The sequence below is a fragment of the Halomonas nitroreducens genome (genome assembly GCF_003966155.1).
Lineage (GTDB): Bacteria > Pseudomonadota > Gammaproteobacteria > Pseudomonadales > Halomonadaceae > Halomonas > Halomonas nitroreducens.
Genome location: NZ_RXNS01000012.1, coordinates 107351 through 151565, shown reverse-complemented (window position 1 = coordinate 151565; position 44215 = coordinate 107351). Strand labels below are relative to the sequence as shown.

40 protein-coding genes and 1 pseudogene (1 of these 41 only partly in view) are annotated in these 44215 nt (G+C 67.3%); 20 read left to right on the top strand and 21 right to left on the bottom strand.

Going from position 1 to position 44215, the window contains the following annotated elements:
* A pseudogene (locus EKG36_RS13675) lies at nt 1-475 on the bottom strand (Na+/H+ antiporter NhaC); the annotation flags it as partial.
* Between the two features lie 341 nt (nt 476-816).
* Here EKG36_RS13675 and EKG36_RS13670 point away from each other — a divergent pair.
* The 3 genes from EKG36_RS13670 to EKG36_RS13660 all read left to right on the top strand — a co-directional run bounded on the left by EKG36_RS13670 (nt 817) and on the right by EKG36_RS13660 (nt 3970).
* On the top strand, nt 817-1317 hold the full coding sequence (locus tag EKG36_RS13670) for an Lrp/AsnC ligand binding domain-containing protein (protein WP_126485018.1): 501 nt from the start codon (nt 817-819) through the stop codon (nt 1315-1317).
* Nucleotides 1318-1439: 122 nt separating this feature from the next.
* Nucleotides 1440-2099, top strand: coding sequence for a rhomboid family intramembrane serine protease (locus tag EKG36_RS13665; RefSeq protein WP_126485016.1), 660 nt, complete (start codon nt 1440-1442; stop codon nt 2097-2099).
* Nucleotides 2100-2236: 137 nt separating this feature from the next.
* On the top strand, nt 2237-3970 hold the full coding sequence (locus tag EKG36_RS13660) for a PilZ domain-containing protein (protein WP_126485014.1): 1734 nt from the start codon (nt 2237-2239) through the stop codon (nt 3968-3970).
* Between the two features lie 276 nt (nt 3971-4246).
* Here EKG36_RS13660 and EKG36_RS13655 read toward each other — a convergent pair whose 3' ends face one another.
* Nucleotides 4247-4963 carry a glutaredoxin gene (locus tag EKG36_RS13655; protein WP_126485012.1) on the bottom strand — a complete coding sequence of 239 codons (717 nt, stop codon included), beginning with the start codon at nt 4961-4963 and terminating at the stop codon, nt 4247-4249.
* An 830-nt stretch (nt 4964-5793) separates the two neighbouring features.
* Between EKG36_RS13655 and EKG36_RS13650 the strand changes: the two genes are divergently transcribed.
* Both EKG36_RS13650 and EKG36_RS13645 read left to right on the top strand, forming a co-directional pair.
* Nucleotides 5794-6216, top strand: coding sequence for a hypothetical protein (locus EKG36_RS13650; RefSeq protein WP_126485010.1), 423 nt, complete (start codon nt 5794-5796; stop codon nt 6214-6216).
* 109 nt (nt 6217-6325) lie between these two features.
* Nucleotides 6326-7291 (top strand): zinc-binding metallopeptidase family protein, encoded by a 966-nt coding sequence (locus tag EKG36_RS13645; RefSeq protein WP_126485008.1) that lies wholly within the window; start codon nt 6326-6328, stop codon nt 7289-7291.
* Nucleotides 7292-7472: 181 nt separating this feature from the next.
* Here EKG36_RS13645 and EKG36_RS13640 read toward each other — a convergent pair whose 3' ends face one another.
* A complete protein-coding gene (locus EKG36_RS13640) occupies nt 7473-8705 on the bottom strand; it encodes a ribonucleotide-diphosphate reductase subunit beta (protein WP_126485006.1) in 1233 nt (410 codons plus the stop codon).
* A gap of 125 nt (nt 8706-8830) precedes the next feature.
* The gene (locus tag EKG36_RS13635) at nt 8831-11740 is read right to left on the bottom strand and encodes a ribonucleoside-diphosphate reductase subunit alpha (RefSeq protein WP_126485004.1); all 2910 of its coding nucleotides are present in this window, start codon (nt 11738-11740) and stop codon (nt 8831-8833) included.
* Between the two features lie 350 nt (nt 11741-12090).
* Between EKG36_RS13635 and EKG36_RS13630 the strand changes: the two genes are divergently transcribed.
* A complete protein-coding gene (locus EKG36_RS13630; protein WP_126485002.1) occupies nt 12091-12804 on the top strand; it encodes a winged helix-turn-helix domain-containing protein in 714 nt (237 codons plus the stop codon).
* Nucleotides 12804-14438 (top strand): ATP-binding protein, encoded by a 1635-nt coding sequence (locus tag EKG36_RS13625; protein ID WP_126485000.1) that lies wholly within the window; start codon nt 12804-12806, stop codon nt 14436-14438. Before EKG36_RS13630 ends, EKG36_RS13625 begins: the two co-directional genes overlap by 1 nt.
* 7 nt (nt 14439-14445) lie before the next feature.
* Here the strand turns inward: EKG36_RS13625 and EKG36_RS13620 are convergent, their stop codons facing one another.
* Nucleotides 14446-15360, bottom strand: coding sequence for a LysR family transcriptional regulator (locus EKG36_RS13620; protein WP_126484998.1), 915 nt, complete (start codon nt 15358-15360; stop codon nt 14446-14448).
* A 103-nt stretch (nt 15361-15463) separates the two neighbouring features.
* Between EKG36_RS13620 and metE the strand changes: the two genes are divergently transcribed.
* The 3 genes from metE to EKG36_RS13605 all read left to right on the top strand — a co-directional run bounded on the left by metE (nt 15464) and on the right by EKG36_RS13605 (nt 19386).
* On the top strand, nt 15464-17770 hold the full coding sequence (gene metE / locus EKG36_RS13615; RefSeq protein WP_126484996.1) for a 5-methyltetrahydropteroyltriglutamate--homocysteine S-methyltransferase: 2307 nt from the start codon (nt 15464-15466) through the stop codon (nt 17768-17770).
* Nucleotides 17771-17918: 148 nt separating this feature from the next.
* Nucleotides 17919-18680 carry a COG3650 family protein gene (locus EKG36_RS13610; protein WP_126484994.1) on the top strand — a complete coding sequence of 254 codons (762 nt, stop codon included), beginning with the start codon at nt 17919-17921 and terminating at the stop codon, nt 18678-18680.
* A gap of 103 nt (nt 18681-18783) precedes the next feature.
* A complete protein-coding gene (locus EKG36_RS13605) occupies nt 18784-19386 on the top strand; it encodes an FMN-dependent NADH-azoreductase (RefSeq protein ID WP_126484992.1) in 603 nt (200 codons plus the stop codon).
* Nucleotides 19387-19456: 70 nt separating this feature from the next.
* Here the strand turns inward: EKG36_RS13605 and EKG36_RS13600 are convergent, their stop codons facing one another.
* Both EKG36_RS13600 and EKG36_RS13595 read right to left on the bottom strand, forming a co-directional pair.
* Nucleotides 19457-20521 carry a metal-dependent hydrolase gene (locus EKG36_RS13600; RefSeq protein WP_126484990.1) on the bottom strand — a complete coding sequence of 355 codons (1065 nt, stop codon included), beginning with the start codon at nt 20519-20521 and terminating at the stop codon, nt 19457-19459.
* A gap of 24 nt (nt 20522-20545) precedes the next feature.
* Nucleotides 20546-21112 carry a DNA-3-methyladenine glycosylase I gene (locus EKG36_RS13595; RefSeq protein WP_126484988.1) on the bottom strand — a complete coding sequence of 189 codons (567 nt, stop codon included), beginning with the start codon at nt 21110-21112 and terminating at the stop codon, nt 20546-20548.
* Between the two features lie 90 nt (nt 21113-21202).
* On the opposite strand from EKG36_RS13595, the gene EKG36_RS13590 reads away from it, so the two are divergent.
* Entirely contained in the window at nt 21203-21643 is a 441-nt protein-coding gene (locus tag EKG36_RS13590; RefSeq protein WP_126484986.1) for a VOC family protein, read from the top strand.
* 221 nt (nt 21644-21864) lie between these two features.
* Here EKG36_RS13590 and EKG36_RS13585 read toward each other — a convergent pair whose 3' ends face one another.
* The gene (locus EKG36_RS13585) at nt 21865-22269 is read right to left on the bottom strand and encodes a DoxX family protein (RefSeq protein WP_126484984.1); all 405 of its coding nucleotides are present in this window, start codon (nt 22267-22269) and stop codon (nt 21865-21867) included.
* Between the two features lie 107 nt (nt 22270-22376).
* Between EKG36_RS13585 and EKG36_RS13580 the strand changes: the two genes are divergently transcribed.
* Nucleotides 22377-22820, top strand: coding sequence for an META domain-containing protein (locus EKG36_RS13580; protein ID WP_126484982.1), 444 nt, complete (start codon nt 22377-22379; stop codon nt 22818-22820).
* An 83-nt stretch (nt 22821-22903) separates the two neighbouring features.
* Here the strand turns inward: EKG36_RS13580 and EKG36_RS13575 are convergent, their stop codons facing one another.
* From EKG36_RS13575 to EKG36_RS13560, 4 genes are all read right to left on the bottom strand, one after another.
* The gene (locus EKG36_RS13575; RefSeq protein ID WP_126484980.1) at nt 22904-25753 is read right to left on the bottom strand and encodes a valine--tRNA ligase; all 2850 of its coding nucleotides are present in this window, start codon (nt 25751-25753) and stop codon (nt 22904-22906) included.
* 128 nt (nt 25754-25881) lie between these two features.
* Nucleotides 25882-26325: a DNA polymerase III subunit chi gene (locus EKG36_RS13570; protein ID WP_126484978.1), complete on the bottom strand. Its 444-nt coding sequence runs from the start codon at nt 26323-26325 to the stop codon at nt 25882-25884.
* A 274-nt stretch (nt 26326-26599) separates the two neighbouring features.
* A complete protein-coding gene (locus EKG36_RS13565; protein ID WP_126484976.1) occupies nt 26600-27700 on the bottom strand; it encodes a branched-chain amino acid aminotransferase in 1101 nt (366 codons plus the stop codon).
* 149 nt (nt 27701-27849) lie between these two features.
* On the bottom strand, nt 27850-29370 hold the full coding sequence (locus EKG36_RS13560) for a leucyl aminopeptidase (RefSeq protein WP_126484974.1): 1521 nt from the start codon (nt 29368-29370) through the stop codon (nt 27850-27852).
* A 272-nt stretch (nt 29371-29642) separates the two neighbouring features.
* Here EKG36_RS13560 and lptF point away from each other — a divergent pair, with 272 nt between their 5' ends.
* The 5 genes from lptF to bfr all read left to right on the top strand — a co-directional run bounded on the left by lptF (nt 29643) and on the right by bfr (nt 33216).
* The gene (gene lptF, locus EKG36_RS13555; RefSeq protein WP_126484972.1) at nt 29643-30725 is read left to right on the top strand and encodes an LPS export ABC transporter permease LptF; all 1083 of its coding nucleotides are present in this window, start codon (nt 29643-29645) and stop codon (nt 30723-30725) included.
* Nucleotides 30722-31786 carry an LPS export ABC transporter permease LptG gene (lptG, locus tag EKG36_RS13550; RefSeq protein ID WP_126484970.1) on the top strand — a complete coding sequence of 355 codons (1065 nt, stop codon included), beginning with the start codon at nt 30722-30724 and terminating at the stop codon, nt 31784-31786. Before lptF ends, lptG begins: the two co-directional genes overlap by 4 nt.
* Before the next feature lie 14 nt (nt 31787-31800).
* Nucleotides 31801-32277: an RDD family protein gene (locus EKG36_RS13545; RefSeq protein WP_126484968.1), complete on the top strand. Its 477-nt coding sequence runs from the start codon at nt 31801-31803 to the stop codon at nt 32275-32277.
* 103 nt (nt 32278-32380) lie between these two features.
* Nucleotides 32381-32587, top strand: coding sequence for a (2Fe-2S)-binding protein (locus tag EKG36_RS13540; protein ID WP_126484966.1), 207 nt, complete (start codon nt 32381-32383; stop codon nt 32585-32587).
* A 152-nt stretch (nt 32588-32739) separates the two neighbouring features.
* On the top strand, nt 32740-33216 hold the full coding sequence (gene bfr / locus EKG36_RS13535) for a bacterioferritin (RefSeq protein ID WP_126484964.1): 477 nt from the start codon (nt 32740-32742) through the stop codon (nt 33214-33216).
* Between the two features lie 64 nt (nt 33217-33280).
* Here the strand turns inward: bfr and EKG36_RS13530 are convergent, their stop codons facing one another.
* The 3 genes from EKG36_RS13530 to EKG36_RS13520 are packed head-to-tail and all read right to left on the bottom strand — an operon-like array spanning nt 33281 to nt 35121.
* Complete coding sequence (locus EKG36_RS13530) at nt 33281-33508, bottom strand: DUF1653 domain-containing protein (protein WP_126484962.1); 228 nt, start codon at nt 33506-33508, stop codon at nt 33281-33283.
* Between the two features lie 16 nt (nt 33509-33524).
* On the bottom strand, nt 33525-34346 hold the full coding sequence (tcdA, locus tag EKG36_RS13525; protein ID WP_126485035.1) for a tRNA cyclic N6-threonylcarbamoyladenosine(37) synthase TcdA: 822 nt from the start codon (nt 34344-34346) through the stop codon (nt 33525-33527).
* 16 nt (nt 34347-34362) lie between these two features.
* Nucleotides 34363-35121 (bottom strand): pseudouridine synthase, encoded by a 759-nt coding sequence (locus EKG36_RS13520; RefSeq protein ID WP_126484960.1) that lies wholly within the window; start codon nt 35119-35121, stop codon nt 34363-34365.
* A gap of 152 nt (nt 35122-35273) precedes the next feature.
* On the opposite strand from EKG36_RS13520, the gene aceK reads away from it, so the two are divergent.
* Genes aceK through EKG36_RS13505 form a run of 3 tightly spaced genes read left to right on the top strand, consistent with a single transcriptional unit; the run spans nt 35274 to nt 38633 of the window.
* Nucleotides 35274-37019, top strand: coding sequence for a bifunctional isocitrate dehydrogenase kinase/phosphatase (gene aceK, locus EKG36_RS13515; protein ID WP_126484958.1), 1746 nt, complete (start codon nt 35274-35276; stop codon nt 37017-37019).
* A 30-nt stretch (nt 37020-37049) separates the two neighbouring features.
* Complete coding sequence (locus EKG36_RS13510) at nt 37050-37784, top strand: SIR2 family NAD-dependent protein deacylase (protein WP_126484956.1); 735 nt, start codon at nt 37050-37052, stop codon at nt 37782-37784.
* A 57-nt stretch (nt 37785-37841) separates the two neighbouring features.
* Complete coding sequence (locus tag EKG36_RS13505; protein ID WP_126484954.1) at nt 37842-38633, top strand: tRNA-uridine aminocarboxypropyltransferase; 792 nt, start codon at nt 37842-37844, stop codon at nt 38631-38633.
* Between the two features lie 98 nt (nt 38634-38731).
* On the opposite strand, the gene EKG36_RS13500 is transcribed toward EKG36_RS13505, so the two are convergent.
* The 6 genes from EKG36_RS13500 to rsmB form a co-directional block, all read right to left on the bottom strand.
* The gene (locus EKG36_RS13500; RefSeq protein ID WP_221766082.1) at nt 38732-39076 is read right to left on the bottom strand and encodes a c-type cytochrome; all 345 of its coding nucleotides are present in this window, start codon (nt 39074-39076) and stop codon (nt 38732-38734) included.
* A 344-nt stretch (nt 39077-39420) separates the two neighbouring features.
* Nucleotides 39421-40656, bottom strand: a complete 1236-nt coding sequence (locus EKG36_RS13495; protein ID WP_126484952.1) for a TraB/GumN family protein — start codon at nt 40654-40656, stop codon at nt 39421-39423.
* Nucleotides 40657-40816: 160 nt separating this feature from the next.
* Entirely contained in the window at nt 40817-42265 is a 1449-nt protein-coding gene (locus tag EKG36_RS13490; protein WP_126484950.1) for a TrkH family potassium uptake protein, read from the bottom strand.
* A 69-nt stretch (nt 42266-42334) separates the two neighbouring features.
* Nucleotides 42335-43708: a Trk system potassium transporter TrkA gene (gene trkA, locus EKG36_RS13485; RefSeq protein WP_126484948.1), complete on the bottom strand. Its 1374-nt coding sequence runs from the start codon at nt 43706-43708 to the stop codon at nt 42335-42337.
* 115 nt (nt 43709-43823) lie between these two features.
* Nucleotides 43824-44027: a dodecin gene (locus EKG36_RS13480; RefSeq protein WP_126484946.1), complete on the bottom strand. Its 204-nt coding sequence runs from the start codon at nt 44025-44027 to the stop codon at nt 43824-43826.
* A 34-nt stretch (nt 44028-44061) separates the two neighbouring features.
* Nucleotides 44062-44215, bottom strand: the end of a protein-coding gene (gene rsmB / locus EKG36_RS13475) for a 16S rRNA (cytosine(967)-C(5))-methyltransferase RsmB (RefSeq protein ID WP_126484944.1). Its footprint extends 1187 nt past the window's final position; only the last 154 of its 1341 coding nucleotides appear in the window; its start codon lies beyond the right edge, outside the window; its stop codon occupies nt 44062-44064.

Genomic DNA, 44215 nt, shown 5'->3' with positions numbered 1-44215 from the left:
TCCAGTACATGGGGATCTCGAAGCCCGCGCCGATGCCCATCAGCGCCAGGCCCACGGTGCCCACGGTGCCCCAGGAGGTGCCGAGCGAGACCGAGACCACCGAGCAGAGCAGCATGGCCGCGGCCAGGAAGATGGTCGGCGAGAGCAGCGTCAGGCCATAGTAGATCAGGGTCGGCACGGTGCCGCTGGCGATCCACACGCCGATGATCATGCCCACGCAGATCAGCACGGACACGGAGGGCAGGGAGACATGGATGACGTGGAAGATCCCTTCCTCGATATGCTTCCACTTGAAGCCCAGCCTGATGCCCACCAGGCCGGTGATGGCCATGCCGATGGCCAGGGGGATATGCGGGGTGAAGTCGCCGAAATAGAACAGCTGGATGCCGAGCACCAGCAGGGTCAGCACGACGGGGGTAAGGGCCAGTGCCAGGCCGGGCTTTTGATAGCGTATGGGTGTTGTTGTGTCGTTCATGGAAGTGTCCTTCGGTGTGAAAGTGCGCTTTGTGGCTTGTTGTTGGTGGTGACGCCGTGAGTCGCTGGTTGGCGGTCCTCCTTCGTTGCCTGGTGCCGGTAACCGGCGTGGGGGAGTGCGGTCGTGATCGTCTGTGGGCTTGCCACTGTCTCCTCTGGGGCCGTACCCGGCCGGAAGGCTGCCCTGGCCGGCGGGGCAGGACGCCGTGCCTCACTGGTACCGCCTGGCGCTGCCGATGTCAGCCTTCTAGGCTGATTGTTAGCCACGATGGCTAGGCATTGGCTCTAAAATCTCCTTCACATCTTTACCTTTGTCCTTCAGGTGAGGCTCAGATAGGCAACATGGCTAGCAAGGATGGGCGCCTGGATCGCATCGATCGGCGCATTCTCCAGCAACTTCAGGAACATGGGCGCCTGCCCATCGTGGAGCTGGCCACTCGGGTGAATCTCACCAAGACACCCTGCGCCCAGCGCGTCCGGCGGCTCGAGCAGGCCGGCATCATCCGGGGCTACCGGGCCGACCTGGACCCTGACCAGTTGGGCGCGGGGCATGTGATGGTGGTGCAGGTGACCCTGGACAAGACCAGCGAGGATGCTCTCGAGCAGTTCAATCGGGCGGTACGCCTGATTCCCGAGGTGCAGGCCTGCTACATGGTGGCGGGGAATTTCGATTACCTGCTGAAGGTGAGAACCCACGACATCACCGAGTACCGCGCTGTGCTGGGCCAGCAGATCGGCCGGTTGCCGAACGTGCAGCAGACACACTCCTACATCGTGATGGAGCTGGTGAAGGACGAGGTGACGGTACCGGTCCCCGTCGATACGCCTGCCCGGGCGGAGTGATCTGCAGCAATCCGGGCGGCCGGGGACGACACGAGCGTCGCTGCCGGGGCGTCCCCCTGAGGGTTGCGCCGGTGCTTCGGGGCCGCCACCTTGAAGGCGAGCGGCTCACCGGGAGGAAATGCATGCGACAGGAGCACGAGGGGCCCGAACGGGGTGGGCGTGGCGGCCTGTCCGTGGTAGGCCTGCTGCTGGTCGTGAATGGCGTGAGTTTCCTGGCCGAGATGGCCGTGCCGGGATGGATCTTCCCGCGCCTGGCGCTCTGGCCATTGGGCGCGGTGCCGGCGGACCTGGCCCTGCCTCCGGACATGCCGCTGGGCGAGTTCCACCTCTGGCAGCTGTTGAGCTACGCCTTCCTTCACGGCAGCCCCTTTCACCTGTTCATCAACATGTTCGTGCTGTGGATGTTCGGCAGTCCCCTGGAGCGTGACTGGGGCAGCCAGCGCTTCGCCATCTACTACTTCCTGTGCGTGATGGCGGCGGGCGCCGTGCAGCTGGTGGTGGTATCGACGGGGGACTTCGCCCCTACGGTGGGGGCCTCCGGCGGCGTCTATGCGCTGTTGCTGGCCTTCGGCATGCGCTATCCGAACCAGTACATCCTGCTGTTGATCCCGCCCATTCCCATGAAGGCCAAGTACTTCGTGATCGTCATCGGCCTGGTCGAGCTGTGGTCGGGCATCGTCGGCACCCGTCAGGGCGTGGCTCACTTCGCTCACCTGGCGGGGATGCTGGCGGGGCTGGTCCTGATGCTGGCCGGGCGGCAGCGACCACCCGCCCGGAGGTGATCGCTGCCTGCCGGGACAGCCGCTGGAGCAGGAGTGCCTGATATGTAATATTCTGGATAAATCATATAATGCCTTGCCGTTCACCGCGGAGCCGGGCAAGGCAAACGTCAGCTCCCCTTGCAGAGGACGCTCAGGTCATGGCAAGCGCTTCCCGTCCGAGCACCCCCTTGGCGCAGGTCCTGAATTCCTTGCTCAAGCAAGAGCATGAGCTGTCGCTGTTCTCGAGGGAGCTGCCCGGCCCCCTTGCCGCTGAGGTCGCCGAGGTCGATCCCGAGGCGGGGCGCCTGGCCCTGGAGGTCAACGCCGGCGGCAGGGAGATCGAGCGTGTCCAGGTGGACGGGACCCTGACCCTCGATATCGAGTCCCGGCGGCCTGGCGAGGCCGCCGGCCACGAGGTCTACAGCATCCACCAGGTGACCACCCGAATGCTGAAGATCGACAGCGGCACCTACCTCCTTGACTGCCAGCTCCCGGCGACCGTGTTCAAGAAGGAGAGCCGCGGGGACATCCGTATCCCCTTCATCCTCGGCATGCAGGTCCGTGTCGGCCTGGAGATATTTCGCCACGAACCGAGTGTATCGGGCCTGCTGCGCAACCTGTCGAGGGGCGGCTGCATGGTGGACATCGAGATGGCGGACAGTGTCGCCCTGGCAGCCGGTCAGGCGGTCCCGGGCGTTACCCTGGTATTCCCCAATGACGAGAGCTTCCATGCCGAGGGACGCATCGCCCACCTGCGGCCCTTTGGCAAGCATGGCCGGGCCGTCGTGGGAATCCAGTTCATGAACCTGGAACGAGCTCAATCCGAGCGGTTGTTCCATTTCGTGGCCGAGGCGGAAAGGGAGGCCATCTATCTGTGTGGCATCAACGACAAGGTGGCCGGGCATTCGTCCCTGTTCATCCCGGGGGCCAAGGAGAATAAGCTAGTGCAGCGCGAGGATCAGGTGCGCCGGAAGCGGGCCCGTCGGTCGCCCATGCTGGGGGGCGTGCTGGAGATCGCCCATCAAGCACAGCAGGGCCTGATGTTCATGAAGAACCATCGCCGCTTTCCGGAGGAGATGCTCTACGATGGTGCCGATGCCCTGCTCTATATGCTGGGCCAGGACCGAAAGGCGTTCCTGTATGCCCTGGCCTTCCTCCGCGATGAGCCGGGCTGGGTGCGGCATGCCGTCCAGGTGGCCGGCCAGTTGGCCGATCTGCTGTTGCTGCGTGATCCGCATGCGCCCCAGGTGCGTGAGGCGGTGGCGGGCACGTTGCTGCATACCCTGGGCAAGCCCTTGTTGATCAGTGAGGCACTGCCGTCCCTCAAGCCGCACATGAAGCCCCACCAGAAGGAGATCCTCAAGGGGCATGTCACCACCCTGCTGAGGCAGCTGGATGCGCTGGGCTGGGAACCCGGCCCCACCTGCCGCGATGTGCTCGAGAACGCCAACGAGCGTCTCGACGGCAGCGGTTACCCGGCCGGCAAGCGCGGTGACGAGTTGTCGGAGCTGGTGTGCCTCGTCTCAGTGATCAAGGTGATCAACAAGTTGACCCATGAGTGCAACGGTGTCGCGCCGCGGGCCCCCCTGGATGCCTACCGCTGGGTGAACGACCGCCCCGAGGCCTACGACAAGACCGTGCTGGTCGAATACATCCAGCATTACGGTCTCTATCCGATCGGTAGTCTGGCCAAGTTCTCGGGGGGCTTCCTGGCCTGGATCATGGACGTGGACGCCAAGGGCATGCCCTGCCAGGTGAACGTGATAAAAAACCTGGCGTTCCGAGATACCAACATCGACAGTGTGTTGACGAGCGGCGACTTCATGCAGATCGGCAAGCTCGAAGGCGTGGTGAATCCAGCGGACTACGCCATCCCGCCGATCCAGCACTGAGGCCGGGCCGGTGTTCGCCGTCCCGCGCCGGGTCCAGCCTCGGGCATGGCAACGATGGCCCTGGCCTCGGCGTTCCGCCGAGGCCGCCCAGCGGTTCGGGCCGCCATCCGCCGCAGAGTGGTCGCCCCGTCAGGCTCCTCGTCGCTGAACAGGAGGCTGCCCCTGGCGCTGACCCCGGCGATGACCCGCTTCGGCCGGCGGGCGGCGATTATCGCCAAGCGCACCCGGGCACGTCGCGGCTGTCCTCGGGGATGGTCGCAAGGTGGCCGTCGATCCTCAGAGGATAAGCGGTTTCAACGGCATCCAGATCCCCATGGCCAGCATGATCAGGTTTTCGGTCAAGGACACGAACCCCAGAGGGACGTTGCTGTTGCCGCCCACGCAGGCACACTTCAGCTCGCGCTTGTCGATATAGACGGCCTTGAAGACCGATATGGCGCCCACCGTGCCGATGAACAGCGCCAGGGGGGCGGCGAGCCAAATCAAGGCTCCTGCCAGCATCAGGATACCGGCCAGAGTCTCGGCGAAGGGATAGACATAGCCATAGGGGACATGGCGCTGGGCGAGCAGGTCATAGTTGAGAAACATGGTGCTGAAGCTTTCGATGTCCTGCAGTTTCTGGAGCCCCAGCAGGGTCATGGCGGTGGCGATCGCATACTCCAGCATGCGCAAGGACACGAGGGTATCACTGGCCGTCCAGCTCACCGCCAGACCGATCAGCAGGGAGGTCGCGAAGATGGCGAGGACCGGCTGATAGGTGGTGTCCTTTTCACCGGGCACGCTCATCCCCAGGTACTCGCGGACCTCCTCATAGCCCCCCACGCGCTGTTCGCCGATATAGACCTGGGGGGTGGTATCGACACCGGCCTCTTGCTTGAACCCCTCGATGGCCTCACGGGAGTCGAGGGTGTGATCGTCTACCTTGAACCCCTTGCGCTTGAGCAGATCCACTGTCTTCAGGCCGAACGGGCAGAGATGCTCGGCCGTGTTCATACGGTACACGCGCGCGGTGTCGGGCTGTGAGGACGGCGTTGACGTGATGGTACTCATGGACATCCACCTCCTTGCGGTAACAAGAGGGAGCTCAGGGCATGCTGATTCCGACGGTCATAGGCTCCCTGCGGGAGTGGTCATGGCCACCCCGTTGTTTCCAGCCTAGAACCTATGTGCCACCCAAGGGCCAAGCCCCTTGGCGTGACAGGATGGCGGCCCTTTGCCGCTACCCGGTAGTCGAGGCAAGATCCATCGTGCTTCATCGGGTGCGATGGCCACGGCAGGCATTGGCCCACCGTGGTCTTGTCGACCCTCTCGGAGCGTCAGAACGGCCCCCGGCTAGTTGGAGGAGGAGTCGGCGGCAGACGGCTGGCGGGTAAAGCGCACCGGCGGGCGGTAGCGCTCTTCCCTGGAGGCCTGCTCCGGTGCCGGACGCACGTGCCAGCCGCGGTTGGTCGCCCGGGCCTTCAGCTCGCGATGGGCGAGCAGGGGGCGTGCATGGGGGGATCAAGCGCAACCTCTCCGTCTGAACTAGAGTGAGAAACAGCTACAAGTCACGACAATGTCTTTCGTCAAGGATGGGGGCGACCGCAAGGAGGTGAGGGATGGCGGCCTGCTGGCAATTGCTAGTGAAATCGCCCAGTGGTAGGCCGGCCAGCTTGGGAGATGTGCAAAGAACAAGGCAAGGAGAGTGCTGCCGAGCGGGCCAGGCGTTTGGTGTGACGGATCGAGCTTGAGGAGAGCCTTCCGCCGTAAACGAAGAGCGGCCGCGTTATCCGTACAGCCTCTGGCGCTCTTGCTCAAGCCTTGCAACCAAGGAGGAAAAGATCATGGCGACTGCGTGGGCCTGGATGGGGACACTGTTGGTTTCCATCCTTGTGGCAACAGCCGGCACAGCGTCATCATCGGAACAAGAGGCCGCCATGCAAGCCGGGGCGACACAGCTCACCTCCGATGAAATCGCCGAACTGATCGTCGGCAAGACGGTGACCGCCAAATCAGGAGACAAGCGCTTCCTGTTTCACTATAGCGAGGATAACGTCCTGTCCGGAAAAATGATCGATGGCGACTGGTCCGATACCGGCTATTACGGTATCACCGATGATGACCGCGTTTGCCTCTCGATGACCAACGATCAAGGGCGTTTGCGCTGCCTCACACTGTTGAAAGCGGATGATACGGTGAAAAAATACAACGCCGATGGCGACATGACCTTCGAACTGCTGGAGTTCCAGGAAGGCAACCAGTTGTAGGCCCCGTTGTTGGCCCTTCTGGACATCCCGATGATCGAGAGGGAGTTCCTGTACCCTGCATCACCTCACGATCGTTGGGCCCTGCTAGCTCTTTCGGAGTCCCTCCTGCATGCGCGTCTTCTCCAACCCCGTCGGTTCCGGTTCGCTCTGGTTCGACAACCTCGCCACCGCCGACGGCAGCCCCGTTGCTTACGACCCGCAGGCGCGGGCCTTCCTGCCCATGCCCCCTTTCTGCGTCAACCGGGAGGTCATCGGCTGCAACTGGATCGCGCCTGAACAGGGCGCCTTCTGTCGGTCCTGCGCCATGACGGCGTTGGCCCCGGATCCCTCCATCCCGAACGCCATCCCCAACTGGGCACAGGCCGAGGCCGCCAAGCGCTGGGTGCTCGACAATCTCGGCCGCTGGCACTGGTTCCGGCCGGAGGATCCGGGCACGCGCCCCGTCTTCCACATGCTCGCCGAAGGCCCGACACCCGTGCCCATGGGCCATGCCCAGGGCGTGGTGACCATCAGCGTGGCCGAGGCGGAGCCGGTCCTGCGCGCGACCCGCCGCGAGGCGCTGCAGGAGCCCTACCGCACCATGATCGGCCATATGCGCCACGAGATCGCGCATATGCTGTGGTGGCGGCTCAGCCTGCGCGACGACTTCCTCGACGCCTTCCGTGCCATGTTCGGCGACGAGCGCGCGGATTACCCCGCCGCGCTCCAGCGCCACTACCAGGACGGCCCACCGCCCGACTGGAAGCTACGCTTTCTGACCACCTACGCCTCTGCGCATCCGCATGAGGACTGGGCCGAGACCGCTGCACATCTGCTTCACCTGACCGATATTACCGACAGCTTCGTCGCGGCGGGACTCTCCTCACCAGAGTTGCCGAGCCCGGGCTGGGACCCTTATTCGGAACCGGATCCCGGGCGCCTGATCCATGTCGCGGCCTCCCTCACGGTAGGGGTCAATCACGTCAACCGCTCCATGGGGCTGTCCGACCTCTATCCCTTCGTGCTGTCGGACGCAGCGCGCCGTAAGCTCGCCTTTGTGCATGATTGGCTGCGCCGGGGGGCCCAGGGGCGTTGACGCGACGCATGGCCCTTGTGGGCCAGGGGGAGTGCGAGGCTAGGGGCAGGGGCTCGGATGAGTCGGATGCTGCGCACTTAGGCGTGTATTCATGACAGCAAACCGGACAGCTCTCGGATTCCTACGAAAATGGCCGAAACCCCGAGAGGTATCGGCCATCGGATGAGTCGCGCCGTTACGCTCAATCCCAGCTCAGTGCGCCACCCACCTGGTACTCGGTGACGCGGGTCTCGAAGAAGTTCTTCTCCTTGCGCAGGTCGATGATCTCGCTCATCCACGGGAAGGGGTTCTCGGCGCCGGGGAACTGCTCCTTGAGGCCGATCTGCGCCAGGCGGCGGTTGCAGATGAAGTGCAGGTACTCCTCCATGATCGCCGCGTTCATGCCCAGCACGCCGCGGGGCATGGTGTCCCGCGCGTAGGCGATCTCGAGCTCGGTGCCCTCGAGGATCATCTGGGTGACCTCGTCCTGGAACTCGGGCGTCCACAGGTGCGGGTTCTCGATCTTGATCTGGTTGATCATGTCGACGCCGAAGTTCAGGTGCATCGACTCGTCGCGCAGGATGTACTGGAACTGCTCGGCGACGCCGGTCATCTTGTTGCGCCGGCCCATGGACAGGATCTGGCTGAAGCCGCAGTAGAAGAAGATCCCTTCGGTCACGCAGTAGAAGGCGATCAGGTTGCGCAGCAGTTCCTGGTCGGTTTCCGGGGTGCCGGTATGGAAGTCCGGGCGGGCCAGCGACTGGGTGTGCTTGAGGCTCCAGGCGGACTTGGCCGAGACCGAGGGCACCTCGCGGTACATGTTGAAGACCTCGCCCTCGTCCATGCCCAGCGACTCCACGCAGTACTGGTAGGCGTGGGTGTGGATCGCCTCCTCGAAGGCCTGGCGCAGCAGGTACTGGCGGCACTCGGGGTTGGTGATCAGACGGTAGACCGCCAGCACCAGGTTGTTGGCGACCAGCGAGTCGGCGGTGGAGAAGTAGCCCAGGCTGCGCTCGACGATGCGGCGCTCGTCCTCGGTGAGGCCGTCGGCGCTCTTCCACAGCGCGATGTCGGCGTTCATGTTCACTTCCTGGGGCATCCAGTGGTTGGCGCTGCCGTCCAGGTACTTCTGCCAGGCCCACTCGTACTTGAAGGGCACCAGCTGGTTGAGGTCGGCGCGGGCGTTGATCATGCGCTTGTCGTCGACGTCGATGCGCGCCGCCCCCACTTCGAGCTCTTCGAGGCCGGCGGCCACGTCGAGCTCCTCGAGGGACTGCTTGGCACGGGCCAGGCGGTCCTGCTCCGCCACCTGGTAGGCGCCGGCGCTCTCCTTGACGGTCTCGGGCGCGGGCTGCGGCGCCGGGGCCGGCGTGGCCTCGGCCGGCTTCTCGGCGACCGCGGTATCGTCTTCGTGGAACTCGTTCCAATCGATCATGTTCTTCCTCGTTCCTCGGAGGTGGAAGAGATAAGAAGGAAGCGCCCTTCGGGCGGAAGAGGGGGGGCGTGAGCCTTGCCTCTTCATCGGCGCGCAGCGCCGCCTTCCCCCTTCCTTCGTGGTCGTTACTGGCAGGCCTCGCAGCCCAGCTCGTCGATGTCACCCGCGGACGGTGGACGTGAGCCGCTGCCGCCCTGGCCCTGCAGGAAGTCGTCGATGCCCTTGGGCTCCGGCTTCGGCTCCGGGGCGGCCGACGGGGTCGGGGCCGGCGCCGCATCGGGGGCGGCGTTGCTGACAGCGTTGAGGTTGCCGCGGTCCACGGTGGACTTCTCCACCGAGGTGGCGCCCAGGGCACGCAGGTAGTAGGTCGTCTTCAGGCCGCGGAACCAGGCCATGCGATAGGTCACGTCCAGCTTCTTGCCGGAGACGCCCTTGATGTAGAGGTTCAGCGACTGCGCCTGGTCGATCCACTTCTGGCGACGCGCCGCGGCCTCCACCAGCCACTTGGGTTCCATCTCGAAGGCGGTGGCATACTTGGCCTTGAGGTCGGCCGGGACACGGTCGATGGGCTGCACGGAGCCGTCGTAGTACTTGAGGTCGTTGATCATCACCTCGTCCCACAGGCCGCGTGCCTTGAGGTCGTTGACCATGTAGGCATTGACCACGGTGAACTCGCCCGACAGGTTCGACTTGACGAACAGGTTCTGGTAGGTCGGCTCGATGGACTGCGAGACACCACAGATGTTGGAGATGGTCGCGGTCGGGGCGATGGCCATGACGTTGGAGTTGCGCATGCCCTGCTCGGCGACCTTGTCGCGGATGCGGTCCCAGTCCTGGGTCGCGGAGGTGTCGACCTCGATGTACTTCTCGCCGCGCTCCTGCTTCAGCTTCTCGATGGAGTCGATGGGCAGGACGCCCTGATCCCACAGCGAGCCCTCGAAGCTCTCGTAGCGTCCGCGCTCGGCGGCCAGGTCGGAGGAGGCCTCGATGGCGTGATAGCTGACCAGCTCCATGGAACGGTCGGCGAAGGTCACGGCGTCCTCGGAGGCGTAGGCGATGTCCTGGGCATAGAGGGCATCCTGGAAGCCCATGATGCCCAGCCCCACTGGGCGGTGCTTGAAGTTGGAGCGCTCCGCCTGGGGCACCGCGTAGTAGTTGATGTCGATGACGTTGTCGAGCATGCGCACGGCGGTACGTACGGTCTTCTTCAGCTTGTCGCCGTCGAAGGCACCGTCGGTGACGTGCTGGGCCAGGTTGATGGAGCCCAGGTTGCACACCGCGATCTCGTCGGGCGAGGTGTTCAGGGTGATCTCGGTGCAGAGGTTGGAGCTGTGGACCACGCCGGCGTGCTGCTGCGGGCTGCGCAGGTTGCACGGGTCCTTGAAGGTGATCCAGGGGTGGCCGGTCTCGAACAGCATCGAGAGCATCTTGCGCCACAGGTCCTTGGCCTTGACGCGCTTAAACAGCTTGAGCTGGCCGTTGCGGGTCATCTCCTCGTATTCCTGGTAGCGCTTCTCGAAGGCCGCGCCGTACAGGTCATGCAGGTCCGGGCAGGTGGCCGGCGAGAACAGGGTCCAGTCCTGGTCGTCGAAGACCCGCTTCATGAACAGGTCCGGCACCCAGTTGGCGGTGTTCATGTCGTGGGTGCGGCGGCGGTCGTCACCGGTGTTCTTGCGCAGCTCGAGGAACTCCTCGATGTCGAGGTGCCAGCTCTCGAGGTAGGCGCAGACCGCGCCCTTGCGCTTGCCGCCCTGGTTGACCGCCACGGCGGTGTCGTTGACCACCTTGAGGAAGGGGACCACGCCCTGGGACTTGCCGTTGGTGCCCTTGATGTAGGAGCCCAGCGCGCGCACCGGGGTCCAGTCGTTGCCGAGGCCCCCGGCCCACTTGGAGAGCAGGGCGTTGTCGCGGATGGCGCTGTAGATGCTGTCCAGGTCGTCCGGGACGGTGGTGAGGTAGCAGGAGGACAGCTGGCTGCGTACCGTACCCGAGTTGAACAGGGTCGGCGTGGAGGCCATGTAGTCGAAGCTGGAGAGCAGCTCATAGAACTCGATGGCCCGCGCCTCGCGGTCGTCCTCGTTGAGCGCCAGGCCCATGGCCACGCGCATGAACATCACCTGGGGCAGCTCGTAGCGCACCTCGTCGCGGTGGATGAAGTAGCGGTCGTAGAGGGTCTGCAGGCCCAGGTAGGTGAACTGGGCGTCACGGGTGTGATCCAGGGCGTCGCCCAGGCGCTCGAGGTCGAATTCGGCCAGCCGCGGGTCGAGTTGATCGAACTCGATGCCCCGGGCGATGTAGGCCTGGAAGGCCGGCTTGTAGAACTCGGCCATCTCCTGGTAGGTCGCCTCCTCGGCGATTTCCAGGAAGGACAGCGCCTCGCGGCGCAGGTTATCCTGCAGCAGCCGGGCAGTGACGTAGGTGTAGTTGGGGTCCTTCTCCACCAGGGTGCGCGCGGTCATCATCAGCGCCTGGGAGACGCCGTCGACGGTTACCCCGTCGTAGAGGTTCTTCAGGGAGTCGTCGACGATCTTGCCCGGCTCGACGTTGGCCAGGCCCTCGCAGGCGTCGAAGACCAGAGTCTCGACCCGGCCCAGGTCCAGCGGGCGGGTGCTGCCGTCCACCGCGGTGACGTTGAGCGTCGGGTGCGGCTTCTCGATGTCGCCGCCGGCCTCGGCACGGGCGCGGGCGTGTTCCTCGCGGTAGAGCACGTAGGCGCGGGCCACCTTCTGCTCGCCGGCGCGCATCAGCGCCAGTTCGACCTGGTCCTGAATGTCCTCGATGTGCACCGTACCGCCGTCGGGCATGCGCCGCAGGAAGGCCTGGGCGATGCTCTCGGAGGCGCGCTGCACGAAGTCACGCACACGCGAGGAGGTGGCGGCGTTGTCGCCCTCCACGGCGATGAAGGCCTTGCTCAGGGCCACGGCGATCTTGCCGGCATCGAAGGGCACCACATCGCCGGTGCGCTTGATGACACGCAGGGTCTGCGGTGCGGTAACGGAGACGGACGGACGGTCCGGAGTAGCGGTGGTATCCATGGCGCCGGGGTTCCCTACCTTGATGTGTCGGGTGGTCGAAGGCCGCCGGACGGCGACGGTTGACAGCTGTGAGAGTGGTTGCTATGGCACAGGATGTGGTGTCCTCGCCGAGGTCGAGCACAAGATAGTGTGCTTTGGCTCGCTCATCAAGTGGATAACTTGTGGATGAGCTGTGTCCTTCCCGGGGGTGGTTTTGGCCTCCCTGCCAGCCCGCATGGTTGGGCCTTTCACGGCGTGACGCGGAGGGGATGGGTGAGCGAAGCGGGGGTTTGTCGGGTATCCTTTAGCCGAAGCCGGTCGCAAAGTGCCGGCGTCCCTGAACATCGGCCCGTCGAGGTAGGCAGAGAAGAATGGACGACAGCGTTGACCCCCACGAGCAGGATCATGTGCTGATCATCGAGGACGATGAGCGGCTGGCCGACCTGACCCGCGACTACCTGGAGGCCAATGGCTTCCGGGTGACTCTGGAGGCCGACGGTGCCAACGGCGTCGAGCGGATCCTCACCCTGCAGCCGGACCTGGTGATCCTGGACCTGATGTTGCCCGGCGAGGACGGCCTGTCGATCTGTCGCCGGGTACGGTCGGACTACGCCGGGCCGATCCTGATGCTCACCGCCCGCACCGACGACATGGACCAGGTGCTGGGCCTCGAGATGGGTGCCGACGACTATGTGCCCAAGCCGGTCCAGCCGCGAGTGCTGCTGGCGCGCATGCGTGCCCTGTTGCGCCGCCGCGAGCCGAGTGCCGTGAGCGATGAGCCGCGCCTGACGTTCGGCGACCTGGAGATCGACAACTCGACCCGCGAGGCCTTCCTGGCCGGTGAGCGCATCGACCTGACCAGCGCCGAGTTCGATCTGCTGTGGCTGCTGGCCTGCAATGCCGGTCGGGTGCTGACCCGCGAGGAGATCTTCTCCCAGCTGCGGGGCATCAAGTACGACGGCCAGGATCGCTCCATCGACGTCCGTGTCTCGCGCATCCGTCCCAAGATCGGTGACGATCCCAACCAGCCGCAGCGGATCAAGACGGTGCGCAGCAAGGGCTATCTGTTCGTCAAGGACATCTGATGGCTTCCCGCCTCCTGCCAAGGGCCCTGGCCGACAGCACCTTTCTGCGGGTCTATGTCCTCATGGCGCTGGCGCTGGTGATGATCTTCGCCCTGGCGCTGCTGGCCATCACCGTGGTCGACAAGGTGCGCCGCCAGCACTACCAGGAGCAGCTGGCCGACGCGCCGATGACGCTGTTCACCGCCCAGTTGTCGGTCCTGCCCCGCGAGGAGCGCGGGGCCTGGCTGGTGCGCCTGAGCGAGCGGCTCGAGATCTCCATGACCCTCCACGACCTGCGCGACTTGCCCGTCGGCTACTTCGCCGGCGCGCGCCTGGACGCCGGCCATACCCTGGCGCACCGGACGGAGGCCCAGGGCTGGCGGCTGCAGCGCAAGTTACCTGGCGAGCCTCGCCTGCTGCGGGTCGAGCTGGCCAGCCTGACCGAGCACCAACTGGTGGGGCTGGCCCGGCTGCTCGGCGACTGGCTGCTGGCCACCGAGCCGGCCCAGCGCCGCGACAAGCTCGCGATGCTGCAGAGCTCGGCGATCATGCTGCGACTCTCCGACATGCCGCCCGAGGGCCTTGCGCCCAGCCAGCTCGACGAGCTGGGGGATACCGAGGTGGTGGTGCGCCTGCAGCCCCAGCGCTGGGCCATGTCGCTGTACCTGCGCCTGTCGGACGAGGACGGCGACACGCAGTGGGTGGAGGTCGGGCCGCTGTATGCCTTCGAGCCATTACCCGCCTCGCTGCTGCTGCTGCTGCTGATGATGCTGCTCGGCGTGCTGGCGGTGATCATCTACCTGATCGTGCGCAGCGTGGAGGCGCGCATGGCACGGCTCGAGCTCGCCGCCACGCGGATCGCCGCGGGGCGACTCGATACCCGGGTCAAGGTCGAGGGCAGCGACTTCGTGGGGCGCCTGGGGATGGCCCTCAACGGCATGGCGGCCCAGGTACAGTCGCTGCTGCGTGCCCAGCAGGACATGATCCGGGCCGTCTCCCACGAGCTGCGCACCCCGGTGGCGCGCATCCGCTTCGCGGTGCAGATGGTCGAGGACATGACCGACGACCCGGCGGTGCGTCGCCAGCTGCAGGGGGTGGATACCGACATCGCCGAACTGGACGACCTGGTCGACGAGATCCTCACCTATGCGCGCCTGGGCAGCGAGGCGGCCAACGGGGCCGAGCTGAAGACCACGCCGGTGGAATGCCGGCTGATGGCGGAGCGGGTCATCGAGGCGCTGCGCCCGCTGCATGGCCAGCTGGCCATCAGCCTGGCCCCGGGGGAGGAGGTGGAGGCCGCGGTGGAACCCCGCTACCTGCAGCGGGCCCTGCAGAACCTGGTGGCCAACGCCTGCCGGCATGCCCAGTCCCGGGTGATGATCCGAATCCACGGTGAGCCGCGACTGGTGCGGATCGACGTGGAGGACGACGGCCCCGGCGTGCCGGCGGCGGCGCGCAGCGAGATCTTCAAGCCCTTCGCTCGCCTCGACGACAGCCGCGCCCGGCGCTCCGGCGGCTATGGCCTGGGGCTGTCCATCGTGCAGAAGGTCATGGCCTGGCATGGCGGCAGTGTCATGGTGGATGCCAGCCCGTCGCTGGGCGGCGCCCGCTTCACACTGCTGCTGCCGCAGCGCGATCCCCACCCGGACGCCTGAGGCCGGGTCAGGCCGGCTTGATCCCCTCCAGCACTGCAAAGGAAGTCTCCCGGGCGGTGCGCAGGAAGTCCTCCATCCAGGGGGCATCACGGGTCTCCTCGCGGATCGCCGCGAACAGCGTGCTCCACACCCCCTGCTCGCCCAGCGGCACGGCCTTCACGTAGTCCCGCTCGAGGTACTCGGTGAGCGCCCAGTTGGGCAGGGCGCAGACGCCGCGTCCGCTGGCCACCAGCTGCATCATCATGATGGTCAGCTCGGCGGTGCGCACCTCTCGGGGCGTGACCCCGGCCGGGTCGAGAAACTGGGTGAAGACATCCAGTCGCGTGTGCTCCACCGGGTAGGTGATCAGGGTCTCCTCGGCCAGATCCTCGGGAACCACGAAGGGACGACCGGCCAGGGGATGCTGGCGAGCCACGGCGAGCAGCCCCTCGTAGCGGAACAGCGGCTCATAGTGTACCCCGGGCAATGGCTGGGGGTCGGCGGTGATCACCAGATCGAGCTGTTCCCGGGCCAGGGCGGGCAGCGGCTCGAAGTGGTGGCCGCCGGGGATGTCGATCTCCACCTCCGGCCAGTGATCGCGGAAGTGATCCACGGTGGGCATCAGCCACTGGAAGCAGCTGTGGCATTCGATGGCCATGTGCAGCCGGCCCTGCTCGTTGCCGGCCAGCCGTGCCAGGTCGCGCTCGGCCATGCGCACCTGAGGCAGTATCTGCTCGGCCAGCGTCAGCAGGCGCAGGCCGGCCCGGGTGAACTCCACCGGACGAGTCTTGCGCAGGAATAGCGGGCTGCCCAGCCGCTCCTCCAGGTCCTTGATCTGGTGAGAGAGGGCGGATTGGGTCAGGTGCACCCGTTCGGCGGCTTCCACCAGGGAGCCGGCATCGCGCAGGGCGACCAGGGTGCGAAGATGGCGGAGTTCGAGCATTATCCTGAGCTTTGTTCATGTTGAAGATTAGTAAGTTTAGTTTGATTCAGGAGTGGTGGCTAGCGAGACTGTGCACCATCATTCATGAAGAAAAGGTTTCATCATGACATTGGCTCATGTACTCGGGTATCCGCGCATCGGCGCCGACCGCGAGCTGAAGAAGGCCACCGAGGCCTACTGGAAGGGCGAGAGCGAGCGTGCGGCCCTGGAAGCCGAGGGCCGCGAGCTGCGCCGTCGTCACTGGGCGGCACAGCGCGAGGCCGGCCTGGACCTCGTCACGGTGGGCGACTTCGCCTTCTATGATCAGGTACTCAATGTCTCCACGCTGCTCGGGGCGGTGCCCGAGCGCTTCGCTGCCGGCGACGAACTGGCCCGCGGCCAAGTGGACCTGGACACCGCCTTTCGCATGGCACGTGGCCGTGCGCCCAGCGGCGAGCCTGCCGCGGCCTGCGAGATGACCAAGTACTTCGATACCAACTACCACTACCTGGTCCCCGAGCTGCATCCAGGCCAGCGCTTCCGCCTGGCCGACTCGCGGCTCTTCGACGAGGTCGATGAGGCCAGGGCCTGTGGCCATGCGGTCAAGGTGGTGCTGACCGGTCCCCTGACCTGGCTGTGGCTGGGCAAGGCCCGGGGCGAGTCGGCCGAGGCCTTGGACCGCCTGAGCCTGCTCGACGAGGTGCTGGAGGTCTATGGGCAGGTGCTCACGCGGCTGGCCGAGCAGGGCGTGGCCTGGGTGCAGCTCGACGAGCCGGCCCTGGTGCAGGACCTGCCCATGGCCTGGAAGCAGGCCTACGAGCGGGCCTACCATCGCCTGCAGGCGGCGCCGGTCAAGCTGTTGCTGGCCACCTATTTCGGTGGCCTGGGCGATAACCTGTCGCTGGCCGTGGGCCTGCCCGTGGACGGCCTGCACCTGGACGCGGTGCGTGCGCCCGAGCAGGTCGAAGCCGTGGTCGACCGGCTGCTGCCCCACAAGGTGCTGTCGTTGGGCGTGATCGACGGGCGCAATGTCTGGCGGGCCGACCTGGCCGCGCTGCGCGGCCACCTGGCGCCGCTGGCGGCCCGCCTGGGCGAGCGGCTGTGGCTGGCGCCGAGCTGCTCGCTGCTGCATGTCCCGGTGGACCTGGCCGCCGAGACGGAGCTGGACGCCGAGCTCAAGGGCTGGCTGGCCTTTGCCCGCCAGAAGCTCGACGAGACGGTGCTGCTGGCCCGGGCCCTGGACGCCCGCCTGACCGCCGAGGACGAGGCCCGGCTGGCCGAGGCCGGCGTGGCGCTGGCCGCCCGGCGCGCCTCGCCGCGCATCCATCGCCCGGCCGTGGCCGGGCGGCTGGCCGCGGTGGGCGCCGCCGACAGCGAGCGGGCGAGCCCCTATGCCGAACGCGCTCGTGTCCAGCACCGGCGCCTCGACCTGCCGCTGTTTCCCACCACCACCATCGGTTCCTTCCCGCAGACCGCGGAGATCCGCCAGGCGCGTCGCGCCCACAAGGCCGGCGAGTTGTCGCCGGCCGACTACGAGGCGCGCATGGAGGCCGAGATCGCCGAGGCGGTGGCCCGCCAGGAAGCCCTGGGGCTCGACATGCTGGTGCACGGCGAGGCCGAGCGCAACGACATGGTCGAGTACTTCGGCGAACAACTCGACGGCTTCGCCTTCACCCGCTTCGGCTGGGTGCAGAGCTATGGCTCGCGCTGCGTCAAGCCGCCGATCCTGTTCGGCGACGTGGCCCGTCCGGCGCCGATGACGGTGCGCTGGAGCCGCTACGCGCAGTCGCTCACCGAGAGGCCGATGAAGGGCATGCTCACCGGGCCGGTGACCATCCTGCAGTGGTCCTTCGTGCGTGACGACCAGCCCCGGGCCACCACCTGCCGGCAGATCGCCCTGGCACTGCGCGACGAGGTGGCCGACCTGGAGGCGGCGGGGATCAGCGCCATCCAGATCGACGAGCCGGCGCTGCGCGAGGGGCTGCCGCTGCGCAGCGCCGAGTGGCAGGGCTACCTGGAGTGGGCGGTGGACTGCTTCCGGCTCAGCGCCGCGGTGGCCGACGACGCCACCCAGATCCACACCCATATGTGCTATTCGGAGTTCAACGACATCATCGCCGCCATCGCCGCCCTGGACGCGGATGTCATCACCATCGAGACGTCCCGCTCCGACATGGAGCTGCTCGATGCCTTCCGTGACTTCGACTACCCCAACGAGATCGGGCCCGGCGTCTACGATATCCATTCGCCCAACATTCCCGAGGTCGACTGGATGGTGGCGCTGATGGACAAGGCCGCCGAGCGCATCGCCGTGGAACGGCTCTGGGTCAACCCGGACTGTGGCCTCAAGACCCGCGGCTGGGCGGAGGTGGAGCCGGCGCTGGCCAACATGGTCGAGGCCGCCCGGGTCCTGCGACGTCACCACGGCTGAACGTCGGCATCACGATGACGGCAGCCGCCGGGCGGAGCGAAACCGTCCGGCGGCTGTTATTCTGTGGCGGGCGCAACCGGCCCCCGTCGGGGATCGCCGACAGGGGCCGGTTGCGCCGAGGAACCTCATCGTACAAGGAGTCATCGCCATGCCGCGTGTCCCGTCTCTGCTGATTGCCCTGCCGATGCTGATGGCGCTGGGGCTGTCCGGCTGTGTCACCTACGTGAACGCGCCGGCGCCCGAGTCCGCTCCCGAGCCGCCGGAGGTGGCGACCGACGATCGCGCCGAGGACGAGGTCGGTCCCAAGGCACCGCTGCTGCCCTCGTTGCTGTTCCCCGGCGAGGCGGACCGGCTGGTCGGCTGGCGCTGCACCCCGGCCCAGGGCCTGATCACCGCCGTGGGTGAGGAGGAGATGCGCCTGTGGTCCACCCACGGGGCGGTGCGCCTCGATCCGGCGGTGGTGGCCAGCGGCCAGCGCTATCAGCAGGGCGATCTTGGCGTCTGGCTGAAGGGCGACGAGGCGGTGGTGGAGAGCTCCCGGGGACGACTCGACTGCCAGCAGGACATCGCCATGGACACCCTCACCCGGGACGGGCATCCCGGGGTGATGTTCCACGGCCGGGGCAACGAGCCGGGCTGGCACGTCCAGCTGGCCAACGACGTGCCCGAGATCGACATGTCCCTGGACTACGGCAATCGCCAGGTGAGCCTGCCGTATCGGGTGACCACTCTGGACAACGGCGCCGGACGGGTGATCCTGGCCAGTGGCCAGGCGGCGCGGCCGTTCACCCTGCGCATCGAGGCCAAGGCCTGCTTCGACGACATGAGCGGCCAGCCCTGGCCGGCGCGGGTGACACTGACCCTGAACGACGAGGTCTATCGCGGCTGTGGCCAGGGGATCGCACCTTGATTCGTTTTAATCGAAAGAAATGCGCAGAATTTTGCGCTTATCAACGATAAAAGCGAACATATAATGACGATCATTCCTTCGCTAACCCGGTAAGGAGATCGCCATGACCCGCGCCCTCGTTCTGACCTCTTCCATTCTCGCCGGCAACTCCCTGAGCCTGGCCGAGCACTTCCAGGCCCAGGCCGCCGGTGTGGACGGCCTCGAGGTGACCACTCGCGATCTGGTGGCCGACGACCTGCCGCACCTGACCCAGCCGGAACTCGCCAGCTGGCAGGTGCCGGCCGAGGAGCGCTCGGCCGGTCAGCGCGAGCTGGCGGCCCGCTCCGATGGCTTGATCGAGGAGCTGCTGGGCCACGACGTCCTGGTGCTGGCGGTGCCGCTCTACAACCTGGGCATCCCCTCCCAGATGAAGGCCTGGTTCGACCGCGTGATGCGTGCCGGCAAGACCTTCCGTTACACCGAGAATGGCCCGCAGGGGCTGGTCGAGGGCAAGCGGGCGGTGATCCTGGCGGCTCGTGGCGGCCAGTACGCCGGCAGCGAGCTCGACAGCCAGACCCCGCACCTCAAGAGCATGCTCGGCCTGATGGGCATCCGCGAGGTCGACGTGGTGTTCGCCGAGGGACTCGCCATGGGCGAGTCCCGGCGGGACGCCGCTCTCGCGGAAGCGCGCCAGGCCATCGACGACCTGATCGAACGCCTGGCCTGACTCGCCGGCTGCGGCAGCGCCGAGGGGGTGGCCATCGTGCCACCCCCTCGGCGTATGGGGCGCCTGATCCTCAGCACTGGCCCGGGGCGCTGACGAGCCAGTGCCCGGGCACGAAGTGGCTGGTGCAGAGCATCGGCTCCGGGGACAGGATACGCGCGGCCAGGCGGGACAGGGCGGCCCGGCTGTCGCCCGGCGGCGTCGGCAGCTGGACGGTGCGCGCGAGGGGCAGCCAGGCGTGGTCCTGGCGATGGGCGAGGCCGTAGCGGAAGGGATGAAAGCCCGGGAAGCCCAGCCGCAGGTCGGTGGCCACCAGGGTTTCCCGGCCGTCATGCCTCTCGACCTCGTAGCGCAGGAAGGGGCCGGCGAACCAGTCGAGGCGCCGTCCGGACGGGGCGTCCAGGGCCACCCGCTCCAGGTCGGCACCCCGGGCATAGGTCTCCAGCACGGGGCGACGGTCGCCGTCGAACACCCCGATCAGGGCCTCGTGGTAGTGATCGCCCTCCACCACGGTGGCCCGCCACAGCAGGGTGTTGAAGGGCGTGGGCTGCACCAGCCGAGGTGCCTCCTCTAGCCCCCGCTCGGCCAATGCCGGGGCGAGGCGCGATTCGACCAGGGTCTTGGCACCCAGGGCGAAGACCAGGTAGGCGCAGGACAGGGCCAGGCCCCAGGCCGGCCCGCGGCGGCGGCCGGTGGCCAGGGCCACGGCGATGCCCACCAGCAGCGGCAGCGAGTAGAGCGGGTCGATGATGAACACCAGCGGCCGGGCGACGGGGGGCGCCTCCAGCGGCCACCATAGCTGGGTGCCATAGGTGGTCAGGGCGTCCAGCAGCGGATGGGTCATCAGGCAGAGGCCGAAGAAGGCTCCCCATCGGCCCGGGCCGATGTCCCGGGCCGGGGCGAAGCGCGCCGCGAGCAGCGTCAGTGCCGCGGCGAGCCCGGCCAGCACGAGCAGCGAATGACTGAAGCCGCGGTGTCGGGTGACGTTGGCCACGGCGTCGCCGTAGTCGATCACCACGTCAAGATCGGGCAGGGTGCCCAAAGCCGCACCGAGCAGCACGGCCTTGCGCCCCAGGCGGCCACCGAGCACGGTGCCGCCGATCGCCGCCCCCAGGGCGGCCTGTGTCATCGAGTCCATGGTGTCCTCGCCGTCGTCTGCCGGTTAGCTCAGCGGCCGCTCGGCCGGGTTCCCCTCCGGACTCGCCCAGGCGGGCCCGGCGGCGAGGATGCGGGCCTGCACGGGGCAGTCGTTGCGATGGGCGCCGGGCAGGTAGCCGGTGCTCATCAGGAACTCGCCGACGATTTCGGGGCCGGTGAAGCGAAAGGTGCGCCGGAACAGCTTGACCCAGTCGGCGTGGGCACGGGGGTGGTGGCGGTCGAGCCAGGCCCGGAAGCTGCCGTACTCGGCCTGCAGCGCCCGGACCACCCTGGCGTTGTGGATGGCGGCGTCGACCTTGAGCCGGTTGCGGATGATGCCGGCATCGCCGAGCAGTCGGGCCCGGTCGTCGTCATCGAAGGCTGCCACGCGCGCGACGGCGAAACCGGCGAAGGCCGCGTGGAAGGCCTCGCGCTTCTTCAGCACCGTCAGCCATGACAGCCCCGCCTGGTTGATTTCCAGGATCAGCCGCTCGAAGAGGGTGTCGTCGTCGGCCACCGGGAAACCGTATTCCTGGTCATGGTAGGGGCCATGAAACGGATGGTCGGGGGCCAGGTCACAGTAGTGGCTCATCGGCTGTCGCTCGTCGTCGCGGGATTGGCAGGTCGGTGGAGACTTGTCAGGATGCCCCGGTTCGTCCCCCCTGTGAACAAGGAGAACGTCATGCAATACCTGCACACCATGGTCCGGGTCAGCGACCTGGATGCCGCGCTGCACTTCTACTGCGACCTGCTGGGGCTCAAGGAGATCAGTCGCAAGGACAGCGAGAAGGGGCGCTTCACCCTGGTCTTCCTCGCCGCGCCCGCCGACGAGGCGCGTGCCCGGGAAGACCGCGCGCCGATGGTCGAGCTGACCTGGAACTGGGATCCCGAGACCTACAGCGGCGGGCGCAACTTCGGCCATCTGGCCTACCGCGTGGACGATATCTACGCGCTCTGCGAGCACCTCCAGGCGAACGGGGTGGCCATCAATCGCCCGCCCCGGGATGGCCATATGGCCTTCGTGAAGAGTCCCGACGGCATTTCCATCGAGCTGCTCCAGGCCGGCGAGCCGCAGCCGCCGAGGGAGCCCTGGGCTTCCATGGAGAATACCGGCACCTGGTAAAGTGTCGCGCGACAACGGACTGCGTTCGGCAATACGGCGTTGAAAGCGGGCTCGAGGAACGCATTTATGGCTTGTACACTCGCACGCGAGCCCGGTCCGCCCTCTCGCCAGCTTTCGCCTGGTCTTGCCTTCGCTCGCCGGCGTTGTCGCACGACACCTGGGGGAGGGACTGACCAGCGCCGCCGACGGTTCCCCGTCGGCGGCGTCAGCCATGGGCGGGATCAGTTGGGGCGCACGGCCATGCGGCCGCTGCCCAGGAAGACCAGCGCCAGGGCCGAGAGGAAGAACATGCCCTGCAGTTCCAGCTGCCAGCCGCCGTTGTCGTTGAGCATGAAGACCTCGCCGGTATGCACCAGCAGGAAGGCCACCAGCATGTTACCGGCCATCAGCAGCCCGGCGATGCGGGTCTGCCAGCCGACGATGGCCATGACCGGCGCGAGCACCTCGCCGACCAGCACCCCGTAGGCCAGAAAGGAGGGCAGGCCGTACCCCTGGAGCAGCCCGCCGATCCAGTCGAGGCTGCCCGGGTTGAGCAGCTTGGCCACGCCGTGGAAGAGCATCAGGCCGCCCACGGCGAGGCGCAGGATCAGCTTGCCGAGGGCATCGTTGTGAAGGGCTTTGAGCATGAGAGGCGTCCTTGTCGATGTCGGTAGCTCCAGCATTGTCCGAAAGGCCGGCTTGGGGCAAGCTTGGGGCGCGATGACCTCCCCCATCCCCGCTCAAGGAAGATCCCATGCGCCCGTCGTTCCGCCTTCTCCTGTCGTTGACCCTGCTCGCCCTGCTGCTGGTCGGCTGTGCCGGCGGGCCGGCCCCGGTGACCGGCCCCGCCGACAGCCTCTCCGGCCCGGTGGTGGGGCCGCGCTGGAACCTGCTGCTGGTAGGCACCAGCGACCGTCTCGACTTGCCGGCCACGCCCTGGTTCGAGGTCGCGTCGGACGGCCGAGTCAGCGGCCATGACGGCTGCAACCGCTTTACCGGCAATGTCGAGCTGGGCCCTAACAACCGCATCGAGTTCGGCCAGCTGGCCACGACCCGCATGGCCTGCCCCCATATGGCCGAAGCCGGTCAGGTGACCGCCATGCTCGATACCGCCTACCGCTACCTGATCGACCACGACCGGCTGGTGTTCTTCGGCCCGGACCAGCGGGTGCTGGGCGGCTTCCGTCGCGCCAATTGACCCTGGACAGGTCCTGACATGCGAACGGCCCGCCTACCAGGCGGGCCGTTCGCGTTACATGGGATGTGTAGGAAACGGCTGGTTTACAGGGCGGCGATCTTGTCGCGTTGCTCCACCAGCACCTTGCGGGTGGCGGCGAAGTCGGCCAGCTTGTCGCGCTCCTTCTGCACCACCGCCTCGGGGGCCTTGGCCACGAAGCTCTCGTTGCCGAGCTTCTTCTCGATGCCGCCGATCAGCTTGTCCTGCTTGTCGATCTCCTTGGCCAGGCGCGCGAGTTCGGCGTCCTTGTCGATCAGCCCGGCCATGGGCACCAGCACCTCCATGTCGCCCACCAGCTGGGTGGCGGCGAGCGGTGCCTGGTCGGGATCCGCGAGCCAGTCGATGCGCTCGAGCTTGGCCAGCTTGGACAGGAACAGGCGGTTGGCCGCGAGGCGCGCGCGGTCGGCCTCGCTGCCCTTGGTCAGCAGGACCTCCAGGGGCTTGCCCGGGGCGATGTTCATCTCGGCGCGGATGTTGCGCACCGCCACGATCACGCCCTTGAGCCACTCGATGTCGCGGGTGGCGTCCTCGTCCACCCGGCCCTCGTCGGCCACCGGCCAGGGCTGGACCATGATGGAGTCGCCCCCGGTCTGCGAGAGGGGGCCGGCCAGGGGGGCCACGCGCTGCCAGATCTCCTCGGTGATGTAGGGCATCATCGGGTGGGCCAGGCGCAGCACCGCCTCGAGCACCCGCACCAGGGTGCGGCGGGTGCCGCGCTTGGCCGCCTCGGAGGCCGCGTCGTCCCACAGCACCGGTTTGGAGAGCTCCAGGTACCAGTCGCAGTATTCGTTCCACACGAAGTCGTAGAGCGCCTGGGAGGCATGGTCGAAGCGGTATTCCTCCAGGGCACGGGTGATCTGGGCCGCGGTCTGCTGCAGCTGGGAGACGATCCAGCGGTCGGCCAGCGACAGCTCCACCTCGCCGCCCTCGGCGCCGCAGTCCTGCCCCTCGGCATTCATCAGCACGTAGCGGGAGGCGTTCCACAGCTTGTTGCAGAAGTTGCGGTAGCCGTCCAGGCGGCCCATGTCGAACTTGATGTCGCGGCCGGTGGTGGCCTGGGACAGGAAGGTGTAGCGCAGGGCGTCGGTGCCGTGGGGCTCGATGCCCTCGGGGAACTCGCCGCGGGTGGCCTTGGCAATGGCCTTGGCCTTCTGCGGCTGCATCATGTTGCCGGTGCGCTTCTCGACCAGGCTGTCCAGGTCGATGCCGTCGATCAGGTCGATGGGGTCGAGCACGTTGCCCTTGGACTTGGACATCTTGTGGCCCTGGCCGTCACGCACCAGGCCGTGCACGTAGACCTGCTTGAAGGGCACCTCGCCGGTGAACTTCAGGGTCAGCATGATCATCCGCGCGACCCAGAAGAAGATGATGTCGAAGCCGGTGACCAGCACGCTGGAGGGGTGGAAGGTCTTCAGCGCCTCGGTCTGCTCGGGCCAGCCCAGGGTGCCGAAGGTCCACAGCCCGGAGCTGAACCAGGTGTCCAGCACGTCCTCGTCCTGGGTCAGGACGATGTCATCGCTCAGGCCGTGCTTGGCGCGGGCCTCCTCGGCAGTGCGGGCGACATAGACGTTGCCGCTCGCGTCGTACCAGGCGGGGATGCGATGGCCCCACCACAGCTGGCGCGAGATGCACCAGTCCTGCAGTTCGCGCATCCAGGCGAAGTACATGTTCTCGTAGTTCCTGGGCACAAACTCGATGTCGCCGTTCTCCACCGCGGCGATGGCCGGCTTGGCCAGCTCCTCGACGGCGACGAACCACTGGTCGGTAAGCAGCGGCTCGATGACATCGCCGGAGCGGTCGCCGTAGGGCAGGGTGTTGCTGACCGTCTCCACCTGCTCGAGCAGGCCCGCGGCCTCCATGTCGGCGACGATGCGCTCGCGGGCCTCGAAGCGGCCGAGGCCCGCGTAGGCGGCCGGCAGGCTCGGGTCGACGTCGTCCAGCGGGCGGCCCTGGAGATCGAACGCCTCGGCCGCCTCGAGGATGGCGGCGTCCCGGGAGAAGACGTTGATCAGCGGCAGGCCCTGGCGCTTGCCGACCTCGTAGTCGTTGAAGTCGTGGGCCGGGGTGATCTTCACGCAGCCGGAGCCCTTGTCCATGTCGGCGTGCTCGTCGGCGACGATGGGGATCCGGCGCCCGACCAGCGGCAGCGTAACGAACTTGCCCACCAGGGAGGCGTAGCGCGGGTCCTCGGGGTTGACCGCCACGGCGCTGTCGCCGAGCAGGGTCTCGGGGCGGGTGGTGGCCACGACCAGGTGGTCGCGGCCGGCCTCGGTGGTCGCGCCGTCGGCCAGCGGGTAGCGGAAGTGCCAGAACTGGCCCTGCTGGTCGCGGTTTTCCACCTCCAGGTCGGAGATGGCGGTGTGCAGGGTCGGGTCCCAGTTGACCAGGCGCTTGCCGCGATAGATCAGGTCCTCTTCATAGAGGCGCACGAAGACTTCCTGCACCGCCTGGTAGAAGCCGTCGTCCATGGTGAAGCGCTCGCGGCTCCAGTCCACGCTGGCCCCCATGCGGCGCAGCTGGCGGGTGATATGGCCGCCGGACTCGTGCTTCCACTCCCAGACCTTGTCGATGAAGGCCTCGCGGCCCAGGTCGTGGCGGCTCTTGCCTTCCTCGGCTGCGACCTTGCGCTCCACCAGCATCTGGGTGGCGATGCCGGCATGGTCGGTGCCCACCTGCCACAGGGTGTTGCGGCCCTGCATGCGCCGCCAGCGCGTCAGGGTGTCCATGATGGTGTCCTGGAAGGCATGGCCCATGTGCAGGCTGCCGGTGACGTTGGGCGGCGGGATCATGATGGAGAACGGCTCGCCCTGGCCGGAGGGAGCGAAGCGGTTGTCGGCTTCCCAGCGCTCGTACCAGCGGGATTCGATCTGCTCGGGTTGGTAGGTCTTGTCCATGGGGCTTCCGGGTATTCAGGAGGTGGCGACGACACGGCCGGCGAGCCGGGTGGGCTCGTCGGTGCGGGGCGCGAAAAATGGGCCCGATTATAGCCTGCCGGGCAGGCCGGCGTCATGGGCGAGACGGCTCAGCCCTCGCCGCGCAGGTGGTGCGGGGTGACCGGGTAACCGCGTTTCTTGTAGGTCTGCCAGCACTCGCGCTTGGCGGTAAGCACGTCCTGGTGCTGGTTGATGATCTCGGCGACGCGCTCGAAGCGGGAGAACCACTCGGGAATCGCCGGATGCAGGTTGAGCATCGCCTGGACGCCGGCGTCGCCGGGCGGGGGTTCCTCCCAGCCGATGGTCACCGGCACCGACTCGGCCTGGTCGCTGCCCAGCAGGGCGTGGGGCAGGTAGGCATCGGGGCGGAAGGTCCACAGCCGCTCGTCGAGATCCCGGGCCATGGCCTCGTCCTCGGCGTGGAGGTGCAGCCGGTAGCCCTTGCCCACGATGGTCTCGGCCAGCCGGCAGGCGAAGCCGAGGCGCGCCGCCAGGGTGGTGTCGGGGAGGATATAGAAGTCGATACGGGTCATGAGCCCTCGAGGCGGTCCAGTCAACGATGTGGGCCTTGCCGGCGGCAAGCCTGCGCGAGGGCGCTGTGCCCCCGTCCCTGGGCGCTACCTTTGCCCTGCGGCGCCATTGCATCCTGCATCGCTGGCAGGGCCTGGGTTGGCCATCCTTGGCCAACCCGTTCGGCGGGAAGCGCCTTCCGGGAAGGCGCTTGGTATGCCGCCTCGCCCTTGGTACAGGCCCCGCGCTGCGACTTGTCCCCGGGGCCCATCATCGCCGAGGCCTGGAAAGAAGTGCTCAGGCCAGCCGGGTCAGCCAGCCGCGGGAGTCCTCGCTGCGGCCATACTGCAGGTCGAGCAGGCGAGTGCGCAGGCGCTTGGCCATCTCGTTGTCGCCCTCGGCGGCCAGCCGGATGCGGCCCTCCTCGGTGACCAGCTCGCCCACCGGGGTGATCACCGCTGCAGTGCCGCAGGCAAAGATCTCGGTGATCTCGCCGGAGGCGGCCCCCTCGCGCCACTCGTCGATGCTGATCGGGCGCTCCTCGGGCGTCAGGCCCTCGTCGCGGGCCAGGGTCAGCACCGAGTCGCGGGTCACACCCTCGAGGATGGTGTCGGTGAGGCGGGGGGTGGCGATGCGGCCGTCGCGGAACACGAAGAAGAGGTTCATGCCGCCGAGCTCCTCGACCCACTTGTTCTCGGCGGCATCGAGGAAGGCCACCTGACTGCACTCGTGGGCCGCCGCTTCCTTCTGGGCCGCCAGGGAGGCGGCGTAGTTCCCGCCGCACTTGGCGAAGCCGGTGCCGCCGGGCGCGGCACGCTTGTAGTGGGAGGACAGCCAGATGGAGACCGGCTTCACGCCGCCCTGGAAATAGGCCGCGGCCGGCGAGGCGATGACGTAGTAGTCGACCTCGTGGGAGGGGCGCACGCCGAGGAAGGTCTCGCTGGCGATCATGAAGGGCCGCAGGTAGAGGCTCGACTCGTCGGCCTCGCGGGCGGGGGTGGGGACCCAGGCCTGGTCCTGGGCCAGCAGGGCGCGCAGCGAGTCGATGAAATCCTCGTCGGACAGCTCCGGCAGCGCCAGGCGACGCGCGCTGCGCCGGAAGCGCTCGGCGTTCTTCTCGGGGCGGAAGGTCCACACCGAGCCGTCGGCATGGCGATAGGCCTTCACGCCCTCGAAGATCTCCTGGCCGTAGTGCAGCACGGCGGCGGCGGGATCCAGGGTCAGCGGGCCGTAGGGCCGCACCTCGTGACCATGCCAGCCGGCATCCAGGGTCCAGCGCACATGAGCCATGTGGTCGGTGAAGTAGCGACCGAAGCCGGGGTTGGCGAGGATGTCATCCCGGATCGGGGCCGCCGTGGCATGGGTCGACGGCAGCACGGAAAAGCGTTCAATGGACACGGCAAGAGGTCTCCGCAACACACGAGGCGCATCGCGGCGCCTCGGGACGATACTGGAACACCGGGCCAGTGCCGGCCCGGTGCGTTTAAGTCGGCTTCTCACATGAAAAAGACACCGCCGCGAAAAGGCAACACCTGCCCGCGGCGAAATCAGTCGTCGCCGACCTCGACCTGGCTGTCGGCCTCGCGGTCCAGCAGGTACTGGGTGAGCAGGCTGACCGGCCGGCCGGTGGCGCCCTTCTGCTTGCCGGACTGCCAGGCGGTGCCGGCGATGTCCAGGTGCGCCCAGGGGAACTGGTCGGCGAAGCGCGAGAGGAAGCAGCCCGCGGTGATGGTGCCCGCCGGGCGGCCGCCGATGTTGGCCAGGTCGGCGAAGTTGGACTCCAGCTGCTCCTGGTACTCGTCCCACAGCGGCAGGTGCCAGGCGCGATCCCAGGCGGTCTCGCCGGCATCGAGCAGGTCCAGGGCCAGGTCGTCGTCGTTGGACAGCAGGCCGGTGGCGTGGTGGCCGAGCGCGATGATCGCCGCCCCGGTCAGGGTGGCGATGTCCACCACGCTGGCGGGTTCGAAGCGTTCGGCGTAGGTCAGGGCGTCGCACAGCACCAGGCGACCCTCGGCGTCGGTGTTGAGCACCTCCACCGACAGGCCCTTGAGGGTCTTGATGATGTCGCCGGGCTTGGTGGCGCGGCCGTCGGGCATGTTCTCGGCGCTGGCGACGATGGCCACCAGGTTGAGCTTCGGCTTGAGGGCGAGCACCGAGGTGACCGCTCCGAACACGCTGGCCGCCCCGCACATGTCGAACTTCATCTCGTCCATGGCCTCGCCGGGCTTGAGCGAGATGCCGCCGGTGTCGAAGGTGATGCCCTTGCCGACCAGCACGTGGGGTGCCTCTTCGGGATCCTCGGCGCCCTGGTACTTCATGACGATCAGCCGCGAGGGCTCCTCGCTGCCGCGGCCCACGGACAGCAGTGAGTGGGCACCCAGCTCCTCGAGGGCGGCCTCGTCGAGGATCTCGGCGCTCAGGGCGCCGCCGGAGCCGGCGGCCAGCTGCTCGGCGCGCTCGGCCAGGTAGCGGGGCGTGCAGACGTTGCCCGGCAGGTTGCCCAGGGTGCGGGCCGCATTGATGCCCCGGCCGATGCCGTCGCCGACCCGGCCGCCCTCGCGGGCCGCCTCGGCGTTGCCGCCCTCGCTGACCAGCAGGGTCACGCGGTCGAGCCTCGGCGCCGGGCCGGGCTCGGACTTGAACTCGGTGAAGCGATAGACGGCCCGATGGGCCGCCTCGGCCACCATGCGGGCCTTCCAGTCGCAGGCACGGTCGGGGACCGGCACGTCGGTGAAGGTCACGGCGGCATCATCCGCCGGCAGGGCCGCCAGGGCGGTGAAGGCGGCGTCCACGGCCTTGCGAAAGGCGCCTTCCTGGCACTTGTCCCGCGTGCCCAGGCCGACCAGCAGCAGGCGCTCGGCGTTCAGGCCGGGCGCGAAGGGAATCATCTGGACGTTGCCCAGCTTGGCGTCGAAGTCGTCGCGCTCGATCAGCTGGCCGATCAGCCGCTCACTGGCGTCGTCGAGCTTGGCGGCGGCGGGCAGCAGATCGCCATCCTTGAACACCGGTACCACGAGGCAGGCCGTCTCGATCTTGGCGGGATTGGCCGTCTGAACTGGGAATTCCATGGTGTCTCCACAAGACAAGCGGTGGGGGATTCTGGATAATGCCGGCACGTTGCCGAGTCGTTCCAGTGTACCCCAGGAGCCAGCCGGACTTCACACCGATCTCTCCGTGACCCAGGGGGCGGTTCCTGGCGATCGTGCCGCCGGCTCCTGGCGGGTCCCGTGCCTCGACCGAGCGACGCGCGCGATGGGCGACAAGTTCGACGGACGGCCGGGACAGGACGTCATTGCATGGAAGATGGCCGGGCCGGACGGCCCCGGGCCGGGAGACAACGTTGATCATATTCCGCTACCTGACCCGCGAGATCCTGCAGACCATGGCCGCCGTGGCCGGGGTGCTGCTGCTGGTGATCATGGGCAGTCGCTTCATCCGCTATTTCTCGACCGCGGCCGAGGGCGAGATCCCGGTCGACATTCTCGGCACCCTGATGCTCTATCACCTGCCAGGGTTCCTGGAGCTGATCCTGCCGCTGGCCTTCTTCCTGGGCATCCTGCTGGCCTACGGCCAGCTCTACCTCAACAGCGAGATCACCGTGCTGGTCGCCTGCGGCACCAGCCCCAACCGGCTGCTGCAGGTGAGCCTGGTGCCGGCCGCCCTCGTCGCCCTGCTGGTGGGGGTGTGCAGCCTGTGGCTGACTCCGGCCGGCGCCCTGCACAACGAGGTGCTGCTCGAGGAACAGCGCAGCCAGCTCGACTTCACCGCCTTGTCCCCGGGGCGCTTCCAGGATTTCGGCGGCGGGCGCACCGCCTACACCGAGGCACTGAGCGACGACCAGAGCCGCATGCGCGAGGTCTTTATCAGCGAACGCCAGCGACGCAGCGATGGCACACCCCAGACCGTGGTGACCCGCGCCGCGCAGGGCTATCAGACCGTCGACGAGGACACCGGCAGCCGCTTCCTGGTGCTGGCCGACGGCGAACGCTATAGCGTCGACCCGGGGCGTGCCGAGGCCGAGCGGCTGGCGTTCGGCACCTATGCCGTGCGCCTGTCGCGAGCGGCACAGAACCCCGAACTCGACTCGCCCGAGTACGCCACCACGGCGGCGCTGTTCGCCGATGGCGCCGCGCCCGCCCAGGCCCAGCTGCAGTGGCGACTGGGCCTGCCGCTGATGGTCTTCATCCTGACCCTGTTGGCGATGCCGCTGTCGCGGGTCAATCCCCGCCAGGGGCGTTTCGCCAAGCTGTTGCCGGCGATCTTCCTCTATGTGGCCTACCTGAGCCTGCTGCTGGCGGCACTGGACGCCATCGGCCGGGGCGGCTGGCCCGTGGCCCTTGGCATGTGGCCGATCCACGCCTCCTTCCTGATCATCGGCCTGGGGATGACGCTGCAGGCTCAACGCAAGGGGATGAGTGGATGATCGCCGACCGTCTCGACCGCTATATCGCGCGCAATGTCCTGGGGGCCATCGTGGTGGTTCAGGTGGTGCTGCTGGGCCTGGACCTGGTGATCACCTACATCAACGACCTGGGCGACGTGGAGGGCGACTACGGGGCCCTCCAGGTGCTCTTCTACCTGGTCTTCCGGCTGCCCTGGCGTTTCTACCAGTACGCCCCGGTGGGCGTGCTGATCGGTGCCCTGATCGGGCTGGGCAGCATGGCCTCGAGCAACGAGCTCACCGTGATGCGGGGCGCCGGGCGCTCGCTCACGCGGATCCTCTGGGGGGTGATGAAGCCGATCATCCTGGTGATTGCCGTGGTGCTGTTCGTCGCCGAGTTCGTCAGCCCGCGTACCGAGCAGTTCGCCAGCGCCTGGCGGCTGGAAAAGATGCAGGGCGAGGGCGCCGTGCTTACCGAGCGGGGCGGCTGGCAGCGCGAGGGCGACAGTTTCTACCGCTTCGGCGCCATTCGTGCGGACCAGGTGGTGCTCGACCTGACCCGCTACCGCTTCGAGGGACATGAGCTGCGCGAGGCGCTGAATGCCCGACGGGCGGTATGGCGCGATGGCGGCTGGGTGCTCGAGGATGTGGCCGTGACCCGTTTCGAGGAGGGGCGCACCGACGCGATCCACCAGGCCTCCCGGCCCTGGAAGACCCAGCTGACCCCGGCCGCGCTCGATCGCCTGCTGCGCGACGTGGAGACCCAGGCGCCCAGCGAACTGTGGGCCTATGCCCGCTACCTGCATGCCCAGGGGCAGCAGGCCACCCAGCCGCTGCTGTACTTCTGGCAGAAGATGCTGATGCCGCTGACCATGGCCTCGCTGGTGCTGGTCGCCGCCTCCTTCGTGTTCGGCCCGCTGCGCAGCGTGGCCGCCGGGACCCGAGTGTTCTACGGCGTGATCACGGGCCTGGTGTTCAAGTACTTGCAGGACCTGCTGGGGCCCGCCTCCACGGTGTTCGGCTTCTCTCCCGCCTGGGCCGTGCTGGTGCCCACCCTGATCTGTGCCGGGCTGGGGCTCTACCTGCTCCGCCGCACCGGCTGACCCGGAGACCCGTCATGCAGCGACGTTTCGATCACCTCGACGATGTCTGGCCCGCCGGGCTGGGGCGCCGCCTCGGCGCCATGCTCTACGACGGCCTGCTGGTGCTGGCCATCTGGATCGTCATCACCGCCGGCCATGTGGCGGTGACCCGACTGGTGTTCGGTCTACCGCCGGAGCAGGTGGGGCTGGGCGCCGCCCAGGTGGTGTCGCTGCGCCTGCTGATGGCGCTCTCGGCCTATGCCTTCTTCGCCTACTTCTGGACCCGGGGCGGCATGACCCTGGGCATGCAGGCCTGGCGCCTGCGGGTCCAGACCACCGATGGCTGCTCCATCACGTTGCTGCAGAGCCTGCAGCGCTTCCTCGTCGGGGCCCTGTCCTTCCTGCCCCTGGGACTCGGGCACCTGTGGGTGCTGTTCGATGCCGAGAAACGCAGCTGGGCGGATCTCGTCTCGGGTACCCGGGTGGTGGTGCTGCCCAAGGGCAAGAAGTGACAGCCGTTTTGCCGAATGGGATGAGAATTTTTCTCAGACTATGGTTGCGATAGTCCATGCGAATCATTTACATTCATTCTCGTGATCAGCGCGAGGTGTTCTCATGTATGTGTGTCTCTGCAAGGGTGTAACCGACAAGGCAATCCGCCGGACCGTGGAGGACGGTGCGCGCACCTGGCGCGAGGTGCAGCGCGAGACGGGTTGCGGCACCCAGTGCGGCAAGTGCGGTTGCATGGGCAAGGGCATCACCCGCGAGGCCATCCGTGAGGAGCTGGCTATGGCCAGCGAGGGACTTGCCTACGCCGTGTGATGGCAATCGCTATTGTTTCGGTTGTCGTTATCAACGCATTGATTTCATTGCATTTTTCATGGCATCACCTAGACTGCTTCGAGGACATGGCGGTGCGACCCTGCGCGTGCCAAGCTGAAGAGCGACCCTGACGAGTACAATGAGGTGAAGTCATGAAAGGCGACAAGAAGGTCATCGAGTACCTTAATACCGCTCTTGGCAACGAACTGGTAGCCATCAACCAGTATTACCTGCATGCCAAGATGTTTCAGGACTGGGGCCTGGCGGCGCTTGGCAAGTTCGAGTACGACGAGTCCATCGACGAGATGAAGCACGCCGACAAGCTGATCGAGCGTATTCTCTTCCTCGAGGGCGTGCCCAACCTGCAGGATTACGGCAAGCTGCTGATCGGCGAGGACACCCGGGAGATGCTCGAGTGCGACCTCAAGCTGGAACAGAAAGGGCGCGACGACTATATCGAGGCGATCGCCTACTGCGAATCGGTGCAGGACTATGTCACCCGCGACCTGTTCAAGTGCATCCTCGACGACGAGGAAGAACACATCGACAAGCTCGAGACCGAACTCGGCCTGATCGACAAGGTCGGCCTCGAGAACTACCTGCAGAAGCAGATGCACGCGGCGGAGTGATCCCGCCGGACGGCATCGGTTTCCTCACGAAGGCGCCCCGCGGGGCGCCTTCGTCGTGTCGGCCTCATGAAAAGGCCTTCTCCAGGGCGAAGCGCGGCAGTGGTTCGCCCTGTACCTCGACGGTCTCCATGAACATCGACAGCGGTCGCACCCAGAGGCCGTAGTCGCCGTAAAGGGCGCGGTAGGCCACCAGCGGTTCCTCGGTCTCGCTGTGGTGGGCCACGCCGATCACCTCGTAGAGCGGTCCCTTGTAGTGGCGGTAGATGCCGGGGACGGGATGTTGCGGTTCCATCTGCGGGCTCCTCGGGTCAGGGGGCGGCGTCCCGGGCCAGGCGGGCCAGGGTGCGGGAAGCAGCGACGAAGCCGAAGCTGCCGGTGACGAAGGTGGCGGCACCGAAGCCCGAGGCGCAATCGAGGCGGGTGGCCTCGCCGGCTCCCGGCTTCTGCAGGCAGACCTCACCGTCGGCGCCGGGGTAGACCAACTGCTCGTCGGAATAGACGCACTCCACCGAGAAGCGGCGCTTGGGGTTGCGGGAGAACCCGTGGTCCCGGCGCAGGCGGGCGCGGACCTTGGCCAGCAGCGGGTCGTGCTCGGTGCGCGTCAGGTCGGCCACGCGAATGCGAGTGGGGTCGGTCTGGCCCCCGGCGGCGCCGGTGACGGTGATCGGCAGCTTGCGGCGCTTGCACCAGGCGATCAGCGCCGCCTTGGCCACCACGCTGTCGATGGCGTCGACCAGGTGGTCGGCATCCTCGGGCAGGCGGTCGGCAAGATTGGTCGGGGTCACGAAGGCGCTGTCCGCCACCACCTCGATGCCCGGCTGGATGGCGCGGCAGCGCTCGGCCAGCACCTCCACCTTGGGGCGGCCGATGGTGCCGTCCAGGGCATGCAGCTGACGGTTGACGTTGGAGACGCAGACATCGTCCAGGTCGATCAGGGTGAGCCGGCCGATCCCGGAGCGCGCCAGGGCCTCCACGGCCCAGCTGCCCACGCCGCCCACGCCCACCACCACCACGTGGGCGCGGCGGAAGCGCGCCAGGGCACGGGTGCCATACAGGCGGCGGATGCCACCGAAGCGCAGCTCGTGGTCATCGGTCGCGTGGGGGGACGGAGGGAGCAGGGTGTCGGTCATGGGCATCGATGGCATGTCAGGCGAGGGCGGGTGTGGCGTCCGGCCGGTGGTTCGCGGGCAGGTGGCCCGACCAGCCGAAGCGCTGGAAGAGGGCGGTCATCGGGGCGTCCAGGGCGCAGCCCAGCGCCAGGCGACGGCCGTCCACGGGGTGCTCGAAGGTCAGGCCCACGGCGGCGAGCAGCAGCCGGGCGCAGTCCAGGTGCTCGGCGAAGAAGCGGTTGTGGTTGCCCTTGCCATGCTTGGCATCGCCGATGATCGGGTAGCCGCGCCGGGACAGGTGACGACGGATCTGGTGGCGCCGACCGGTCAGGGGACGGGCCTCCATCAGCGAGTAGCGGGCTCGGGGATAGCGGTCGACCTGCACCGGCAGCTCGACGCTGTCCAGCCGCCGCACCTCCGTGATCGCCGGCATGGCCGGCATCTCGGCCTTGGGCCGCCGGCCATCCTCCTCGCGCAGGGCATAGTCGAGGCGGGCGGCGCCGGGGCCCACGCCGCGCACCACCGCCAGGTAGCGCTTCTCCACCCGGCGTTGCTCGAAGGCCTCGGCCAGGCGTGTGGCCATCTCCGCCGAGAGGGCGAAGACCATCAGCCCCGAGGTGGGGCGGTCGAGACGGTGCACGGGATAGACGCGCCGGCCGAGCTGATCGCGCAGGGTCTGCAGCAGGAACTGGCGCTCCCCCCGGGCCAGGGCGGTGCGATGCACCAGCAGCCCGGCCGGCTTGTGCACGGCGACCAGGTGCTCGTCGTGATAGAGGATGGGTAGCGGTTCCGTCATGGCGTGCTCGATCGGCGGGTGGCAACGAGGGCGCCATTGTCGCCGTCCCGGGCCCGGATGTCATCACGGTTGACGGTGCGGGCCCCACCTTGGTCGGCTCGCGCCAGTGGGGAAAATACGCGAAGCTGGACGGCTGTTGCCTGGAGGACCTCATGAGACATTCGCCCGCCTATCGCCTCGCCGCCACCATCCTGCATGGCTTCGACGAGTACCGCTCGCGGTTCAAGGAGATCACCGCCGATGCCAGCCGCCGCTTCCGGGACGCCGCCTGGCGCGAGGCCCAGCAGGCTTCGGCGGAGCGGATCGACCTCTACGACGAGAAGGTCCAGGTCACCCTGGCGCGGCTCAAGCGGACCTTCGCGGATGACCTGCTGGTCGACTTCGAGTCCTGGCGGGAGGCGCGTCGCCACTATGCCGACCTGATCAGCCAGCGGCTCGACTACGAGCTGGCCGAGACCTTCTTCAACTCGATGTTCTGTTCGCTGTTCCATCATCGGCACATTCGCAATGACTGGATGTTCGTCTACAGCTCCCGAGCCTTTGCTGCCCACCACTCGGGGCTCCAGCTGTGCCGGCGCCAGGCGGTGGGCAACGACTGGGAGCAGGCCCTGCGCTGGGCCCTGGCCGAAGCGCCCTTCGAGACGCCCTTCGAGGACCTGGAACGCGATGCGGCACTGGGCGGCGACTTCCTGCGCCGCCAGCTGCCCGCGGCGATCCTCGATGCTCCCGAGGCCGAGATGGAGCTGATCAAGAGCGTCTTCTTCCGCAACAAGGGCGCCTACCTGGTCGGCCGCATTCGCGGCGGCGGCGAGCAGGTGCCGCTGGTGCTGCCGGTGCTCCACGAGGCCGACCAGGGACTCCACCTGGATACCGTGATCATCGAGCCCGACGAGGTCTCGATCATCTTTTCCTTCACCCGGGCCTATTTCCAGGTCAAGGTCGTGGTGCCCAGCGAGTTCGTTCACTACCTCCAGGAAGTGATGCCCGACAAGCCTCAGGGCGAGCTGTATTCCGCCATCGGCTTCTACAAGCAAGGCAAGACCGAGTTCTTCCGCGCCCTCAATACCCAGGTGGCCAAGCGCGAGGACCGGTTCGTGATCGCCCCCGGGGTGCGTGGCATGGTCATGGCGGTGTTCGTGCTGCCGTCCTTCCGCACGGTGTTCAAGATCATCAAGGACCGCTTCGATCCCACCAAGGAGATGAGCCACGAGAACGTCCGCGAGAAATACCGCCTGGTCAAGCGTCACGACCGGGTGGGGCGCATGGCCGATACCCAGGAGTTCTCGAACTTCATCGCCCGGCAGGATCACTTCGACCCGGAATGCCTGGCGCACCTGCTCGAGGTGGCCCCCTCCACTGTCTACCTGCGCGGCGACAAGGTGATCATCGAGCACTGCTACACCGAGCGCATGATGACCCCGCTCAACCTCTATCTGGAGGAGTGCGACGAGGCCGAGACGCGGGCGGTGCTCAAGGACTACGGCAATGCCATCAAGCAGCTCGCCGCGGCCAATATCTTCCCCGGCGACATGCTGCTGAAGAACTTCGGGGTCACTCGCCACGGCCGGGTGATCTTCTACGACTACGACGAGATCTGCTATCTCACCGAATGCAACTTCCGGCATATTCCCGAGCCGATGTACCCGGAGCAAGAGCTGGCCGACGAGCCCTGGTACTCGGTGGGACCCAATGATATTTTCCCCGAGGAGTTCGGTCCCTTCCTGTTCGCCGACGTGCGCCTGCGCAAGCTGTTCTACACCTTGCATCCCGAGCTGTTCGATGCCGACTACTGGAAGGGGCTGCAGCAGGCCATTCGCGATGGGCGCGTCATCGACGTCTATCCGTACCGCAACAAGCAGCGCTTCGCCGCCGATGCCGACAATGGCCTGGTCTACTGACGCACTTCCCCAGCCGTAGCGAGGATGTCGATGGGCGACCACACTTCTCCCCACCTGGTGGTGCTGAGCGGCGCCGGGATCAGTGCCGAGAGTGGCATCCAGACCTTCCGCGCCGCCGATGGCCTCTGGGCCGACCATCCCATCGAGGACGTCGCCACCCCCGAGGCGTGGGACCGCGACCCCGAGCGCGTGCTGCGCTTCTATGACGCCCGCCGCGACCAGGTGCGCCGTGCCCGGCCCAACGCCGCCCACAAGGCCCTGGCACAGCTCGAGCGCCGTGGCTTCCGGGTCAGCGTGATCACCCAGAACATCGACGACCTCCACGAGCGGGCGGGCTCCCGCCGGGTGCTCCACCTGCACGGCGAGATCTTCCAGGCCCGCTCCTCGGTGGACCCGCGCATGTGCTATCCGCTGCGCCGGGGCGGGATTCGCCTGGGGGATGTCTGCGACAAGGGCAGCCAGCTGCGTCCCGACGTGGTGTGGTTCGGTGAGGCCGTGCCGCACTTCGCCGATGCCTGCGCGCTCGTCGCCGAGGCCGACCTGCTGCTGGTGGTGGGCACCTCGCTGGCCGTGATGCCGGCCGCCTCACTGCTCCATCAGGCCCCCCTGGACGCGCCCTGTGTACTGGTCGACCCCGAGGCGGGAGCCCTGGCCCCGCCGGGCGTGACGCGGATCAGCCGGCCCGCCGGCGAGGGAGTGCCCCGGCTGGTCCGTCACTGGCAGCGCGAGGGTCGGCTGTGGCTGCCGGAGACCTTGCTTGACTGACGTCCCGCTGCCCCCGACGTGCTAGAATGCCGGCCCCTCTCGGCCCGACGATGACGCATGCAGGACGATACCCAGCCCCCGCCTTTCCATGACGACGCCGCTCCCGCAGTCACGGACCCGGCCCGCGACCCGGGTTCCGGTCATCCGCGGCCGCCGCGACGGGAGTTCAAGGCCCGCGGTAGCTTCGTCAGGCGCTGCGCTGGCTGCAACCTGCCGGCCCTCAACTGCCTGTGCCCCTACCGGCTGGAGACCCAGAGCCGGGCCCGGGTGTGGCTGCTGACCCATCCCCTGGAGCACCACAAGCCCACCAACACCGGGCGGCTGATCCGTGACGTCCTCCCCGATACCGAGGTCTTCACCTGGTACCGTACGGCCCCGGATGCGCGCCTGCTGGCACTGCTCGACGATGCCCGCTATGCCCCCTTCGTGATCTTTCCCGACGACCACGAGGATTACGCCCACCGGGTGGTGGGAATGGATGCCGTGGCCGAACGCCAGGGGGAGGACCGAATCCCCGTGTTCATCATTCTCGACGGCACCTGGCGCCAGGCCCGGCGGATCTTCCGCAAGAGCCCCTACCTGGCCGAACTGCCGGTGCTGCCGCTGGCGACCGAGCGGCTGACTCGCTACCGCCTGCGCAAGCCGGCCTCCGCCGCTCACCTGTGCACTGCCGAGGTGGCGGTGGAGCTGCTCCGGCAGTCCGGCGACACCCAGGCCGCCGGCCTGCTTGACGACTACTTCGACGCCTTCAACGACAGCTATGCGGCCAGTCGCCGTCATGAGAAGCTCGAGACGCCGTCGGCCGCCATGCGACGCCTGCTGGCGCGCCGCGGAGACGCGCAGCGCTAAGGCTCCGAATGACCGATTGATAGGGGGCGTCCGTCTCGGCCGTCAGACTACGAGCGTCACCGACTGGCGCGTTGGTCCCGTGGCAAGGCAAAAAGCGGTCATTCCTTGTGCATGCCGAGAATCCAGTCGACCAGCTGCTGGGCTTCCTCCTCGCTCACTTCGGCTCTCTTCTCGCCGGGTTCCGGCATGGTGGCGGAGCCCCAGTGATCTTCGCCGCCCGACATCACCACATCGACCAGATAGCCTCTCATCTCTCCGTCCGAGTACTTCGCGGCGATGCTCTTGAAGCCCGGGGCCCGTGGCGTGTCGTCTGTCCGGCCGTGGCAGCTCAGGCACTGCTTGTCCTCTGCCAGCTGTTGCATGTCGGCATGCATGTCCGAGAAGGCCGGTAGGCTCCCCAGGAACAGGAGGCTGGATGCCATGGATACAATGTACGCTTTCATCTTCTCGCCCCTCCGATGCTAGGCATAGAGTCGTTGTTGTGGATGTCTCTGCGCTGACAGAGGACATCTTTCTTCAACGTAGACGAGCCCTGACCCCTGAGCCATCACCCGGCTGCGACTCGCTCGAGGGTCGTTGAGCGGCGTCAGGTGCCACCGCCAAGGGGAGCGAACGATGGCCTGGGGGCAGGTTCTGGGGGGGGGGGGGGGGGGCGAGCCGCCATCGGCTCGTCCCCGGAGCGTCCTGGTCCTTCGGCAAGAAGAGGCGGTGACCCGCGCTCAGTGAGTCGTGCGTCCTGCCCCTGGCACCACGGCATGATCGTCGAGAGGCCCAGCGATGCTGGGAGTCAGCCGAACAGCGTCCCGGCGATGCGGAAACCGGCGATCCAGGTACCGGCAGCGGAGCCGAGGGTGGCGGTGAGGAAGACCAGCAGGGTGCGCGAGACCCGGTTGCGCCACCAGCCCTTCAGCTCGGTAACGTCATGGCGCAGGGTGGCGAAGTCGCGCACCTTGGGCTTGCGCATGGCGAGCTCGACCCCGGCGGCGACGAAGCCGGCGCCAATGGTAGGGTTCAGCGAGGTGAGGGGGGCGGCCACCACGGTGGCGGCCACGGTCACCGGGTGCGCCAGGGCCACCAGGGTGGCCGCGCCGGAGAGCACGCCATTGATCACGAACCATTCCGCCACCAGCTGCCAGCCAAGCTCGGTATTGCGCGAGAAGCCGATGGCGAAGCCGGTCAGCACCAGCACGGTGATGGCCCAGGGCAGGGCCTTCCAGATCTTGGATCGCGGTGGGGTGACCTCCAGGGCCTCGCGCTCAGGGGTCGGGGTCGCCGGCAGTGGCTGTGCCAGGTGCTCGGCCATGCCCTTGAGGTGGCCGGCGCCGACCACCACCAGGACGTGCCGATAGCGACCGGGCGGGCATTGCTCGGCCAGGCGCAGCACCATGTAGCGATCCCGCTCGCTGATCAGCGGCGTGTAGAGGGTCTCGGATTCGGCGGCGAACTCGCTGAAGGTGGACTCCAGGACATCGCCCTCCTTGAGCCGCTCGATGTCCTCGGCGGAGACGTCCTGGCGGGACAGCACGCCGCCGAGCAGACCCGAGAACAGCGAGAAGCGCTGCCACCAGGGGACGTTGTGGTAGATGCGCTTGAGGGTTACCCCCACGTCCCGGTCGATCAGCACCAGCGGCAGCCGGCGGGCGCGGGTTTCCTCCAGGGCGGCGCGCATCTCGGCGCCGGGCTCGATGCCCGACTGCTCGGCGACCCGCTGCTGGAAGGCCCCCAGTGCCAGGCTGGCGGCCACCATGCCGGCCTTGCCCTGGCGAAAGATCTGGAACAGGTCCTGCTCGCCGAGGGCGTCGGGGTTGGCCAGGTTCTGGTGGCGCGAGTCGCACAGCTCGATGGCCACCGCATCGAACTCACCGGAGTCGATCAGCGAGCGGACCTCCGCGGCGCTTTCCGCCGAGACATGGGCGGTCCCCAGCAGGGTGTATCGGGTCTCGCCGACCTCGATGGTGCGGCAGGGGCCGCCGGGGGAGGCCTGTTCCCTGGGGGCGGTCGCGGTGTCCTGGGTGTCGGTCATGGACGCTCGGGTCTGGAGGGTGGAGGCTCGATTATCCACGAAGCCCGGCGGAGGGCAAACCCGCCGCGGGCGCTTGCATGGGGTTTGCGACTTGCGCCAGAAGGCCGGGGTGAACAGCACCAGCACGGTGACGATCTCCAGGCGACAGCATAGGCTCCTGTCACTTGCGCCAGAAGGCGGGGGTGAACAGCACCAGCACGGTGAAGATCTCCAGGCGGCCGAGCAGCATGGCCAGCACCAGGATCCACTTGGCCAGCATCGGCATATCGCCGTAATGGGCGCTGGCCTCGCCGAGGGCCGGACCCAGGTTGTTGAGGGCCGAGCCCACCGTCGACCAGGCAGTGACCTGGTCGGCACCGGTGGCCATTACGCCCACCAGCATCAAGAAGAACAGCATCACGTAGGCCGAGAAGAAGCCCCACACCGCCTGGGCGATGCCGTCCGGCACGCTGACCTTGCCGATCTTCACGGTGATTACCGCATTGGGGTGGATCAGGCGCATTACCTCGCGCATGCCCTGCTTGAGGATCAGGATGATGCGGATCACCTTCATGCCACCGCCGGTGGAGCCCGAGCAGCCACCGACGAAGGCCGTCACGAACAGCAGGAAGGGCAGGGCCCCGGGCCAGATCGAGAAGTCGGCGACGGCGAAGCCGGCGGTGGTGGCGATCGAGACCACCTCGAACAGGGCATGGCGCAGTCCCAGGGTGGTCTCGTAGATCTCGGTGAGCCACAGCGAGATCGCGGTAATGGTCACCAGCCCCGCCAGGAACAGCATCAGGAAGCGAGCCTCCGGGTCCTGAAAGTAATGTGCCACGCTGCGTTGTCGCCAGGCCAGGAAATGCAGGCTGTAGCTCATTGCCGAGATGAACAGGAAGAACACGCAGACCAGCTCGATGGCGGCGCTGTCGTAGTAACCGATGCTGGCGTCATGGGTCGAGAAGCCGCCGATGGCCACGGTGGAGAAGCTGTGGCCGAGGGCGTCGAACCAGTTCATGCCCGCGGCCATGTAGGCCAGCATGCAGGTCACGGTCAGGGTGGCATAGATGTACCACAGCGCCTTGGCGGTCTCGGTGATGCGCGGGGTCAGCTTGGAGTCCTTGAGAGGTCCCGGGATCTCGGTGCGGTACAGGGCCATGCCGCCAACGCCCAGCGTCGGCAGGATGGCCACGGCCAGTACCACGATCCCCATGCCGCCCAGCCACTGTAGCTGCTGACGATAGTAGAGGATCGCCTCGGGCAGCAGGTCGATGCCGGTGATCACCGTGGCGCCGGTGGTGGTCAGCCCCGAGAAGGACTCGAAGACGGCGTCGGTGGGCGACAGGGCCGAGGCGCCGGTGAGCATCAGCGGCAGCGCCCCGAACAGGCCCAGTACGCTCCAGAACAGGGCCGCGATCAGGAAGCCGTCGCGGGTCCGCAGCTCCTTGCGGGCATGGCGGTTGGGCAGGTACATCATGGCCCCGGTCACCACGGTGATGGTCAGCGCTACCACGAAGGCGTCCCACATGCCGTCGCCGAAGAGCAGCGAGATCAGGATCGGCGGCGCCATGGTCAGGCTGAACATCATCAACAGCAGACCCAGGATGCGCAGGATCATGCGCAGGCTCATGCGGTGGCTCTCCTCGTCGGGCGGGGTATCGTCCCTGGCGGCATGGCGATCACTCGGTACGGGGCTCCATCAGAAGAAGGTCAGGCCGACCTGGAACAGCCGTTCCACGTCGCGGATGCGGCGCTTGTCGATGACGAACAGGATCACGTGGTCCCCGGATTCGACCACCACGTCGTCATGGGCGATCAGCACTTCCTTGCCGCGCACGATGGCGCCGATGGTGGTGCCGCTGGGCAGGTCGATCTCACCAATGGCCCGGCCCACCACCTTGGAGGACTGGGTGTCGCCGTGGGCGATGGCCTCGATGGCCTCGGCGGCGCCGCGGCGCAACGAGTGGACGTTGACGATATCGCCACGCCGCACGTGGGTCAGCAGGCTGCCGATGGTGGCCTGCTGGGGCGAGATGGCGATGTCGATCTCGCCGCCCTGGACCAGGTCCACGTAGGCGGCGTTGTTGATCAGCGTCAGCACCTTCTTGGCCCCCATGCGCTTGGCCAGCATCGACGACATGATGTTGACCTCGTCGTCGTTGGTCAGCGCGCAGAAGATATCGCAGTCCTCGATGTTCTCTTCCTCCAGCAGCCGCTTGCTGGTGGCGCTGCCATGGAGCACCACGGTGCGATCCAGGCGCTCGGAGAGCTGGGTGCAGCGGTCGAGGTTGTGCTCGACGATCTTCACCTGGTGACTGTGCTCGAGGTGCTCGGCGAGGCGCTCGCCGATGTTGCCACCGCCGACGATGATGATCCGCCGGAAGTCCCGCTCGAGACGCCGCAGTTCGCTCATCACCGCGCGGATGTCACGCCGGGCGGCAATGAAGAACACTTCGTCGTCGGCCTCGATGACGGTGTCGCCGCGGGGGATGATCGGGCGGTTGCGGCGGTAGATGGCGGCCACCCGGGTGTCGACGCTGGGCATGTGCCGGCGCAGGAACCCCAGTTCCTGCCCCACCAGGGGACCGCCGTAGAAGGCCTTCACGGCCACCAGCTGCACCAGGCCGCCGGCGAATTCCAGCACCTGCAGGGCGCCAGGGTGCTCGATCAGCCGGCGAATGTGGTCGGTGACGACCTGCTCGGGACTGATCAGCACGTCGATGGGCACGGCCTCGTGGGCGAACAGCCCCTTGCGGGTCAGGTAGGCCGTGGCCCGCACCCGGGCGATCTTGGTCGGGGTGCGGAACAGCGTGTGGGCCACCTGGCAGGCAATCATGTTGACCTCATCGGAGTTGGTCACCGCGATCAGCATGTCGGCGTCCTCGCAGCCGGCCTGGCGCAGCACCATGGGGTAGGAGCCGGCACCGGTCACCGTGCGGATGTCGAGCCGGGTGTGCAGCTCGCGCAACCTCTCGGCGTCGGTGTCCACCACCGTGATGTCGTTCTCTTCGCGGGCCAGGTGTTCGGCCAGGGTCCCACCGACCTGGCCGGCGCCGAGGATGATGATCTTCATTGGGTGTCGCTGTCCGCAGGAAGCCGTTGCGGTGCAGTCTTGTGCACCGCAACATGAGTAATGGCCAGCTTAAACCAGCCGCGGATGGAAGAACAGGTCGGCCACTGGGCCGCTGTCAGTCGAGGGTGAAGCCCACCTTGAGCGTCACCTGCCAGTGCGCCACCCGGCCATGCTCGATATGACCACGGGTCTCGGTGACCTCGAACCAGCGCATGCTGTGCAGGCTCTCCGACGCCTTGCCGAGGGCGCTCTGCACCGCATCTTCGATGCCCTTCTCGGAGGTGCCGGTCAGCTCGATGTGCTTGTAGGTATGGTTCATGGTGTCGTCCTCTGGCTGCAAAAGGTGGGGCCGCTCAGGCGACCCGCTTCCTCAGTCTGGCATAGAAGAAGCCGTCATGGCTGTCGAGGCTCGGCAGCAGCTGGCGCCCGGCGCCGGCGGGACGGCCCCAGGCGAGCCCCGTGGGGGTGGTCACCTCGGCATCGGGCGTGCGGCCGAGGAAGGCCTGG

What these genes read in the sequence shown, in the direction of transcription:
- EKG36_RS13670 (WP_126485018.1), top strand. Translation starts at nt 817, where the DNA reads ATGGCTAGCAAGGATGGGCGCCTGGATCGCATCGATCGGCGCATTCTC.
- EKG36_RS13665 (WP_126485016.1), top strand. Translation starts at nt 1,440, where the DNA reads ATGCGACAGGAGCACGAGGGGCCCGAACGGGGTGGGCGTGGCGGCCTG.
- EKG36_RS13660 (WP_126485014.1), top strand. Translation starts at nt 2,237, where the DNA reads ATGGCAAGCGCTTCCCGTCCGAGCACCCCCTTGGCGCAGGTCCTGAAT.
- EKG36_RS13655 (WP_126485012.1), bottom strand. Translation starts at nt 4,963, where the DNA reads ATGAACACGGCCGAGCATCTCTGCCCGTTCGGCCTGAAGACAGTGGAT.
- EKG36_RS13650 (WP_126485010.1), top strand. Translation starts at nt 5,794, where the DNA reads ATGGCGACTGCGTGGGCCTGGATGGGGACACTGTTGGTTTCCATCCTT.
- EKG36_RS13645 (WP_126485008.1), top strand. Translation starts at nt 6,326, where the DNA reads ATGCGCGTCTTCTCCAACCCCGTCGGTTCCGGTTCGCTCTGGTTCGAC.
- EKG36_RS13640 (WP_126485006.1), bottom strand. Translation starts at nt 8,705, where the DNA reads ATGATCGATTGGAACGAGTTCCACGAAGACGATACCGCGGTCGCCGAG.
- EKG36_RS13635 (WP_126485004.1), bottom strand. Translation starts at nt 11,740, where the DNA reads ATGGATACCACCGCTACTCCGGACCGTCCGTCCGTCTCCGTTACCGCA.
- EKG36_RS13630 (WP_126485002.1), top strand. Translation starts at nt 12,091, where the DNA reads ATGGACGACAGCGTTGACCCCCACGAGCAGGATCATGTGCTGATCATC.
- EKG36_RS13625 (WP_126485000.1), top strand. Translation starts at nt 12,804, where the DNA reads ATGGCTTCCCGCCTCCTGCCAAGGGCCCTGGCCGACAGCACCTTTCTG.
- EKG36_RS13620 (WP_126484998.1), bottom strand. Translation starts at nt 15,360, where the DNA reads ATGCTCGAACTCCGCCATCTTCGCACCCTGGTCGCCCTGCGCGATGCC.
- metE (WP_126484996.1), top strand. Translation starts at nt 15,464, where the DNA reads ATGACATTGGCTCATGTACTCGGGTATCCGCGCATCGGCGCCGACCGC.
- EKG36_RS13610 (WP_126484994.1), top strand. Translation starts at nt 17,919, where the DNA reads ATGCCGCGTGTCCCGTCTCTGCTGATTGCCCTGCCGATGCTGATGGCG.
- EKG36_RS13605 (WP_126484992.1), top strand. Translation starts at nt 18,784, where the DNA reads ATGACCCGCGCCCTCGTTCTGACCTCTTCCATTCTCGCCGGCAACTCC.
- EKG36_RS13600 (WP_126484990.1), bottom strand. Translation starts at nt 20,521, where the DNA reads ATGGACTCGATGACACAGGCCGCCCTGGGGGCGGCGATCGGCGGCACC.
- EKG36_RS13595 (WP_126484988.1), bottom strand. Translation starts at nt 21,112, where the DNA reads ATGAGCCACTACTGTGACCTGGCCCCCGACCATCCGTTTCATGGCCCC.
- EKG36_RS13590 (WP_126484986.1), top strand. Translation starts at nt 21,203, where the DNA reads ATGCAATACCTGCACACCATGGTCCGGGTCAGCGACCTGGATGCCGCG.
- EKG36_RS13585 (WP_126484984.1), bottom strand. Translation starts at nt 22,269, where the DNA reads ATGCTCAAAGCCCTTCACAACGATGCCCTCGGCAAGCTGATCCTGCGC.
- EKG36_RS13580 (WP_126484982.1), top strand. Translation starts at nt 22,377, where the DNA reads ATGCGCCCGTCGTTCCGCCTTCTCCTGTCGTTGACCCTGCTCGCCCTG.
- EKG36_RS13575 (WP_126484980.1), bottom strand. Translation starts at nt 25,753, where the DNA reads ATGGACAAGACCTACCAACCCGAGCAGATCGAATCCCGCTGGTACGAG.
- EKG36_RS13570 (WP_126484978.1), bottom strand. Translation starts at nt 26,325, where the DNA reads ATGACCCGTATCGACTTCTATATCCTCCCCGACACCACCCTGGCGGCG.
- EKG36_RS13560 (WP_126484974.1), bottom strand. Translation starts at nt 29,370, where the DNA reads ATGGAATTCCCAGTTCAGACGGCCAATCCCGCCAAGATCGAGACGGCC.
- lptG (WP_126484970.1), top strand. Translation starts at nt 30,722, where the DNA reads ATGATCGCCGACCGTCTCGACCGCTATATCGCGCGCAATGTCCTGGGG.
- EKG36_RS13545 (WP_126484968.1), top strand. Translation starts at nt 31,801, where the DNA reads ATGCAGCGACGTTTCGATCACCTCGACGATGTCTGGCCCGCCGGGCTG.
- EKG36_RS13540 (WP_126484966.1), top strand. Translation starts at nt 32,381, where the DNA reads ATGTATGTGTGTCTCTGCAAGGGTGTAACCGACAAGGCAATCCGCCGG.
- bfr (WP_126484964.1), top strand. Translation starts at nt 32,740, where the DNA reads ATGAAAGGCGACAAGAAGGTCATCGAGTACCTTAATACCGCTCTTGGC.
- EKG36_RS13530 (WP_126484962.1), bottom strand. Translation starts at nt 33,508, where the DNA reads ATGGAACCGCAACATCCCGTCCCCGGCATCTACCGCCACTACAAGGGA.
- tcdA (WP_126485035.1), bottom strand. Translation starts at nt 34,346, where the DNA reads ATGACCGACACCCTGCTCCCTCCGTCCCCCCACGCGACCGATGACCAC.
- EKG36_RS13520 (WP_126484960.1), bottom strand. Translation starts at nt 35,121, where the DNA reads ATGACGGAACCGCTACCCATCCTCTATCACGACGAGCACCTGGTCGCC.
- aceK (WP_126484958.1), top strand. Translation starts at nt 35,274, where the DNA reads ATGAGACATTCGCCCGCCTATCGCCTCGCCGCCACCATCCTGCATGGC.
- EKG36_RS13510 (WP_126484956.1), top strand. Translation starts at nt 37,050, where the DNA reads ATGGGCGACCACACTTCTCCCCACCTGGTGGTGCTGAGCGGCGCCGGG.
- EKG36_RS13505 (WP_126484954.1), top strand. Translation starts at nt 37,842, where the DNA reads ATGCAGGACGATACCCAGCCCCCGCCTTTCCATGACGACGCCGCTCCC.
- EKG36_RS13500 (WP_221766082.1), bottom strand. Translation starts at nt 39,076, where the DNA reads ATGAAAGCGTACATTGTATCCATGGCATCCAGCCTCCTGTTCCTGGGG.
- EKG36_RS13495 (WP_126484952.1), bottom strand. Translation starts at nt 40,656, where the DNA reads ATGACCGACACCCAGGACACCGCGACCGCCCCCAGGGAACAGGCCTCC.
- EKG36_RS13490 (WP_126484950.1), bottom strand. Translation starts at nt 42,265, where the DNA reads ATGAGCCTGCGCATGATCCTGCGCATCCTGGGTCTGCTGTTGATGATG.
- trkA (WP_126484948.1), bottom strand. Translation starts at nt 43,708, where the DNA reads ATGAAGATCATCATCCTCGGCGCCGGCCAGGTCGGTGGGACCCTGGCC.
- EKG36_RS13480 (WP_126484946.1), bottom strand. Translation starts at nt 44,027, where the DNA reads ATGAACCATACCTACAAGCACATCGAGCTGACCGGCACCTCCGAGAAG.